The sequence below is a fragment of the Micromonospora sp. NPDC049240 genome (genome assembly GCF_040647835.1).
GTDB lineage: Bacteria > Actinomycetota > Actinomycetes > Mycobacteriales > Micromonosporaceae > Micromonospora.
Genome location: NZ_JBEZCX010000011.1, coordinates 228,323 through 281,708, shown reverse-complemented (window position 1 = coordinate 281,708; position 53,386 = coordinate 228,323). Strand labels below are relative to the sequence as shown.

The 53,386-nt window shown below is 73.1% G+C and carries 60 protein-coding genes, 1 pseudogene and 1 riboswitch (1 of these 62 only partly in view); of the genes and pseudogenes, 37 read left to right on the top strand and 24 right to left on the bottom strand.

Annotated elements, in window-relative coordinates:
* The 15 genes from AB0B02_RS19240 to AB0B02_RS19170 form a co-directional block, all read left to right on the top strand.
* Positions 1-354: the end of an SAM-dependent methyltransferase gene (locus AB0B02_RS19240; RefSeq protein WP_357301976.1), read on the top strand. 393 nt of this gene lie to the left of the window's left edge; only the last 354 of its 747 coding nucleotides appear in the window; its start codon lies off the left edge, out of view; its stop codon occupies positions 352-354.
* A gap of 87 nt (positions 355-441) precedes the next feature.
* Positions 442-1,629, top strand: coding sequence for a PP2C family protein-serine/threonine phosphatase (locus AB0B02_RS19235; RefSeq protein ID WP_281941329.1), 1,188 nt, complete (start codon positions 442-444; stop codon positions 1,627-1,629).
* Positions 1,630-1,677: 48 nt separating this feature from the next.
* The gene (locus AB0B02_RS19230; RefSeq protein ID WP_281941327.1) at positions 1,678-2,148 is read left to right on the top strand and encodes a MarR family transcriptional regulator; all 471 of its coding nucleotides are present in this window, start codon (positions 1,678-1,680) and stop codon (positions 2,146-2,148) included.
* A gap of 298 nt (positions 2,149-2,446) precedes the next feature.
* A complete protein-coding gene (locus AB0B02_RS19225) occupies positions 2,447-3,082 on the top strand; it encodes a CDP-alcohol phosphatidyltransferase family protein (RefSeq protein ID WP_281941325.1) in 636 nt (211 codons plus the stop codon).
* Complete coding sequence (locus AB0B02_RS19220; protein WP_281941323.1) at positions 3,079-4,029, top strand: DUF881 domain-containing protein; 951 nt, start codon at positions 3,079-3,081, stop codon at positions 4,027-4,029. Before AB0B02_RS19225 ends, AB0B02_RS19220 begins: the two co-directional genes overlap by 4 nt.
* Positions 4,026-4,358 carry a small basic family protein gene (locus AB0B02_RS19215; RefSeq protein WP_007071104.1) on the top strand — a complete coding sequence of 111 codons (333 nt, stop codon included), beginning with the start codon at positions 4,026-4,028 and terminating at the stop codon, positions 4,356-4,358. The genes AB0B02_RS19220 and AB0B02_RS19215 overlap by 4 nt, the downstream gene beginning before the upstream one ends.
* Positions 4,359-4,368: 10 nt before the next feature.
* Positions 4,369-5,319: a DUF881 domain-containing protein gene (locus AB0B02_RS19210; RefSeq protein ID WP_357301970.1), complete on the top strand. Its 951-nt coding sequence runs from the start codon at positions 4,369-4,371 to the stop codon at positions 5,317-5,319.
* A 55-nt stretch (positions 5,320-5,374) separates the two neighbouring features.
* Positions 5,375-5,755, top strand: coding sequence for a glycine cleavage system protein GcvH (gene gcvH / locus AB0B02_RS19205; RefSeq protein ID WP_107157839.1), 381 nt, complete (start codon positions 5,375-5,377; stop codon positions 5,753-5,755).
* A 218-nt stretch (positions 5,756-5,973) separates the two neighbouring features.
* Positions 5,974-6,426, top strand: coding sequence for an FHA domain-containing protein (locus AB0B02_RS19200; RefSeq protein ID WP_007071101.1), 453 nt, complete (start codon positions 5,974-5,976; stop codon positions 6,424-6,426).
* Positions 6,427-6,476: 50 nt separating this feature from the next.
* Positions 6,477-7,181 (top strand): MerR family transcriptional regulator, encoded by a 705-nt coding sequence (locus AB0B02_RS19195; protein WP_281941316.1) that lies wholly within the window; start codon positions 6,477-6,479, stop codon positions 7,179-7,181.
* 215 nt (positions 7,182-7,396) lie between these two features.
* Entirely contained in the window at positions 7,397-7,861 is a 465-nt protein-coding gene (locus tag AB0B02_RS19190; RefSeq protein WP_088647333.1) for a bifunctional nuclease family protein, read from the top strand.
* Positions 7,862-8,071: 210 nt separating this feature from the next.
* Positions 8,072-8,662: a MerR family transcriptional regulator gene (locus AB0B02_RS19185; RefSeq protein ID WP_281941314.1), complete on the top strand. Its 591-nt coding sequence runs from the start codon at positions 8,072-8,074 to the stop codon at positions 8,660-8,662.
* A 382-nt stretch (positions 8,663-9,044) separates the two neighbouring features.
* The gene (locus AB0B02_RS19180) at positions 9,045-9,434 is read left to right on the top strand and encodes a group 1 truncated hemoglobin (RefSeq protein ID WP_281941312.1); all 390 of its coding nucleotides are present in this window, start codon (positions 9,045-9,047) and stop codon (positions 9,432-9,434) included.
* Positions 9,435-9,436: 2 nt separating this feature from the next.
* Complete coding sequence (locus AB0B02_RS19175) at positions 9,437-10,603, top strand: globin domain-containing protein (protein WP_357301964.1); 1,167 nt, start codon at positions 9,437-9,439, stop codon at positions 10,601-10,603.
* A 46-nt stretch (positions 10,604-10,649) separates the two neighbouring features.
* On the top strand, positions 10,650-11,309 hold the full coding sequence (locus AB0B02_RS19170) for a cell division protein DivIVA (protein WP_281941308.1): 660 nt from the start codon (positions 10,650-10,652) through the stop codon (positions 11,307-11,309).
* Between the two features lie 61 nt (positions 11,310-11,370).
* On the opposite strand, the gene AB0B02_RS19165 is transcribed toward AB0B02_RS19170, so the two are convergent.
* Positions 11,371-12,027, bottom strand: a complete 657-nt coding sequence (locus AB0B02_RS19165; RefSeq protein WP_281941306.1) for an NAD(P)H-binding protein — start codon at positions 12,025-12,027, stop codon at positions 11,371-11,373.
* 100 nt (positions 12,028-12,127) lie between these two features.
* On the opposite strand from AB0B02_RS19165, the gene AB0B02_RS19160 reads away from it, so the two are divergent.
* Both AB0B02_RS19160 and gcvP read left to right on the top strand, forming a co-directional pair.
* Positions 12,128-13,021, top strand: coding sequence for an NAD-dependent protein deacetylase (locus tag AB0B02_RS19160; protein ID WP_281942674.1), 894 nt, complete (start codon positions 12,128-12,130; stop codon positions 13,019-13,021).
* Positions 13,022-13,078: 57 nt separating this feature from the next.
* Positions 13,079-13,169, top strand: a riboswitch (glycine riboswitch).
* A gap of 73 nt (positions 13,170-13,242) precedes the next feature.
* Positions 13,243-16,065, top strand: coding sequence for an aminomethyl-transferring glycine dehydrogenase (gcvP, locus tag AB0B02_RS19155; RefSeq protein WP_357301959.1), 2,823 nt, complete (start codon positions 13,243-13,245; stop codon positions 16,063-16,065).
* A 94-nt stretch (positions 16,066-16,159) separates the two neighbouring features.
* On the opposite strand, the gene AB0B02_RS19150 is transcribed toward gcvP, so the two are convergent.
* Positions 16,160-16,360 carry a DUF5999 family protein gene (locus AB0B02_RS19150; RefSeq protein WP_107157847.1) on the bottom strand — a complete coding sequence of 67 codons (201 nt, stop codon included), beginning with the start codon at positions 16,358-16,360 and terminating at the stop codon, positions 16,160-16,162.
* Positions 16,361-16,483: 123 nt separating this feature from the next.
* On the opposite strand from AB0B02_RS19150, the gene AB0B02_RS19145 reads away from it, so the two are divergent.
* Positions 16,484-17,671, top strand: coding sequence for a chorismate-binding protein (locus tag AB0B02_RS19145; RefSeq protein WP_357301954.1), 1,188 nt, complete (start codon positions 16,484-16,486; stop codon positions 17,669-17,671).
* A gap of 18 nt (positions 17,672-17,689) precedes the next feature.
* On the opposite strand, the gene pip is transcribed toward AB0B02_RS19145, so the two are convergent.
* On the bottom strand, positions 17,690-18,637 hold the full coding sequence (pip, locus tag AB0B02_RS19140) for a prolyl aminopeptidase (RefSeq protein WP_357301951.1): 948 nt from the start codon (positions 18,635-18,637) through the stop codon (positions 17,690-17,692).
* Positions 18,638-18,688: 51 nt separating this feature from the next.
* Here pip and AB0B02_RS19135 point away from each other — a divergent pair, with 51 nt between their 5' ends.
* Together AB0B02_RS19135 and def are read left to right on the top strand one after the other, a co-directional pair.
* Positions 18,689-19,198: a MarR family transcriptional regulator gene (locus AB0B02_RS19135; protein ID WP_357301948.1), complete on the top strand. Its 510-nt coding sequence runs from the start codon at positions 18,689-18,691 to the stop codon at positions 19,196-19,198.
* 10 nt (positions 19,199-19,208) lie between these two features.
* On the top strand, positions 19,209-19,718 hold the full coding sequence (gene def, locus AB0B02_RS19130) for a peptide deformylase (protein WP_281941294.1): 510 nt from the start codon (positions 19,209-19,211) through the stop codon (positions 19,716-19,718).
* Positions 19,719-19,734: 16 nt separating this feature from the next.
* On the opposite strand, the gene AB0B02_RS19125 is transcribed toward def, so the two are convergent.
* Positions 19,735-20,511, bottom strand: coding sequence for a GNAT family N-acetyltransferase (locus tag AB0B02_RS19125; RefSeq protein WP_281941292.1), 777 nt, complete (start codon positions 20,509-20,511; stop codon positions 19,735-19,737).
* A complete protein-coding gene (locus AB0B02_RS19120; protein WP_357301944.1) occupies positions 20,511-21,287 on the bottom strand; it encodes a TSUP family transporter in 777 nt (258 codons plus the stop codon). The genes AB0B02_RS19125 and AB0B02_RS19120 overlap by 1 nt, the downstream gene beginning before the upstream one ends.
* A 174-nt stretch (positions 21,288-21,461) precedes the next feature.
* Here AB0B02_RS19120 and AB0B02_RS19115 point away from each other — a divergent pair, with 174 nt between their 5' ends.
* Positions 21,462-22,241, top strand: coding sequence for an endonuclease/exonuclease/phosphatase family protein (locus AB0B02_RS19115; RefSeq protein ID WP_281941288.1), 780 nt, complete (start codon positions 21,462-21,464; stop codon positions 22,239-22,241).
* Positions 22,242-22,244: 3 nt separating this feature from the next.
* Here the strand turns inward: AB0B02_RS19115 and AB0B02_RS19110 are convergent, their stop codons facing one another.
* On the bottom strand, positions 22,245-23,135 hold the full coding sequence (locus AB0B02_RS19110; protein WP_357301940.1) for a bifunctional 5,10-methylenetetrahydrofolate dehydrogenase/5,10-methenyltetrahydrofolate cyclohydrolase: 891 nt from the start codon (positions 23,133-23,135) through the stop codon (positions 22,245-22,247).
* A 92-nt stretch (positions 23,136-23,227) separates the two neighbouring features.
* Positions 23,228-24,253, bottom strand: a complete 1,026-nt coding sequence (locus tag AB0B02_RS19105; RefSeq protein WP_357301937.1) for a hypothetical protein — start codon at positions 24,251-24,253, stop codon at positions 23,228-23,230.
* Between the two features lie 118 nt (positions 24,254-24,371).
* Between AB0B02_RS19105 and AB0B02_RS19100 the strand changes: the two are divergent.
* Positions 24,372-25,295, top strand: a pseudogene (locus AB0B02_RS19100) (hypothetical protein); the annotation flags it as partial.
* A 96-nt stretch (positions 25,296-25,391) separates the two neighbouring features.
* Here the strand turns inward: AB0B02_RS19100 and AB0B02_RS19095 are convergent.
* Positions 25,392-26,384 carry a tyrosine-type recombinase/integrase gene (locus tag AB0B02_RS19095; protein WP_357301934.1) on the bottom strand — a complete coding sequence of 331 codons (993 nt, stop codon included), beginning with the start codon at positions 26,382-26,384 and terminating at the stop codon, positions 25,392-25,394.
* 97 nt (positions 26,385-26,481) lie between these two features.
* On the opposite strand from AB0B02_RS19095, the gene AB0B02_RS19090 reads away from it, so the two are divergent.
* A complete protein-coding gene (locus tag AB0B02_RS19090; RefSeq protein ID WP_357301931.1) occupies positions 26,482-27,351 on the top strand; it encodes an aminoglycoside phosphotransferase family protein in 870 nt (289 codons plus the stop codon).
* A gap of 104 nt (positions 27,352-27,455) precedes the next feature.
* On the opposite strand, the gene AB0B02_RS19085 is transcribed toward AB0B02_RS19090, so the two are convergent.
* The 4 genes from AB0B02_RS19085 to pdxY form a co-directional block, all read right to left on the bottom strand.
* The gene (locus tag AB0B02_RS19085) at positions 27,456-29,816 is read right to left on the bottom strand and encodes an excinuclease ABC subunit UvrA (protein WP_357301928.1); all 2,361 of its coding nucleotides are present in this window, start codon (positions 29,814-29,816) and stop codon (positions 27,456-27,458) included.
* Between the two features lie 86 nt (positions 29,817-29,902).
* Positions 29,903-30,316, bottom strand: a complete 414-nt coding sequence (locus tag AB0B02_RS19080; protein WP_357301925.1) for a VOC family protein — start codon at positions 30,314-30,316, stop codon at positions 29,903-29,905.
* 19 nt (positions 30,317-30,335) lie between these two features.
* Positions 30,336-30,788 (bottom strand): helix-turn-helix transcriptional regulator, encoded by a 453-nt coding sequence (locus tag AB0B02_RS19075; RefSeq protein WP_357301922.1) that lies wholly within the window; start codon positions 30,786-30,788, stop codon positions 30,336-30,338.
* Positions 30,789-30,828: 40 nt separating this feature from the next.
* Entirely contained in the window at positions 30,829-31,680 is an 852-nt protein-coding gene (pdxY, locus tag AB0B02_RS19070) for a pyridoxal kinase PdxY (RefSeq protein ID WP_281941266.1), read from the bottom strand.
* Between the two features lie 178 nt (positions 31,681-31,858).
* Here pdxY and AB0B02_RS19065 point away from each other — a divergent pair, with 178 nt between their 5' ends.
* Positions 31,859-33,277, top strand: coding sequence for an OFA family MFS transporter (locus tag AB0B02_RS19065; protein WP_281941264.1), 1,419 nt, complete (start codon positions 31,859-31,861; stop codon positions 33,275-33,277).
* Entirely contained in the window at positions 33,274-33,399 is a 126-nt protein-coding gene (locus tag AB0B02_RS19060) for a hypothetical protein (RefSeq protein ID WP_281941262.1), read from the top strand. The genes AB0B02_RS19065 and AB0B02_RS19060 overlap by 4 nt, the downstream gene beginning before the upstream one ends.
* 43 nt (positions 33,400-33,442) lie before the next feature.
* Here the strand turns inward: AB0B02_RS19060 and AB0B02_RS19055 are convergent, their stop codons facing one another.
* Positions 33,443-34,171, bottom strand: coding sequence for an SDR family oxidoreductase (locus tag AB0B02_RS19055; protein ID WP_357301917.1), 729 nt, complete (start codon positions 34,169-34,171; stop codon positions 33,443-33,445).
* Positions 34,172-34,246: 75 nt separating this feature from the next.
* Here AB0B02_RS19055 and AB0B02_RS19050 point away from each other — a divergent pair, with 75 nt between their 5' ends.
* From AB0B02_RS19050 to AB0B02_RS19040, 3 genes are all read left to right on the top strand, one after another.
* Positions 34,247-35,083 carry a patatin-like phospholipase family protein gene (locus AB0B02_RS19050; protein WP_357301914.1) on the top strand — a complete coding sequence of 279 codons (837 nt, stop codon included), beginning with the start codon at positions 34,247-34,249 and terminating at the stop codon, positions 35,081-35,083.
* A gap of 37 nt (positions 35,084-35,120) precedes the next feature.
* Positions 35,121-35,579, top strand: a complete 459-nt coding sequence (locus AB0B02_RS19045; RefSeq protein WP_281941255.1) for a peroxiredoxin — start codon at positions 35,121-35,123, stop codon at positions 35,577-35,579.
* 67 nt (positions 35,580-35,646) lie between these two features.
* Complete coding sequence (locus AB0B02_RS19040) at positions 35,647-36,336, top strand: hypothetical protein (protein WP_281942672.1); 690 nt, start codon at positions 35,647-35,649, stop codon at positions 36,334-36,336.
* A 78-nt stretch (positions 36,337-36,414) separates the two neighbouring features.
* Here AB0B02_RS19040 and cydB read toward each other — a convergent pair whose 3' ends face one another.
* Both cydB and AB0B02_RS19030 read right to left on the bottom strand, forming a co-directional pair.
* Positions 36,415-37,413 (bottom strand): cytochrome d ubiquinol oxidase subunit II, encoded by a 999-nt coding sequence (cydB, locus tag AB0B02_RS19035; RefSeq protein WP_281941253.1) that lies wholly within the window; start codon positions 37,411-37,413, stop codon positions 36,415-36,417.
* 15 nt (positions 37,414-37,428) lie between these two features.
* Positions 37,429-38,841 (bottom strand): cytochrome ubiquinol oxidase subunit I, encoded by a 1,413-nt coding sequence (locus tag AB0B02_RS19030; RefSeq protein WP_357301909.1) that lies wholly within the window; start codon positions 38,839-38,841, stop codon positions 37,429-37,431.
* A 148-nt stretch (positions 38,842-38,989) separates the two neighbouring features.
* Between AB0B02_RS19030 and AB0B02_RS19025 the strand changes: the two genes are divergently transcribed.
* Together AB0B02_RS19025 and AB0B02_RS19020 are read left to right on the top strand one after the other, a co-directional pair.
* Positions 38,990-39,760, top strand: a complete 771-nt coding sequence (locus tag AB0B02_RS19025) for a lysophospholipid acyltransferase family protein (RefSeq protein WP_357301906.1) — start codon at positions 38,990-38,992, stop codon at positions 39,758-39,760.
* A 42-nt stretch (positions 39,761-39,802) separates the two neighbouring features.
* Positions 39,803-40,645, top strand: a complete 843-nt coding sequence (locus tag AB0B02_RS19020) for an SDR family NAD(P)-dependent oxidoreductase (protein WP_357302043.1) — start codon at positions 39,803-39,805, stop codon at positions 40,643-40,645.
* Positions 40,646-40,754: 109 nt separating this feature from the next.
* Here the strand turns inward: AB0B02_RS19020 and AB0B02_RS19015 are convergent, their stop codons facing one another.
* The gene (locus AB0B02_RS19015; protein ID WP_281941246.1) at positions 40,755-41,123 is read right to left on the bottom strand and encodes a DUF4180 domain-containing protein; all 369 of its coding nucleotides are present in this window, start codon (positions 41,121-41,123) and stop codon (positions 40,755-40,757) included.
* Complete coding sequence (locus AB0B02_RS19010) at positions 41,116-41,565, bottom strand: helix-turn-helix domain-containing protein (protein ID WP_357301903.1); 450 nt, start codon at positions 41,563-41,565, stop codon at positions 41,116-41,118. The genes AB0B02_RS19015 and AB0B02_RS19010 overlap by 8 nt, the downstream gene beginning before the upstream one ends.
* Positions 41,566-41,653: 88 nt before the next feature.
* On the opposite strand from AB0B02_RS19010, the gene AB0B02_RS19005 reads away from it, so the two are divergent.
* The 3 genes from AB0B02_RS19005 (at position 41,654) to AB0B02_RS18995 (ending at position 44,614) form a co-directional block, all read left to right on the top strand.
* On the top strand, positions 41,654-42,421 hold the full coding sequence (locus AB0B02_RS19005) for a glycerophosphodiester phosphodiesterase (RefSeq protein WP_357301900.1): 768 nt from the start codon (positions 41,654-41,656) through the stop codon (positions 42,419-42,421).
* Between the two features lie 19 nt (positions 42,422-42,440).
* A complete protein-coding gene (locus AB0B02_RS19000) occupies positions 42,441-43,832 on the top strand; it encodes an MFS transporter (protein WP_357301897.1) in 1,392 nt (463 codons plus the stop codon).
* A 107-nt stretch (positions 43,833-43,939) separates the two neighbouring features.
* On the top strand, positions 43,940-44,614 hold the full coding sequence (locus tag AB0B02_RS18995) for a thymidine kinase (protein WP_281942670.1): 675 nt from the start codon (positions 43,940-43,942) through the stop codon (positions 44,612-44,614).
* 3 nt (positions 44,615-44,617) lie between these two features.
* Here AB0B02_RS18995 and AB0B02_RS18990 read toward each other — a convergent pair whose 3' ends face one another.
* Positions 44,618-45,076: a hypothetical protein gene (locus AB0B02_RS18990; RefSeq protein WP_281941239.1), complete on the bottom strand. Its 459-nt coding sequence runs from the start codon at positions 45,074-45,076 to the stop codon at positions 44,618-44,620.
* A 167-nt stretch (positions 45,077-45,243) separates the two neighbouring features.
* Between AB0B02_RS18990 and AB0B02_RS18985 the strand changes: the two genes are divergently transcribed.
* Positions 45,244-45,618 carry a VOC family protein gene (locus AB0B02_RS18985; protein ID WP_357301894.1) on the top strand — a complete coding sequence of 125 codons (375 nt, stop codon included), beginning with the start codon at positions 45,244-45,246 and terminating at the stop codon, positions 45,616-45,618.
* 7 nt (positions 45,619-45,625) lie between these two features.
* Here AB0B02_RS18985 and AB0B02_RS18980 read toward each other — a convergent pair whose 3' ends face one another.
* Complete coding sequence (locus AB0B02_RS18980) at positions 45,626-46,471, bottom strand: LLM class flavin-dependent oxidoreductase (RefSeq protein WP_357301891.1); 846 nt, start codon at positions 46,469-46,471, stop codon at positions 45,626-45,628.
* 29 nt (positions 46,472-46,500) lie between these two features.
* Entirely contained in the window at positions 46,501-47,487 is a 987-nt protein-coding gene (locus tag AB0B02_RS18975; protein WP_281941235.1) for a tyrosine-type recombinase/integrase, read from the bottom strand.
* Positions 47,488-47,569: 82 nt separating this feature from the next.
* Between AB0B02_RS18975 and AB0B02_RS18970 the strand changes: the two genes are divergently transcribed.
* Positions 47,570-48,592 (top strand): YafY family protein, encoded by a 1,023-nt coding sequence (locus AB0B02_RS18970; protein ID WP_357301887.1) that lies wholly within the window; start codon positions 47,570-47,572, stop codon positions 48,590-48,592.
* A gap of 7 nt (positions 48,593-48,599) precedes the next feature.
* Here AB0B02_RS18970 and AB0B02_RS18965 read toward each other — a convergent pair whose 3' ends face one another.
* The 4 genes from AB0B02_RS18965 to AB0B02_RS18950 all read right to left on the bottom strand — a co-directional run bounded on the left by AB0B02_RS18965 (position 48,600) and on the right by AB0B02_RS18950 (position 50,926).
* The gene (locus AB0B02_RS18965) at positions 48,600-49,034 is read right to left on the bottom strand and encodes an Hsp20/alpha crystallin family protein (protein WP_357301884.1); all 435 of its coding nucleotides are present in this window, start codon (positions 49,032-49,034) and stop codon (positions 48,600-48,602) included.
* A 124-nt stretch (positions 49,035-49,158) separates the two neighbouring features.
* Positions 49,159-49,683: a DUF2087 domain-containing protein gene (locus tag AB0B02_RS18960; RefSeq protein ID WP_357301881.1), complete on the bottom strand. Its 525-nt coding sequence runs from the start codon at positions 49,681-49,683 to the stop codon at positions 49,159-49,161.
* Positions 49,684-49,793: 110 nt separating this feature from the next.
* On the bottom strand, positions 49,794-50,360 hold the full coding sequence (locus AB0B02_RS18955) for a cysteine hydrolase family protein (protein WP_281941229.1): 567 nt from the start codon (positions 50,358-50,360) through the stop codon (positions 49,794-49,796).
* Positions 50,361-50,437: 77 nt separating this feature from the next.
* Entirely contained in the window at positions 50,438-50,926 is a 489-nt protein-coding gene (locus AB0B02_RS18950) for a GNAT family N-acetyltransferase (RefSeq protein WP_281941227.1), read from the bottom strand.
* Between the two features lie 88 nt (positions 50,927-51,014).
* Between AB0B02_RS18950 and AB0B02_RS18945 the strand changes: the two genes are divergently transcribed.
* Both AB0B02_RS18945 and AB0B02_RS18940 read left to right on the top strand, forming a co-directional pair.
* Positions 51,015-51,833, top strand: coding sequence for a TIGR04222 domain-containing membrane protein (locus AB0B02_RS18945; RefSeq protein ID WP_357301876.1), 819 nt, complete (start codon positions 51,015-51,017; stop codon positions 51,831-51,833).
* 74 nt (positions 51,834-51,907) lie between these two features.
* Positions 51,908-53,368, top strand: coding sequence for a hypothetical protein (locus AB0B02_RS18940; RefSeq protein WP_281941223.1), 1,461 nt, complete (start codon positions 51,908-51,910; stop codon positions 53,366-53,368).
* Positions 53,369-53,386: the final 18 nt, after the last annotated feature.

The window sequence follows — 53,386 nt, the reverse complement described above, 5'->3', positions numbered from 1 at the left end:
TTCGTGCCGGGCTGGGGGAGCGGACCGGTCGGGGTGGTCTTCCTGGGCCTGGCCGCGTTCCTGGACGACGACACACTCGCTCGGACGCTCGACGAGCTGTACCGGGCGGCGGCGCCGGGCAGTTGGCTGGCGATCGACTTCGACGGCACGGAACTCGCCGCGTACCCGGAGGCGCTGGCCATGATGGGGCCGGCGTTCCGGATGCGCGAACCCGAGCGGTTCCCGCCGCTGCTCGGCCGGTGGCGTCCGACGGCCGAGGGCGTGGTGCCGGTCGCGCGGTGGCGGCCGGTGGGCGAACCGGAGCCGGTGCCGGACGCGTTTCACGGCGCGCTGGCGTGGCGACCGGCCGGTTGAGCCGCCGGTCGAGGTGGCGCGTCCGGTGTCGGTCCTCCTCCGTATGATGTTTGCCCTGTAGCAATAGTCGTCATCGGAGGATGAAGCATGCCGGAGGCGTCCGGATCGGTGTCGCGTGCCCTGCGCACGGCGCCCCCCGACCAGTTGGCGGAGACCGCGGACGCGGTGTTGCGCCACACGCTCGGCGCCGCGCGTGCGGAGGTGTTCGTCGCCGACTACCGGTCCAGCGGCCTGTGGCCGGTGCTGGACCCGGAGCGCCCCGACGGCGGCCCGCTGCGCTCCCACGGGGTGGCCCAGCGCTGCTTCAGCAGCCAGGAGCCGGTCCTGGACACCGCCGACGACGGCCGGTGCCGGGCCTACCTGCCGCTGTCGGTGTGGGGCGAACGGCTCGGGGTGCTGATGGTCGAGCTGCCGGCCGTTCCGGACGCGGCGACGGTGGCGGCGGCCCGGGACGCCGCCGGCGACCTGGCGGTGGCGATCCGCGCGGCCGACCGGGAGACCGACCGCTACCGCCGGGCGCGTCGCCGGGAGCGGCTCAGCATGGCCGCCGAGATGCAGTGGGACCTGCTGCCCGGGCGCAGCGTCCGGCACGGCGACGTGCTGCTGGCCGGGCAACTCGAGCCGGCGTACACGGTGGGGGGTGACCACTTCGACTGGTCCGTCGACGGGGACCGGCTCACCGTCACGGTGCTCAACGGTGCCGGCAACGGGTTGTCCGCGTCGCTGCTCACCGCCGTGACCGTCAACGCGATGCGTAACGCGCGCCGCTCCGGCGGCAGCCTGGTGGAGCAGGCGGAGCTGGCCTCGGACACGATCTTCTACCAGCACCGGGGAAGCCGGCACGTGGCCACGCTGCTGCTGGAGCTGGACGGCCGGCGGGGCGTGGTCCGGGCGGTGGACGCGGGTTCCCCGCACGTGCTGCGGCTGCGCGGCGGCCGGGTCACCCCGGTCACGCTGGACCAGCAGCTGCCGCTGGGCATGTTCGCCGAGACCCGGTACGACGTGCAGGAGTTCGGCCTGGAGCCGGGCGACCGGCTCTTTGTGGTCAGTGACGGGGTGTACGCGGCGGAGCCGGACGAGCAGGAGCCCTACGGCGCGCGGGCGATGGCGCGGGCGATGCGGTCCACTCGGCTGCAGCCGGCCACCGAGGCAGTTGGTACGGTGATGCGCGAACTGCACGCGTACCATGCCGACGCGGATCTTCGCGACGACGCGGTCGTCGTCTGCCTGGACTGGCGCGGTTCCAGCCGGCCGGACGACGCCTCGCGGCGGTGACCGGGGCGGCGGGGCGAACACGAGCGGGACGATCGCAGGGGACAGCGAGTGGAGCGACCTCCGAATCTTGCCGCGGCCGTCGAGGCGGCTGCCGAGGCGCTCATCGGTGTGCTCGACTCGGCCACCTCGCGGCACAACCTCAGCGTCTCGCCCACCCAGTTGCGGGTGCTGTCGCTGATCATGTCCCACCCGGACACCAACGTGAACCGGCTGGCCGAGCTGCTGGACGTGGTGCCGTCGTCGGCGAGCCGGCTCTGCGACCGGCTGGAGGCGGTCGGGTTGCTGCGCCGGGTGGCCGACCCGAGGGACCGGCGCGAGGTGCGGCTGCTGCCCACGAACGCGGCGGAGTCGCTGCTGCGCGAGTTGCAGGAGCGGCGGCACCGGGCGGTGCAGGCGGTGCTCGACCGGATGCCCAACCGGGTGCAGCACGAGTTGTTGCTGGCGTTGCTGGCGTTCGGTCAGGCGGCCACCATGACCGCGCCGCAGTCGGGTTCCGACTCCACCGCCCGCTCGGCGTGACCTCGGGTGCCCGAGCCGCAGCCGCTCCACTAGTGTCCTAGGATGCCCTACGCGATGTGACGCTGCCCACCGCCGCCACGCTGAGCAGCCACGCAGCACGACAGCCGGAAGAACGCGCGAGGCCCGATATAGTGGCAGCGCAACTGGCCGGCCCGGGTCGCTGTGACCGCGGGCCGCATCGGGGAGGTCCCAGCCCGGGATCGCAGAGGCTGCCGGCGTCTGACCGGCCGACAACGCGCACGTTCCTCCGGCGGCCGTTCGACGGCCGCCGGACCGTGCTGCGGAGGGAGGGTGAGGGGTGTCGCGTCGGCCGGCTCCAGCGGAGCACCCGGGGGACACGGCGACGGTCGCGGCGGACCGCGTCCTCACGTTGCCGAACCTGATCAGCTTCGTCCGGCTGCTGGGCGTGCCGCTGTTCCTCTATCTCTTCCTCGTGGTCCGCGCCGACGTGGTCGCCATCGTGGTGCTGGCGGTGGGCGGCACCAGCGACTGGGTGGACGGCTGGATCGCCCGGCGCCTGCAGCAGGTCAGCCGGTTGGGTGAGCTGCTGGACCCGCTTGCCGACCGGCTCTACATTCTCGCCACGCTGCTCGCCTTCACCGCCCGCGAGGTGGTCCCCTGGCAGTTCACCGCGGCGCTGTTGGCCCGGGAACTGCTGCTGCTCGGCTCACTGGGGGTGCTGCGCCGGCACGGCTACGGCCCGCCGCCGGTGCACTACGTGGGCAAGACCGCGACGTTCCTGCTGCTGGCGGCGTTCCCGATCCTGCTGCTGGCCGACGCCGCGCCGGGCGCGGCCACCGTCGCCGGGGCGATCGGCTGGGGGCTGGCCTGGTGGGGGCTGGTCCTCTACTGGGCCGCCGGGGCGATGTACGTGGTGCAGGCGCGCCGGCTGGTCCGGGCGATGCGGGCCCGGCGCGCGGGGGTGTCGGCGTGACGGCGGCGCCGCCGCGGGACGGGGAACGCGACCCGTCGGCGCGGGTGTACGCGCCGGACTTCCTGACCGAGTTGTTCCGCAATCCGTTGGATCCGGGGTACGGGGACGCCGCGGCGCGGCGTGCGGTCGGTCCGGTGTCGCGGGTGCGGCAGGTGCTGGCCCGGCCGGTGAGTCTGGTGGTCCTGGCGGTGATCGGGTTCCTGTTCGCGGTGGCGTACCGGGAGACGATGGCGGAGGAGCCGAGCCGGGCGACGGCGCGGGCCGGGTTGATCGCGGAGATCAAGCAGCGGGAGGCGGAGACCGACCGGTTGACCCAGCGGGCGGAGCAGTTGCGCGTGGAGGTCGGTCGGCAGCGGGACGCGGCGTTGAGCGGCTCGCAGGCGTCCCGGTTGCGCAATCTTGAGGCGGGGACGGGCCTGGGGCGGGTGCGGGGCGACGGTGTGGTGGTGCGGTTGGTGGACGCGCCGCGTGACAAGGACGCGGTGACGGGTGCCGAGGCGGGTCCGTCGCAGGTGTTGTACTCGGATCTGCAGAAGGTCGCGAACGGTCTGTGGGCGGCGGGTGCGGAGGCGGTGTCGATCAACGGGCAGCGGCTGACGGCGACGTCGACGATCCGGCAGGCCGGGGAGGCGATCCTGGTGGACTACCGGCCGGTGACGAGTCCGTACGAGGTGCAGGCGATCGGGCCGGGGTCGATGCGGGACCGGTTCGACGACGGTCGGGCGGCGGCGTTGATGCGTGAGGTGGCGAAGACGACGGGGTTGTCGTTCGGGGTGAAGGAGGTCGACGGCCTCACCCTGCCGGCGGCTCCGGAGCCACGGCTACGCTACGCCGAGTCGCCGGCGAGTCCGGGCCCGGTGCCGTCGGGTTCGGGTGTCGTGGGCTCGTCCAGTCCCGGGCCGTCCGGCTCGGGTGTTTCTCCCAGTCCCTCCGGAGGTGGCCGATGATCGCGGTGCTGGCGTTGCTCGCCGGGGTGGTGCTGGGGGTGTATCTGGATCCCACGGTGCCGGCGGCGTTGCAGCCGTATCTGCCGATCGCGGTGGTGGCCGCGTTGGACGCGGTGTTCGGTGGGGTGCGGGCGAAGCTGGACCGGATCTTCGACGACAAGCAGTTCGTGGTGTCGTTCATCTCGAACGTGCTGGTGGCGGGTCTGATCGTGTACCTGGGTGACCAGCTGGGGGTGGGCGGTCAGTTGTCCACCGGTGTGGTGGTCGTGCTCGGGGTGCGCATTTTCGGGAATGTGGCGGCGATCCGCCGGCACCTGTTCCGGGCGTAGGTTGGTGGGGATGAGCGAGGAGCACAGGGAGACGGGTACGGGCTGGCCGTCGCCGGTGGGGCCGGGGCGGCCGTCGGGTCCGGCGGGTGAGCCGGATCCGCGTCCGAACGCGCCCGATCCGGACGAGTTGAGCCCGTTGGCGCCGGTGGAGCCCGTGGAGCCGGTATCGCCCGCGGAGCCGTTGGCGCCGGGGGAGCGGGAGGACGTGCCGGCGCCGGCGGAGGAGCCGGGGGCCGCGGCGGCGCCGGATCGTGCGCCGGTGTCGCGGCGGTTGACGTCGGCGGGCGCGATGATCGCGGTGTTGCTGGCGTTGTTGGGCTTCACGCTTGTGGTGCAGTTGAAGACGACGTCGACGGATCCGACGCTCGCGGCGACGCGGGAGGAGGACCTGGTGCGGATCTCGTCGGATCTGGATTCGCGGGAGCGGCGGCTGCGGCAGGACATCGAGGCGTTGGAGGAGAGCCAGCGTCAGTTGCGCTCCGGTGAGCTGGGGCGGCAGGCGGCGTTGGAGGAGGCGACGCGGCGGGCGGACGAGCTGGGCATTCTGGCGGGGACGCTGCCGGCGGTGGGGCCGGGTCTTGAGGTGCGGTTCTCGGGGCCGGAGAAGGCGATGTCGTCGACGCGGATCCTGGACGCGGTGCAGGAGTTGCGGGGTGCGGGCGCGGAGGCGATGCAGATCCAGGGCGCGGACGGCACCGCGGTGCGGGTCATCGCGTCGACGTATTTCGTGGACGCGTCGGGTGGGGGTCTGGTGGTGGACGGGCGGCGGTTGAGTGGCCCGTACACGATCCTGGTGATCGGTGACCCGGCGACGATGCGTACGGCGTTGAACATTCCGGGCGGGGTGGTCTCATCGGTGCGGGACGCCGCCGGTAACGTGACGTCCGAGGATCGTGAGGTTGTGGAGGTTTCGCAGCTGCACGCGCCGATCAAGCTGGACCACGCCCGGCCGGTCTCCTGACCGGTCGCGGCCCGCGCCGGTTCGTCCGGTGCACCGATGACGAAGGACGCAGCTGGTGATTCCTGAGGATCTGCGGTACACCGCCGAGCACGAGTGGGTGGTCGGTGGTGACGGTGGTGTCGTCCGCGTCGGTATCACGCACTTCGCGCAGGATGCCCTGGGTGACATCGTGTTCGTGCAGCTGCCGGACTCCGGTGCGGTGGTGGCGGCCGGTGAGTCGCTGGGGGAGATCGAGTCGACGAAGAGCGTGTCGGAGATCTACGCGCCGTTGAGTGGCACGGTGTCGGCGCGCAACGAGGCGTTGACCGACACGCCGGAGGTGATCAACACGGATCCGTACGGTGCGGGTTGGTTGGTGGAGATCACTCCGGATGATCCGGCGGCGGTCGAGGGTCTGTTGACCGCTGACGCGTACCGCGAGCTCACCGAGAGCTGAGTTCGTGTCGTGCCGGGCGGGCGGGGTTGGTTCCGCGCGTCCGGTTGCCCTGCATTTCGGCGCTGGCTAGGCTCGCCCAGTCGACCGAGAACCAATTGTTTGAGCGTTGCGGAATGCGCCTTCCCGGGCATGGGGAGCCAGCCGCCGGGTGTGGGTTAGCCCGGCGGCCAGACCCGCCATTCCCCGACGCCGACCGAACAGATCCGTGAGGTGGTCCCATGACGCGGCCCGACGACGAGTTCCCCCCGCTCGACGTCACTTCGACGCTCAATCTCGGTTCGCTCGACGAAGTGCTGGAGGGGCCGGACACCGATGTGGTGCCGAGCCGCATGTCCGGTTCGTTGCCGCCGGGAATGGCGTTGCTGGTGGTTCGGCGGGGCCCGAATGCGGGTGCCCGGTTCCTGTTGGATCACGATGTGACGACGAGTGGTCGGCACCCGGACAGTGACATCTTCCTCGATGATGTGACGGTGTCGCGGCGGCACGCGGAGTTCCATCGGGACGGCGGCACGTTCACGGTGCGGGATGTGGGCAGCCTGAACGGCACGTATGTGAACCGTGAGCGGGTCGAGGCGGCGACGTTGAGCAACGGTGACGAGGTGCAGATCGGCAAGTTCCGGGTCGTGTTCATCGCTGGTCCGCGCCCGGAGGAGGAGGCCGGCCGGGGGTGAACGAGCCTGCGGCTTCGACGCCGTCCGGGGCGGGGCGGGCGCCTGCGCTGATGAGTATCGGCGAGGTGCTGGCGCAGTTGCGGGCGGAGTTTCCGGACGTGACGATCTCGAAGTTGCGGTTCCTGGAGGCCGAGGGCCTGGTGGAGCCGCAGCGGACGCCGGCGGGTTACCGGAAGTACGGCTGGGACGACGTGGCGCGGTTGCGGTTCGTGTTGTCCGCGCAGCGGGATCAGTATCTGCCGTTGCGGGTGATCCGGGATCAGTTGGCGCAGTGGGACGGCTCGGACGCGTCGCCGCCGGGGCGGGCGCGGCCGAATCTGGTGGCGGTCGGTCCGGGTGGTGTGGTGCCGGGTCGGGAGCCGCCGGAGCCGGTGGAGTCGCCGGAGGTGCGGCTGGGTCGGGCGGAGTTGATTGCCCGTAGCGGGGTCGACGAGTCGACGTTGGTCGAGTTGGAGCGGCTCGGTGTGCTGGTGTCGGATCCGCCGGGCTGGTACGACGGGGATGCGTTGATCATCGCGAGTGCGGTGGCGGGGTTGGCGGCGTACGGGTTCCAGCCGCGGCATCTGCGGGCGTACCGGTCGGCGGCGGATCGGGAGGTCGGTCTGTTCGCGCAGTTGGTGGCGCCGTTGGCGCGGCAGAGTGATCCGGCGGCGCGGGCGCGGGCGGCGGAGACGGCGCGGGAGTTGATGGCGTTGTCGCAGCAGTTGCACGCGGCGTTGGTGCGGGTGGGGCTGCGGTCGACGTTGGGTCGGTGAGGTTGTCGGTGGGGGTCGGGTGCCGGTGGGTGCCCGGCCCCTTTCGTCGTGGATGGGCGCGGAAAGATCGGCCGGGATGGGCGTGTCGTAGGCTTGCCGGGGTAAGCCCGTCTGTCGAGGCGTGGTGCACGTAGCGCGTGGGACTCTCGTGTCCTGGTCCGTGTACCGTGCAGGGAAGGGCGCGGTGCGCAGGTGACGACGACACGGAGGCGGCGGTGCGCGAGCTGAGCGTGGTCGGAGTTCGGGTGGAGTTGCCGAGCAACCAGCCGATCGTCCTGCTGCGGGAGGTCGAGGGGGACCGCTATCTGCCGATCTGGATCGGTGCGGTCGAGGCGACGGCCATTGCTTATGAGCAGCAGGGGGTCAAGCCGGCGCGGCCGTTGACGCATGATCTTCTGCGGGATGTGTTGGCGGCGTTGCAGGCGCCGTTGCGGGCGGTGGAGATCACCGAGTTGAAGGAGAACGTCTTCTACGCGGATCTGCTGCTGGGTGACGGGGTGCGGGTGTCGGCGCGGCCGAGTGACTCCATCGCGTTGGCGTTGCGGGTGGGTGCGCCGATTCGTTGTGCGGAGCAGGTCCTGAGTGAGGCGGGGATCGTGATTCCGGACGAGCAGGAGGACGAGGTGGAGAAGTTCCGGGAGTTCCTGGAGCAGGTGCGGCCGGAGGATTTCGCGGGCTGACTGGTGGCCGGCTGGGTGGCCGGGGTGCGCGGCGGTGGTTGTCACGGTGGTGGCGGCTGACCGCCGTGTGTGCTGTCGTGGATTGGTGGCGCGGCGTGTCGGGGTTCTCCTGCCGGTGTTGTCGGCTGTCCGGCGTTAGGGTTGCCGTGTCGAGGGGTGCGCGTACGGGGAAGTCGACGTGGCGCCGCACGGGCGGGGAGGTTGGTCCGGATGCACGAGCCGCGGGATCCTGGTCCGAGTTCGGAGCAGCAGGCGGGTGTGGGGCCCGAGTCGTTCGGTGACGGCGAGGTGGGTTATCGGGGTGTGACCGCGTGTTCGGCGGTGGGCATCAGTTACCGGCAGTTGGACTACTGGGCGCGGACGTCGCTGGTGGTGCCGAGTGTTCGGGACGCGTCGGGTTCGGGGACGTCCCGGTTGTATTCGTTCCGCGATCTGGTGGTGTTGAAGGTCGTGAAGCGGTTGTTGGACGCGGGGGTGTCGTTGCAGAACATCCGTCGGGCGATCGAGGCGTTGCGGTCGCGTGGGGTGGATGATCTGGCGGGCATCACGTTGATCTCCGATGGGACGACGGTGTACGAGTGCCGGTCGCCGGAGGAGGTGGTCGACCTGTTGCAGGGTGGCCAGGGCGTGTTCGGCATCGCGATCGGTGGGGCGTTCAAGGAGATCCAGGGTTCGTTGTCGCATCTGCCGGCGGAGCCGGCGGGTGGGTCGGGTCGGGAGGTTCCGGTGGAGCCGGAGCCGGAGGCGGATTCGGTGGGGGACGAGTTGGCGGCGCGTCGTGCGCGGCGTCGTGCCGGGTGATTCGTCGGCGTTTCGGTTTTGGGATCGCGTCGTGGCTTTTCGGCCCGGCGCGATCTTTTGTTTGGTGACGGTGGGTGAGCGGGTGGGGTGGGGTGGGGTGGTTTCGGTGGTGGGTGGGGTGTGCGCAGGTCGCGATGGGTAGTGGTGCGGTGTCCGAAAGAGACTGTGGGTTGCTCGGGTGGGGTCCCGGGGGCGTTTTGTTCACTGTCCGTAGTTGAGGGTTGTCGGGATGGGGTTGGGGCAGGCGTGAACGGTGGCGGTGGGCGCGCTATGGTCCGTCACTGTCGTCGACGCGTCGATGTCACGGTGCGTGTTGTCGCGTCGACTGGCGTTGTCCCTGCCGCGGCGTCGCCGCGGGGCCCCTTTGGCGGAAGGACCGAGCATGACGGTGACGAATGAGGCCACCCCGATCTCCCACTACGACCGCATCGGTGGTGCGGCGGCGGTGAAGGCGGCGGTGGAGCTGTTCTACGACCGGGTGTTGGCGGATCGGGAGTTGGCCGGCTACTTCGCCGACGTGGACATGGTGGCGCAGCGGCGGCATCTGGCGTTGATGTTGACGGTGGTGCTGGGTGGGCCGGACGAGTACGCGGGTCGGGGGTTGGCGGAGGCGCATCAGCCGTTGGGTATTCCGGGGGCGCACTACGCGCGGGTCGGTGAGCACCTGAGCGCGACGTTGGTGGAGTTGGGTGTGCCGGCGGAGGTGATCGCCGACGTGCAGGTGGTGTTGGGGCAGGTGCGGGATCAGATCGTGTCGGCGGGGAACGCCTGAGCGTGGACGTGGATCGGCTCAGGCAGAGCTGGTCGGTGGTCGCCGGGCACGGTGACCAGGTGCCGCTCTACTTCTATTCGACGTTGTTCCTGGCGCATCCGGAGACCCGGCAGATGTTCGGCACGAACATGGCGGGGCAGCGGGACCGGTTGGTGTCGGCGTTGGGGCACATCGTGTCGCACGTGGACCAGGTGGATCGGCTTGTTGGTTTCCTGCGGCAGCTGGGTGCGGATCACCGTAAGTTCGCGGTGCGTGCCGAGCATTACCCGGCGGTCGGTGAGGCGCTGGTGGAGACGCTGCGGCATTTCTGCGGTGACGGGTGGTCCGAGGAGCTGGCGGCCGACTGGGTGGCGGCGTACGGGTTGGTGTCGCGGGTGATGACGGAGGCCGCGCAGGCGGCGGAGGCGCATTCGCCGCCGTGGTGGGTGGCGGAGGTGTTGACCCACGAGCAGCGCACGTTCGACGTGGCGGTGTTGACGGTGCGGCCGCAGTATCTGTTGCCGTTCGTGCCGGGGCAGTCGATCGGGGTGTCGCATCCGGCGGTGCGGTCGTGGCGGTACTACTCGCCGGCGAACGCGCCGCGCGCGGACGGCACGGTGGAGTTGCACGTGCGGGCGGCGCCGGGTGGCGCGGTGTCGTCGCGGCTGGTGTACGGGTGCGCGGCGGGGGATCAGATCCATCTGGCGGCGCCGGTGGGGGACGGGTTGACGTTGCGGCTGGCCGGGTCGTCGGATCTGCTGCTGTTGGCCGGTGGGACCGGTTGGGCGCCGGTGAAGGCGTTGGTGGAGCAGGTCGCGGCGGAGGGGTCGGGCCGGCGGGTGGACCTGTATGTGGGGGCGCGGTCGAGGTCGGAGTTCTACGACAGCGAGGCGATCGACAAGGTGGCCGCGTCGTGTCCGTGGTTGCGGGTGTCGTACGTGGCGGGGTCGGATCCGGTGCGGCCGGGTGAGCCGGCGCGGATGGTGGACCGGGTGTTGGCCGACGGGGACTGGCGGTCGCGGCACGTGTACGTGTGCGGGTCCGACGAGATGGTGGGCCAGTCGGTGGCGGCGTTGACGGGGGCCGGTTACCGGCCGGGTCAGTTGCACCACGAGGGTTTCGGCAAGCAGTGGTACGGGCCGGCGTGGCGTGCCGTCACGGCCGCCGACGAGTCCGGGGTGGTCCGGTGAGTGAGCCGGTCCTGCGAGCCCCGCAGTCGCGAACGGAGGTGGTCCGATGAGTGCGACCCCGATCAGTGGTTACGACGCGCAGCAGGTGTCCGGGTCGGTGCAGGTGCGGTTGACCTCGGACCGGGTGCGGCGGTGGGAGTTCGGGTCGGCGGCGTTCACCAGGCGTGGCTATGAGCAGGCCGATGTGGACCGGTTCCGGGTGCAGGTGGCCGACGAGTTGGATCTGCTGGCTACCCAGGTGGCGAATCTGCGGGCGGAGAACGAGCGGCTCAACGATCATCTGGAGTTGCACCGGCACGGGGTGATTCCGAGCGCGGAGGCGCCGGTGCGGCCGGCGGCGAAGGAGGTGAATCTGCTGTCGGCGGCGCAGCGGGAGGCGGAGCAGATCATCGCGCAGGCTCACGACTATGCCCGTCGGGTCGCCGAGTACGCCCGGACGCAGTATGAGAGTTATCTGCGGGCGGCGGCGGAGGAGGCGAAGCAGGAGGCTGAGCGGGCGGTGGTGGAGTACCGCCGGGCCGCCGGTGGCGACGTGGACGATTCGGTGGCGACGCGGGAGGCGTTGCGGATCTTCGGCGAGATGATGATGTCGCACATGCGGGCGGCGGCCCGGCATCTCGACGACGGCAGTGAGCAGTTGGCGCGGACGATGGAGCGTCTCACGCGGGAGGCGCCGCAGCCGGCGTTGCCGCGTCACCAGCGGTGAGCGCCGGTCCGGCCCGCCGTGCGGGTGGGCCGGACCGGCGAGGCCGGCGGTGGGTGGTGGGTCAGCGGGTGAGCGCGTCGACGGCGTCGGCGACGGGGGTGTCGCCGGCGACGAGTTCGACGGTGTGCCCGGCGGTGCCGGGGGTCTCCAGCAGCGCCAGGAGGACGCGGGCGACGTCGGCGCGGCTGATCGCGCCGGGTGGGACGTGTCGGGCGAGGGTGATCCGGCCGCCGGGTTCGTCGTCGGTGAGCCGGCCGGGCCGTAGCACGGTGACGTCGAGGTCGCGGCCGGTGACGTCGTCCTCGGCGGCTTTCTTGGCCCGCAGGTAGGCCGCCCACACGTCGTCGGTGCCGGGGGCGGGCGCGTCGTCGACGCCCATCGAGGAGACGAGCAGGTAGCGGCGGACGCCGGCGTGGACGGCGGCGTCGGCGAGCAGCACGGCGGCGCCGCGGTCGACGGTGTCCTTGCGGTCGGCGCCGCTGCCGGGGCCGGCGCCGGCAGCGAACACCACCGCGTCCGCGTCGGCGAGGTGCCGGGCGAGCGTGTCGGCGTCGGTGTGTTCCAGGTCGCACACGACCGGTTCGGCGCCGGCGGCGCGCAGCGCGGCGGCGTGGTCGGGGTTGCGGATCAGTCCGACCGGGGTGTCGCCGCGTCCGGCGAGGTCCCGTTCGAGCAGCTTGGCGATCTTTCCGTGGCCTCCGGCGATGACGACGCGCATGTGCTCAACGTAGCCCGCCGGTGGTCGTCGTGCCGGGCGACCAGCGTCGTTGATCATGAGGTTGGCGGTGGGTGGCGCGTCGGATCGTGCCGCCAATCTCATGATCGGCCCTGGCGGGGTGGGCGGGCGGGGGTGCGCGAGGCAGCATGGTGGGGTGAGTGATGCGTTCGAGGGGTTGGCGCGGCTGCTGGCCGGCGGGGGTGTGGTGGTGCTCAGCGGCGCCGGCCTGTCCACCGAGTCGGGCATCCCGGACTATCGGGGGCCCAGCGGCGCGGCGCGGCGGCACACCCCGATGACCTACCAGGCGTTCACCCGGGACCCGCAGGCGCGGCGACGCTACTGGGCGCGCAGCCATCTCGGGTGGCGGACCATCGCGCGGGCGGCGCCCAACGACGGGCACCGGGCGGTGGCCCGGTTGCAGCACGCGGGGCTGCTCGACGGCATCGTCACGCAGAACGTCGACGGGTTGCACACCGCTGCCGGCGCGACCGGGGTGATCGAGTTGCACGGCCGGCTCGACGAGGTGACGTGTCTGGACTGCGGCAACCTGACCGGCCGTGACGAGCTGCACCGGCGGTTGACCGAGGCGAACCCGGGGTTCGACGCGCGGGTGGCGCACGTGAACCCCGACGGTGACGTGGAGCTGCCGGACGAGGCGGTGGCCGGGTTCCGGGTCGTCGACTGCGGGGTGTGCGGCGGGGGCATGCTGAAACCGGATGTGGTGTTCTTCGGCGAGACGGTGCCGGCGCCGCGGGTGGCGGACTGTTTCGCGTTGGTGGAGGGGGCCCGGGCGGTGCTGGTGCTGGGGTCGTCGTTGACGGTGATGTCGGGGCGGCGGTTCGTGTTGCGGGCGGCGAAGCGCGGCATTCCGGTGGCGATCGTCAACCAGGGCGTCACCCGCGGCGACGGGTATGCGGCGGTGCGGCTGGACGCGCCGCTGGGCGCCACGTTGACCGCGTTGGCCGCCGGGTTCGCCGAGCCGGCGCCGGTGTGATCACACCCTGGGACATGAGCGGGAAACACGGCCGCTGGTAGCGTGGGGGGTGCCGGTACCACCCACGTGGGAGAGACCGTCGACCCGACGGCGCCGAAGGGGCAGATTCTCCCCGGAACCTCTCAGGCAAAAGGACCACGTGGGCAGGCGCTGTGGAGCGCGTCAGCGTGACTCAGGGGGAGGCCGACCCGTCGACCTCGCCCCCACAAGGAGCGCCGCGCATGACCGCTGAGCAGTTCGCCGATCGGCACATCGGCCCCGGCCCGGACGACGAGCGCCGCATGTTGGAGGCCGTCGGCTACGGCTCCGTGGACGAGCTGATGGACGCCGCGATTCCCGAGGTGATCCGCTGGCACGGGACGCTGGACCTGCCGGCGCCGGCCTCGGAGCGGGAGGCCCTGGCCGAGTTGCGGGCGCTCGCGGCTCGCAACACGGTGGCCGTGTCGATGATCGGCCTGGGTTACCACGGCACGCACACTCCGGCGGTGATCCGCCGCAACGTGCTGGAGAATCCGGCCTGGTACACCGCGTACACGCCGTATCAGCCGGAGATCAGCCAGGGTCGGCTGGAGGCGTTGCTGAACTTCCAGACGATGGTCACGGACCTGACCGGGTTGGCCACCGCGAACGCGTCGATGCTCGACGAGGGCACCGCCGCGGCGGAGGCGATGACGCTCGCGCGCCGCGCGTCGAAGAGCAAGAGCCCGGTGTACGTGGTCGACGCCGACGCGTTGCCGCAGACCGTCGCGGTGATCGCCAGTCGCGCCGAGCCGCTCGGTATCGAGGTGCGGGTCGTCGACGTCGACGTCGAGGAGTTGCCGGCGGAGTTCTTCGGCCTGCACCTGCAGTACCCGGGCGCGTCGGGGGCGGTCCGGGACCACGCCCCGCTGGTCGAGGCGGCGCATGCGGTGGGCGCGTTGGTGACCGTCGCGGCGGACCTGTTGGCGTTGGTGTTGCTGCGCCCGCCCGGGGAGATCGGCGCGGACATCGCCGCCGGCACCACCCAGCGGTTCGGGGTGCCGATGGGGTTCGGTGGGCCGCATGCCGGCTACCTGGCGGTGCGCGCCGGTCTGGAGCGGATGTTGCCGGGCCGTCTCGTCGGGGTGTCGCGTGACGCCGACGGCAGTGCCGCCTACCGGTTGGCGTTGCAGACCCGTGAGCAGCACATCCGGCGGGAGAAGGCGACCAGCAACATCTGCACCGCGCAGGTGCTGCTGGCGGTGATGGCCGGAATGTATGCGGTCTATCACGGCCCGGACGGGTTGCGGGCGATCGCCCGGCGTACGCGTGCGGCGGCGGCGCGGTTGGCGGCCGGGCTGCGTGCCGGCGGTGTCGATGTCGCGGACGTGGTGTTCTTCGACACGGTCACCGTGACGGTGCCGGGTCGGGCCGCGCAGGTGGTGGCCGCGGCGGCGGCGCGCAACGTGAACCTGCGGCTGGTGGACGCCGACCGGGTCGGGGTGTCCTGCGACGAGACGACCACCGACGCGCACCTGCGGGCGGTGTGGGCGGCGTTCGGCGTCGACGGTGTCGACGGTGACGTGGAGGTGGCGCTGCCCGACGGGTTGGCTCGCACCGGTGACGTGCTCACCCATCCGGTGTTCCGCAGCCACCATTCGGAGACGGCGATGCTGCGGTACCTGCGGCGGCTGGCTGATTTCGACTACGCCCTGGACCGGGGCATGATCCCGTTGGGGTCGTGCACGATGAAGCTGAACGCCACCACGGAGATGGAGCCGGTCACCTGGCCGGAGTTCGCGCACCTGCACCCGTTCGCGCCGGACGCGCAGACCGCCGGCTACCGGGAGTTGATCGCCCAGTTGGAGGGTTGGCTGGCGGAGGTGACCGGCTACGACGCGGTCAGCGTGCAGCCCAACGCCGGGTCGCAGGGGGAGCTGGCCGGGTTGCTGGCGATCCGCGCGTACCACCGGGACCGGGGTGAGGGGCACCGGGACGTGTGTCTGATCCCGTCGTCGGCGCACGGCACGAACGCCGCGTCGGCGGTGATGGCCGGCATGCGGGTGGTCGTGGTGGGCTGCGACGCCGACGGCAACGTCGACCTCGTCGACCTCGACGCGAAGATTGACAAGCATCGGGACGCCCTCGCGGCGATCATGGTGACGTACCCGTCGACGCACGGCGTGTACGAGACGGGCATCGCCCAGTTGTGCGCGAAGGTCCACGACGCCGGCGGTCAGGTGTACGTCGACGGGGCGAACCTCAACGCGCTTGTCGGGTTCGCCAAGCCGGGGCGCTTCGGCGCGGACGTGTCGCACCTGAACCTGCACAAGACGTTCTGCATTCCGCACGGCGGCGGCGGGCCGGGGGTGGGTCCGGTGGCGGTGCGGGCGCACCTGGCGCCGTTTTTGCCCGGTGACCCGGTGGGCGCGCCCGTCGACGGCCGGCCGGCGATCTCCGCGGCCCGGTACGGGTCGGCGGGGATCCTGCCGATCCCGTGGGCGTACCTGCGGATGATGGGCGCCGACGGGTTGGCGCGGGCCACCGCGGTGGCGGTGCTCGCGGCGAACTACGTGGCGGTGCGGCTGCGGGAGCACTTCCCGGTGCTGTACGCCGGCAACAAGGGCCTGGTGGCGCACGAGTGCATCCTGGACCTGCGGCCGTTGACGAAGGCGACCGGGGTGAGCGTCGACGACGTCGCGAAGCGGCTGATCGACTACGGTTTCCACGCGCCGACGATGTCGTTCCCGGTGGCGGGCACGTTGATGGTGGAGCCGACCGAGAGTGAGGACCTGGCCGAGCTGGACCGGTTCTGCGACGCGATGATCGCCATTCGCGCCGAGATCGACCAGGTGGGGTCCGGGCAGTGGCCGGCGGGCGACAGTCCGCTGTCGAACGCGCCGCACACCGCGGCGATGGTGTCCGGCGACGAGTGGCCGCACCCGTACCCGCGGTCGGTGGGCGCCTATCCGGGGGCGGTGGACCGGGCGGGGAAGTACTGGCCGCCGGTGCGGCGCGTGGACGGCGCGTACGGGGACCGGAACCTGGTCTGTTCGTGTCCCGCGCCGGAGGCGTTCGAGGACTGAGGGCGTGCACGCCGGGGCGGTGGTGGATCGCCGCCCCGGCCGGCGCGCCGACGGGCTTCGTCGGCGCGTACGCTCACTGACGCTGTGTGATTGCTCAGGCGACGAGGGCGTGGCGGGCCGGTCCCCGGTGCGGGGCGATGGTCCGCCCGTCGGGGAGCAGCTCACCGGTGTCCTCGAAGATGATGACGCCGTTGCAGAGCAGGCTCCAGCCCTGCTCAGGAAAGCAGGCGAGGACGCGGGCGGCCTCGCGGTCGGTCGCGTCGGCGGAGGGGCAGGTGGGCTGGTGCTGACACATCGGGTTCTCCGGACTGTGGGGGCACTGTGTCATGGTTCACATGACCAGTGACGCACAGTACCAAGCTCAACCGCGCAACACCGAGCAAGGTCGCGGCTTGTTCACCCAGAATCGGCTGAACGGATGAGGCGGAACGGTCCAGACGGTTTGGAAGCGCTCCCACACGTGCCGGTCGCGGTGCCCGGCGCGCCACCCGGCTGCCGGTCCCGGCTGGTCGAGACCGCTCGGTTGCAGTGGCGCCTCGGCGACGGCGGCGACCCCACCGACCTCGCGCAACGCTTCCTCACCGCGTACGGCGTCGACGTCGACGACCTGTCGCGGCCCGGCCGGCACACCGCCGACGGGCCGTGCGGGGCGGCGCTGTTCCTGTCCGCCGCCGCCGGCGCGTACGCCGTCGGCGCGCCGACCGGCGCGCCCACGCCCCTGCCGGCGCTGCCCGACCTGGTCGTGGTCGTCTACCACCACGGCGACCGCCCGCACCGGCCACCGTCGCCGACCGGCTGGCGACTGGGGGACTGGCGCGACAGTTGGACGCCGGACGCGCACGCCACCGCCGTCGAGTCGGTCCGCGCCGCCATCGCCCGCGGCGACGTCTACCAGGTCAACCTCGTCGGGCACGCCGCCGCCGACTACACCGGCGACCCGCGCCCGGCGCTGCGCCGCCTCGCCGCGCTGCCCGGCGCCCGCTACGGCGGCGCCCTCACCGGGCCCGGCTGGGCGCTGGGCTGCGCCTCCCCGGAGACACTCGTCGCGACCGAACACGGCCGGCTGGTCACCCGCCCGATCAAGGGCACCCGCGCGGCCACCGCCGCCGGCCGCCGCGACCTGCTCGCCTCCGCCAAGGAACGCGCCGAACACATCATGATCGTCGACCTGGAACGCAACGACCTGGCCCGGGTGGCCCGCACCGGCTCCGTCCGGGTCGACGAGCTGTTCGCCGTACGCCGCTGGTGCGACCTGTGGCAGGCCGAGTCGACGGTCTCCGCGGCGCCCGCCGACGGCCTGGGCCTGGCCGACCTGCTGCGCGCGGTCTGCCCCGGCGGGTCGGTCACCGGCGCGCCGAAGCACGCCGCGCTCGCCGAGGTGGCCGCGCGGGAGCCGGTCGGACGCGGCGCCGGCATGGGCGCGTTGGGCTGGGTCGGGCCGGACCGGCTCGACCTGGGCCTGACCATCCGCACCGCCGCCGCCGACGCCCACCGGCTGCACCTGTGGGCCGGCGGCGGCATCACCTGGGACAGCGACCCCGCCGCCGAGGTCGCCGAGGCCGCCGCGAAAGCCGCCCCGGTACGCGCGCTGCTGGCTGCCGGCTGACCCGCCCGTCCGCGGGCCTCAGGCGGCGGCGAACGCGTCCAGGGCGGCCACCACCCGCTCACCGACGCCGTGGCCGCGGCCGTGCCCGCCGGACTCGACGATCTCCATCCGGGCGTCCGGCCAGTCCCGGGTCAACCGCCACGCGATGTCCGGCGGGCCACTGACGTCCAGGCGGCCCTGCACGAGCACCCCGGGGATGCCGGCGAGCCGGCCGGCGTCGCGCAGCAACTGACCGTCCGGCACGAACCCCAGGTTCGCGAAGTGGTGGGTGACCAGCCGGGTGAACCCGTACCGGAACACCGGGTCGGCGTAGCGCAGGCTGGGCGCGTACCCGCCGGCGAGGGAGACGTGCACGTCCTCCCAGTCGCACCAGTCGCGCGCCGCCCGCTCCCGCACCGCCGGGTCGGGGTCGTTGACCAGTCGGGCGTACGCGGCGGCCAGGTCGCCGTCCCGCTCGGCCTCGGGCACCCCGTCGCGGAACCGCGCCCACTCCTGCGGGAACACCCGGCCCATGTCCCGGGTCACCCACTCGATCTCGCGGCGGGTGTTGGCCACCACGCTGAACAGCACCAGCGCGGTGACCCGCCCCGGATGCGCCTGCGCGTACGCCAACGACAGCGCCGAGCCCCACGACGCGCCGCACAGCAGCCACCGCGGCACGCCCAGGTGCACGCGCAGCGCCTCCATGTCGGCCACCAGGTGGCCGGTGGTGTTCACCGACAGGTCGGTCCCCGGGTCGGCGGCCGACGGGGTGCTGCGCCCGCAGCCGCGCTGGTCGAACAGCACGACCCGGTAGGCGGCCGGGTCGAACAACTGCCGCCACGACGCGTCGGCGCCCGAGCCGGGACCGCCGTGCACCACCAGCGCCGGCCGGCCGGCCGGGTTGCCGCAGGTCTCCCAGTAGACGCGCTGGCCGTCGCCGACGTCCAGGTGCCCCGACTCGTACGGCTCGATCGGCGGATACATGCCCCAGGTCCTCCCCGCACCGAAAACAACAGCGCTGTTACATTAGCGGACGTGACCGCCCCCCACCGCGACGCCCTCGGCACCCTGCTGCGCCACGTCCTGGAACTGCTCGACGGCGACGTCGCCGCCGTCCACGACCGACTCGGCCTCACCGACTACCGGCCCCGCTACTCACCCCTGGTCCGCGCCCTGGTCACCGACGGACCACTACCCATCCGCGACCTCGCCACCCGCGTCGGCGTCACCCACTCCGCCGCCAGCCAGACCGTCGCCGGCATGCGCCGCGCCGGCCTGGTCACCCTCACCCCCGGCACCGACGCCCGCCACCGCATCGTCACCCTCACCGACCGCGCCCACACGCTGCTGCCCGCCGTCGAAGCCGAATGGGCCGCCACCACCGCCGCCATGCGCCACCTCGACACCGAACTGCCCGTACCCCTCGCCGACGAGCTGTACGCCGTGCTCACCGCCCTACGCCACCGCCCACTACGCGACCGCATCGCCGACACCGGCCTGCTCCCACCGGCGGGTGGCACCCCCGCACCGGTAAGCAACGGATAGCCTTCCGGGCATGACTATGCGCCCGATCCGGATCATCGGCGACCCCGTCCTGCGCACCCCCAGCGAACCCGTCACCACCTTCGACACCGAACTACGCGCCCTCGTCGCCGACCTGATGGACACCCTGCTCGGCGCCCCCGGCCGCGCCGGCGTCGCCGCCCCCCAGATCGGCGTCAACACCCAGGTCTTCGTCTACGACGCCGACGGCCACCGCGGCCACCTCGTCAACCCCACCCTGGAACTGTCCGAGGAACTCCAGGACGACGACGAGGGCTGCCTGTCCATCCCCGGCCTCTACTTCCCGACCCCCCGCGCGCTGCACGCCACCGCCCACGGCTACGACCAGCACGGCGAACCCCTCACCATCACCGGCAGCGGCTTCCTCGCCCGCGCCCTGCAACACGAAACCGACCACCTACGCGGCCGCCTCTACGTCGACACCCTGCGCGGCGACACCCGCCGCCACGCACTCCGGGAGATCCGCGCCGGCCGCTTCGACTCACCCAGCCGAGGCCGCTGACACCCCAGCGCCCCCGTCAGCCGGGCAACCGGGTCAACGCGCACTCGGTGAACCCGGCCACCCGGGTGAAACCCAACCGCTCGTACAACCGCACCGCCGCGACGTTGTCCACCCGCACGTTCAACGTCACATGATCCACCGACGCCCGCAGCCGCGCGCACAACGCCGCCACCACACCCGCCCCCAGACCACGCCCCCGCACCTCCGGATGCGTCGTCACATTCCCCACCGCCGCCACCCGCCACCGCGGCGAGAACACGTGCACCCCCGCCACCGCCACCAACCGGCCACCCGCACGCACCCCCACGTACTGACCGGTGTCCACCATCCGCGCGTCGAACCAGTTCCCCGGATACGCCACCGCGTACAACTCCCGCAACAACGGCAGATCCGCCCGCCCCAACGGCTCACCCACCGCCGGCACCGCCGCCAACCGCCCCGGCTCCGTCAACGCCATCCGCACATGCGCCGCCGCGTCCGACACCGCGTACCACCGCGCCACCGTCGCCTCCAGACCAGGGGACAGGTGCGCCCACAACCGCGCCGGCAACACCGGCGCCGCCGCCACCAGCAACCCCGACAACGCCGCCACCCGATCCGGCGCTGCGAACGCCAACAACGTCGGCAACTCCACCCCGTGGTACAGCAACACCACCTCGTCACCCGACCGGAACCACGACGTGTACGGCCAGAAGAAATCGTCCAGATCACCCAACTGGTAGGCGTGCAGCACCGGATCCCGACCCAACAACCCGGCCAGCACCGCCCGGTCGTGCTCCGCCCGCACCACCATCACCGCACCGCCACCCACTGGTCGTAACCCAACCGCGCCACCAACGCCAACACCACCACCAACAACACCACCCGCACGAACCCCGCACCCCGCCGCAACGCCATCCGCGCGCCCACCACCGCCCCGGCCACGTTGCACACCGCCATCGCCGCCCCCAACAACCACCACACGTGCCCCGTCACCCCGAACACCACCAACGCCCCCAGATTCGTACCCGCGTTCACCACCTTCGCCATCGCCGACGCGTGCACGAAATCCGCACCCACCAACGCCGTGAACGCCAACACCAGGAACGTGCCCGTACCCGGACCGATCAACCCGTCGTACAACGCCACCCCCAACCCCGCCACCACCACCGCCACCACCACCCGCCGCCGGGTCCGCCGCGACGGCGACGCCACCACCCCCAACCGCGGCCGGGTCAGCACGAACACCGCCACCGCCACCAACACCACCAACACCACCGGCCGGTACGCCCCCGCCGGCACCGCCCCCGCCAACGCCGCCCCCAACCCCGCCGTCACCACCGCCAACCCCGCCGCCGGACCCGCCACCACCCAGTCCAGCCTCGTCCGCCGCGCATACGTCACCGCCGCCGTCGACGTCCCGAAGATCGCCGCCAACTTGTTCGTCCCCAACGCCGTCGCCACCGGCACCCCCGGCGCCGCCAGCAACAACGCCGGCAACAACAGCAACCCGCCACCACCCACCACCGCGTCCACCCAACCGGCCAACGCGGCAGCGGCCAGCAACGTCACCAACGACCCGGCATCCACGGCCGCATTCTGCCCACCCCGCCACCACCCGCGAGCACCCCTGTGGCCAGCCTCACCGCCCCCGACGACGCCGCACCCACAACCCGACCGACGCCACCGCCACGAACACCAGCACCGAACAACACAACAGCTTCACCATCCGACCAGCCTGCCACCACCACGTAGGGTGTGCAGGTGCGCCTGGCCACCTTCAACCTGCTGCACGGCCGCTCCCTCACCGACGGGCTCGTCGACCCCGACCGACTCGCCGCCGCCGTCACCGCCCTCGACGCCGACGTGCTCGCCCTCCAGGAAGTCGACCGCGACCAGACCCGCAGCGGCAAACTCGACCTCACCGCCCTCGCCGCCCACGCCCTGCACGCCGACCACCACCGCTTCGCCGCCGCCGTCGTCGGCACCCCCGGCGAACACTTCCGCCCCCTCACCCACGACGACGACGGCCACGGCGAACCCCTCTACGGCGTCGGCCTCATCAGCCGCCACCCCGTCCGCTCCTGGAAGGTCACCCGCCTACCCGCCGCACCCGTCCGCTCACCCATCTACATCCCCGGCCCCCGCGGCGGACTCGTCCTGCTCCGCGACGAACCCCGCGTCGTCCTCGCCGCCCTCCTCGACACCCCCCACGGCCCACTCACCGTCGCCGCCACCCACCTGTCCTTCGTCCCCGGCTGGAACATGTGGCAACTACGCCGCGTCGTGCGCGCCCTGCGCGCGCTGCCCGCCCCGCGCATCCTGCTCGGCGACCTCAACCTCCCCGCCGGCCCCGCCGCCGCGCTGTCACGCTGGCGCCCCCTGGGCCGACTCCCCACCTACCCGGCCGGACAACCCCGCGTCCAACTCGACCACATCCTCGCCGACCCCCACCACCTCGACCGGCTCCCACCCGTCACCGCCGTCGACACCCCACCCTCCACCGTCTCCGACCACCGCCCCCTCATCGTCGACCTCGGCTGACCCTCACACCACGCCGGTCTGCCGCTGGGCCGCCCGCACCGCGTTACGGAACAACATCGCCACCGTCGTCGGACCCACCCCACCCACCCGCGGGGTGATCGCACCCGCCACCCGCGCACACGACTCGTCCACATCCGGCAACAACCGCCGCCCCTCATACCGCACCCCACCACCGACCACCACCGCGCCCGGACGCACATGCTCCGGCCGCACGATCCCCGGCACCCCCGCCGCCGCCACCAGAATCTCCGCCCGCCGCGTGTACCGAGGCCAGTCCGCCACCCCCGTGTGCACCACCGTCACCGCCGCGTTCGCCGTCGGCCGCTTCTGCGCCAACAACATCGCCAACGGCCGACCCAACGTCGCACCCCGACCCAGCACCACCACCTCCCGGCCCGACACCGGCACCTGGTGAAACGCCAACAACGCCTCGATCCCCGCCGGCGTACACGGCAACGGCCCCGGCAAACCCAACGCCAACCGACCCATGTTCACCGGGTGCATGCCGTCGACGTCCTTGTCCGGATCCACCACGGCGAGGGCCCGGTCGTAGTCCAGACCCCCCGGGATCGGATGCTGCACCAGCACCCCGTGCACCGCCGAGTCGGCGTTGAAATCCGCCACCACCGCGTGCAGATCCGCCTGCGACGCCGACGCCGGCAGATGCACGTGCGGCGACGCGAACCCCAACGCCGCCGCCTGCCGCTGCTTGATCCGGATGTAACCCGCGCTCGCGTCGTCGTCACCCACCAGCACCGTCGCCAACGCCGGCGTCACCCCCACCGCACGCAGCTCCGCCACCGACGCGGCGACCTCACCCAACACCCGCTCCGCCACCGGCCCACCCGGCAACAACCGCGCCGACGAACCCGCAACCACCGAAGAAGAAGACATGCGACACCTCGCCCGCGGAGGCCCAGGCGGTCGACCCCCACGACGAGCTCCCCGATGGTTGACCCATCCCCGTGCCGCCAGTCGCGTCCCCCTCACCCTGCCACAGCGCGCGCCACGATCGCATCCACCACCAACTGCCACCCCGGCAACGACGCCAACACCGCGTCCGCGCGCCGCCGCCGATCCGCCGCCGACACCACCTGAAGATCCGCCAACACCGCCACCAACCCCGGCCGCAACGCCCGCTCCCGCTCCGGCGCCACCACCCCCAACACCACCAGACACCGCGCGTACGTCACCAGCACCCAGAACATCGCCTCCCGGTGCCGCCCCGCCGCCACCAACGCCGCCCCACCGTCGAACACCACCGGCCGCCCCGCCGCGCCCAGATCCGCCCCGAACGCGAACCCCTCCCGCGGCAGCCGCGCCACCTCGTCGAACACCACCGCCAACCCGGCCAGATGCTCCCGCACCCGCCCCGCGCCCACCCCGCCCCCGTCCACCGCCGCCAGCAACCGCGGATACCGCGCGCCGAACCCGAACCGCGTCAACACCTCCGACGCCCGCACGAACCGCCGTCGCACCGTCGGATCCACCAACCCCGCCACCGCCGGCCACACCGCCACCAGCGACGTCGGGAACACCCACGCCAACACCTGCTCCGCGAGCGGCGCCCCGGCGTCCAACACCCGCAACCCGTCCTCGATGCGCCGCCGCACCCCCGCGCACCGCCGCCGCACCCACACCGGATCCGCGTACCCCACCGCCACCCGCCGCCGCACCGCCGCCAACCGCCCCGACGGATCCGCGATCACCGCATCGGTACGGAACATCGGCGCGAACACCCACGACCCCAGCACATCCTCCGGCTCACCCACCTCCGCCCAGGTGACCGAACTGACCTCCAACAACACCCCCCGATGGACGAACTTGCCCACCTTCACGCCGGGGGAGTCCCGCACCAGCAGCACGTCCACGTCCGACCACACCGGCAACTGCGCGTCGCCCGGCAACCCCACCGTCGAGCCACTGAACAACGCCCCCTCGACCGACGGATCCGCCCGCATCCGCTCCCGCACCCAGTCGACCGCCACCGCCCGCGCCGCATCCACCCGCATCCGACCGATCCTGCCACCACCACAACCACCAGCCGCACACCCACGGTTGCCGATCGGACACGAAGCGTGGACCATCGATGACAGTAACTGTCGGTCGGATCGTGTGGGGCGATGCGCAATGGCGGACTACTTCCCGATACTCCACGGCCGCGCCGGCGAGTTCGACGCCCTCGACCAGGTCCCCGACGACCTGGCGCCCCACATCCTCCCGGTCTTCGACGTCGCCGCCACCACACACGGACCCATCCAGGACGCCCACACCTTCAGCCAGCACGCCCGACGAACCGTCCACCGCGACATGACCATCGCCGTCGACGCCCACCGCCTACCGGACCCCGCCACCGGAATCCGACGACCGCTGCCCGACATCGCCGAAGACCTGCACCAGTGGGGCAACCCGATGCTGCCCGTCGCCCACCCCCACGACAGCCCCGCCCGACTGGCCGACATCCGCGACGCCGCCGCCCTGCACGGACACGGCGCCGTCCTGCGACTCGACCCCACCGACGACGACGCCGAAACCCGCGCCAACCGCCTCCTGTCCGCCATCGACCTGCGCGCCGAACACGCCGTCCTGCTCCTCGACGCCGCCCACCTCCGCTCCGAACACGACCTCACCCGAGCCGAACCACTGGTCCGCAAACACCTCTCCTGGACCCACCGGCACCCCTGGAAAGCCATCGTCGTCGCCGCCGGAGCAATGCCCCGCAGCATCGCCCACCTGCCCCCCAACACCGCCACCCCGCTCCGCCGCCTCGACCTCGACCTCTGGCAACGCCTCCACGACCACGACATCCGATTCGCCGACTACGGCATCGCCCACCCCCGACCCGCCACCGGCGGCTGGGGACCACCCCCGAACCTCCGCTACACCGACCACGACGTCTGGTGGACCTACCGGGCCGCCCGCGACGACAACGGCAACAGCGCCATCCACGACCTGTGCCGGACACTCGTCACCGCCGACCACTGGCCCACCCTCGGACGACACTTCTCCTGGGGCGACGAACAGATCGCCCTGCGCGCCGCCCGCCACGCCACCCCCGGCACCGCCCGACACTGGCTCGCCTGGGGCACCTCCCACCACCTGGCCCACGTCGCGAACCACCTCGGCCTGCCCGGCGCGCCCCCCCGCCCCCTAGAGACCCAACCCCGACAACGCCCGGTTCGTCCGGTTGGCCGCCACCGCCGCCCGCTGCTGACCCGCCGTCACCTCGATGTACGTCTGCGACGACGCCAACGACGCATGCCCCAGCAACCGCATGATCTCCGCCGCGCTCGCCCCGTCCTCGGCCAACCGCGTCGCGAACGTGTGCCGCAACGCGTGCAACCGCGCCCCGCGCGGCACCCGGTCACCGATGCCCGCCCGCCGGAAACACGACTCCACCAGATACTGCAGACCACCCCGACGCAACGGCTCACCCTGCCGGTCCACCAGCAACGACCCGTCCGGACGCACACTGCGCGCCCCGAACCGCCGCCGCCGGCTGTCCAGGTAACCACCCACCACCCGGTCCACGCCCACCTCGATCGGCACCGTACGCGGCCGACCACCCTTGCCGGCCACGTCCACCCGCCGCTCACCCTCGCGACCGGCAAGCGACGACACCCGCAGCGCCAGCAGCTCCGACAGGCGCAACCCGGCACACAACGCCAACGCCAGCACCGCCACGTCCCGCTCCGGCCACGGGTCGCGCTGCCGGCCCTCGGCCCGCGCCACCGCCGCCAGCAACTCCTCCGGGGTGTCCTCGCCCCGCAACGGCTTGGGCCGGGGGAGCGGCGTACGGGGCCGCCCGACCGCGGGCATCGGGTTCCCGGCCACCACCCCGTCAGCCACCAGGAACGTGAAGAAACTGTTCCAGGTGGACCAGGCACGGTGGACCGACGCGGCGGCGCGGGGAGCGGCGAACCGGGCGAACGCCGCGCGCATCAGCCGGGGGGACAGGCGCCCGACCGGCAGCCGGCCCAGGGGGAGGGGAGTGTCGTCACCGTCCGCCACCTCCAGCGCGGCGACGCCGGTGAGGTCCCGCCGGTACGCGGCCAGGGTGTGCGGTGAGGGCTTGCGGGTGGCCCGGGCGGTCAGGAACTCCTCGATCAACGCCCCTACCGTTTCGTCCGCTTTGTCATGCATAAGGGATATTATGCATGATTCTCGCGTTCCTGCCAGGCCGCCACTCCGGGGGAGCGCACCGACAAAAACGATTGCCGCACCCCGCAGACTGGACCGCATGGTGCAGATCGACGCCGCACTCGTCCGCGCCCTGGTCGCCGCGCAGTTCCCGCAGTGGGCGCACCTGCCGGTCACCGCCGTCGCGCGCCAGGGGTGGGACAACCGGACGTTCCGCCTCGGCGAGCACCTGCTGGCCCGGCTGCCGAGCGCCGAGGGCTACGTGCCCGGCGTCGCCAAGGAGGACCGCTGGCTGCCCGTCCTGGCCCGCCACCTGCCGCTGCCCGTACCCGAACCGCTCGCCACCGGGGCGCCCGGCGCCGGCTACCCGTACCCCTGGTCGGTGCGGCGGTGGCTGCCCGGCGACACGCTGGAGGCCGCCGACGGCCTGGACCGCGTCGCCGTGGCCCGGGACCTCGGCGGCCTGCTGGCCGCGCTGCGCGAGGCGCCGACGGCGGGCGGACCGGTCGCCGGCCGGCACTCGGCGTTCCGGGGCTGCCACCCGAGCGTCTACGGCGACGAGGTGGAGCAGGCCCTGACGGCGCTGGACGGCCGGGTGGACGCGGCCGCCGCGCGCAAGGTGTGGGCGGGCGCGGTGACGTCCGCCTGGCCGACGGCGCCGGTGTGGTTCCACGGTGACGTCTCGGCCGGGAATCTGCTGGTCGCGCGCGGCCGGCTCGCCGCGATGATCGACTTCGGGCAGTGCGGGGTGGGTGATCCGGCCTGCGACCTGGTGCCGGCCTGGACGTGGTGCGTCGGCGTCGAGCGTGCGGCGTTCCGGGATGCGGTCGGGTTGCCGGTCGACGCGTGGCGGCGGGCCCGGGGCTGGGCGTTGTGGAAGGCGCTCGTCACGATCGTGTCCGGGTCGGGGCCGGTCGCGGAGCCGTCGCGGGTGTTGGCGGCGGTGTTGGCGGACCCGGTGGTGGAGTGACGGGGGACCCCGACCCCGCCTTACTTGACATAATGTAGATTATCGAACCGCTTGGTCGGGGCGGCGGTGTCGGTGCCGGACACCGCCGCCCCGGGTTTCGCGGGTCAGGCCCCGACGTAGGCGGCGAGGTGTTCGCCGGTGCGGGTGGACCGCTTGGTCACCAGGTCGGCCGGGGTGCCCTCGAAGACGATGCGACCGCCGTCGTGGCCGGCGCCCGGGCCGAGGTCGATGATCCAGTCGGCGTGCGCCATGACCGCCTGGTGGTGTTCGATGACGATGACCGACTTGCCGGATTCGACCAGCCGGTCGAGCAGGCCGAGCAGTTGGGCGACGTCGGCCAGGTGCAGGCCGGTGGTCGGTTCGTCGAGGACGTAGACGCCGCCCCTGTCCCCCATCCGGGTGGCCAGCTTGATCCGCTGCCGCTCCCCTCCGGACAGCGTGGTCAGTGGTTGACCGAGCGTGAGGTAGCCGAGCCCGACGTCGGCGAGCCGGTCGAGGATGGCGTGGGCGGCCGGGAGGCGGGCGTCGCCGGCGCCGAAGAACCTCTCGGCCTCGTTGACCGGCATGGCGAGGACTTCGCTGATGTCGCGACCGCCGAGGTGGTAGTCGAGCACGGCGGCCTGGAAGCGCTTGCCTTCGCAGTCCTCGCAGGTGCTGGCGACGCCGGCCATCATGCCGAGGTCGGTGTAGATGACGCCGGCGCCGTTGCAGGTGGGGCAGGCGCCTTCGGAGTTGGCGCTGAACAGGGCGGGTTTGACGCCGTTGGCCTTGGCGAAGGCCTTGCGGATGGGGTCGAGCAGGCCGGTGTAGGTGGCCGGGTTGCTGCGGCGGGAGCCGCGGATGGCGGTCTGGTCGATGCTGACGACGTCGTCGCGTTTGGCCAGGGAGCCGTGGATGAGGCTGCTCTTGCCGGAGCCGGCGACGCCGGTGACGACGACCAGGACGCCGAGCGGGATGTCGACGTCGACGTCGCGCAGGTTGTGGGTGGCGGCGCCGCGGATGGGCAGGGTGCCGGTGGGGGTACGGGTGGTGTCCTTGAGGGTGGCCCGGTCGTCGAGGTGGCGGCCGGTGACGGTGTCGCTGGCGCGCAGGCCGGCGACGGTGCCTTCGTAGCAGATGGTGCCGCCGTCGGTGCCGGCGCCGGGGCCGAGGTCGACGACGTGGTCGGCGATGGCGATGGTTTCCGGTTTGTGTTCGACGACCAGGACGGTGTTGCCCTTGTCGCGCAGGCGGAGCAGGAGGTCGTTCATCCGGGCGATGTCGTGCGGGTGCAGGCCGATGGTGGGTTCGTCGAAGACGTAGGTGACGTCGGTGAGGGACGAGCCGAGGTGGCGGATCATCTTGGTGCGTTGGGCCTCGCCGCCGGAGAGGGTGCCGGCGGGGCGGTTGAGGCTGAGGTAGCCGAGGCCGATCTCGACGAAGGAGTCGAGGGTGTCCCCCAGTGCGGTGAGCAGCGGGGCGACGGAGGGTTCGTGCAGGTCGCGGACCCAGGTGGCGAGGTCGCTGATCTGCATGGCGCAGGCGTCGGCGATGGAGATGCCGTTGATCTTCGAGGAGCGGGCCTCGGGGGCGAGGCGGGTGCCGTCGCAGTCGGGGCAGGTGGTGAACGTGACGGCGCGTTCGACGAAGGCGCGGATGTGGGGCTGCATGGCGTCGACGTCCTTGGCGAGCATCGACTTCTGAATGGCGGGGATGAGGCCGGTGTAGGTGACGTTGATGCCCTCGACCTTGATTTTGGTGGGTTCCTTGTGGAGCAGGTCGTGGCGTTCGCGGTCGGTGTAGTCGCGCAGGGGTTTGTCGGGGTCGAACATGCCGCTGGCGCGGAAGATGCGGCCGTACCAGCCGTCCATGCTGTAGCCGGGGATGGTGATGGCGCCCTCGTTGAGGGTGCGGTCGGCGTCGTAGAGGACGGTGAGGTCGAAGTCGGTGACGCTGCCGCGGCCTTCGCAGCGGGGGCACATGCCGCCGAGGCGGTGGAAGGTGCCCTTCTTGGTCTGGGTCTTGTCGGGGCCGCGGTCGACGGTGATGGCGCCGGTGGCGCGGACGGAGGGGACGTTGAAGGAGTAGGCGTTGGGTGGGCCGATGTGGGGTTGGCCGAGGCGGCTGAAGAGGATGCGGAGCATGGCGTTGGCGTCGGTGGCGGTGCCGACGGTGGAGCGGGGGTCGGTGCCCATGCGTTCCTGGTCGACGATGATGGCGGTGGTGAGGCCTTCGAGGATGTCGACGTCGGGGCGGGACAGGGTGGGCATGAAGCCTTGGACGAAGGCGCTGTAGGTCTCGTTGATGAGGCGTTGGGATTCGGCGGCGATGGTGCCGAAGACCAGGCTGCTCTTGCCGGAGCCGGAGACGCCGGTGAAGACGGTGAGGCGGCGTTTGGGCACGTCGACGTCGACGTTGCGCAGGTTGTTCTCGCGGGCGCCGTGGACGCGGATGACGTCGTGGCTGTCGGCGCGTGCCTGGGGCATGGGTCTCCGTCCGGTTGGTGCGGTGTCGGGGCCGGCCGGCGTGCGGCGCGCCGGCCGGCGTACATAGTACGGTACGTCGTGTCGGGTCAGCGTCGTTGGTTGATGCGGATGAGGTTGCCGGTGGGGTCGCGGAAGGCGCAGTCGCGGACGCCGTAGGGCTGTTCGGTGGGTTCCTGGACGACGTCGGCGCCGCTGGCCTGGAGGCGGTCGAAGAGCGTGTCGAGGTCGTCGGTGGCGAGGGTGAGCGCGCCGTAGGTGCCCTTGGCGATGAGTTCGTAGATGGTGCGGCGTTCGTCGTCGGTGATGCCGGGGTCGACGGCCGGCGGGTGCAGGACGATGCCGGTCTCGGGTTGTCCGGGTGGGCCGACGGTGAGCCAGCGCATGGTGTTGCCCTGGCCGACGTCGTTGCGCAGGTCGAAGCCGAGGGTGTCGCGGTAGAAGGCGAGGGCGGCGTCGGCGTCGGTGTGGGGCAGGAAGGCGTAGTGGATCGTGACGGTCATGGTGGTCACGCTAGTTCGGTCAGGTGGCGGGGGCTTCTCGATTCCTGATCGGTCGGGTGGCGTGTTTGGTGAGGCACGGGGGTGGTTCGGCGGTGCCGGGCGCATGGCGGGCACGGTAGGCGCTGGGGGGTTCGCCGACGAGTTCGGTGAAGCGGGTGCTGAAGGTGCCGAGCGACTGGCAGCCGACGGCGAAGCAGACGTCGGTGACGCTGAGGTCGCCGCGGCGCAGCAGGGCCATGGCGCGTTCGATGCGGCGGGTCATGAGGTAGGAGTACGGGGTTTCGCCGTAGGTCTGGCGGAACTGGCGGCTGAGGTGGCCGGCGGACATGTGTTCGCCGCGGGCGAGGGCTTCGACGTCGAGGGGTTGGGCGTGTTCGCGGTCGATGCGGTCGCGGATGCGGCGTAGGCGGGCGAGGTCGCGCAGGCGGTGGGCGAAGGCGGGGTCGTCGGTGGCCGGGTGGTGGGTTGGCACGTTGGCATTTTCGCTGGCCGGGGCGGGGGCGTCCAGGTGTTCAGCGCAGTTGGCGGGCGGTGAACCGGGTGGGTGGGTCGGCGATGGCGTCCTGGGCGGCGACGAGTTGGAGTTCGCGGGTGCCGGCGGCGAGGGTGGCGTCGAGGACCGCGTAGATGGAGTTGGTGGTGCGTTCCAGCGCGGTCGCGGGTGATCCGGTGGTGGCGAGGTGGGCCAGGTAGAGGGCGGCGGTGACGTCGCCGCCGCCGTTGGGGCTGATCGGCAGCAGCGGGGTGGTGACGGCCCAGGCGCCGTCGGTGGAGACGGCGACGACGTCGAGGTGGTCGTTGGGCAGGTCGCCGTGCAGGACGCTGGTGACCAGGACGTGGTCGGGGCCGGTGGCGCGGACGGCGTCGACGGCGGTGAGCAGGTCGTCGAGGGTGTCGGTGCGGCGGCCGGCGAGGAACTCCAGCTCGAACTGGTTGGGGGTGACGATGTCGGCGCGGGGCACGACGGTGTCGCGCAGGTATTCGGGGATGCCGGGGCGGACGAACATGCCGCGGCCGACGTCGCCCATGACCGGGTCGCAGCAGTAGAGGGCGGCCGGGTTGGCGGCTTTGACCTGGGCGACGGCGTCGAGGATGACGGCGCCGACGGCGGGGTCGCCCTGGTAGCCGGAGAGGACGGCGTCGGCGGTGCCGAGCACGCCGCGGTCGGCGATGCCGGTGATGACGTCGGCGACGTCGGTGGGGGCGAGCAGGGGGCCGCGCCAGGCGCCGTAGCCGGTGTGGTTGGAGAAGTGCACGGTCAGCACCGGCCAGACCTCGTGGCGCAGGCGTTGCAGCGGGAACACGGCGGCGGAGTTGCCGACGTGGCCGTAGGCGACCGAGGACTGGATGGACAGGATCTTCACGGGCTCATCCTCGCACTTCGGCGGGTGGTCACGCTCGGTGGTCGTCGGGCGACGGGTGCGGGTACGGTCGACCGTTCGGCTCCGGGTTTCGACCGTCGGGCGCGTGGCGGGTTTGGGCACTGCATGCGCGGGGGGCATGAAGCGAGGGGTTCTCGCCATCTGGACGGAGGAAGCACTGATGCTTTCCGCACTCGATCGTCGGCACACCGTCGCGCCGCCGGGGTACAGCCGGTGGCTGATCCCGCCGGCGGCGCTGGCGATCCATCTCTGCATCGGGCAGGTCTACGCGACGAGCGTGTACAAGAACTCCCTGATCGCGCATTTCGACTCGGGGCAGACGGCGATCGGGGTGATCTTCAGCATCGCGATCGTGATGTTGGGGTTGTCGGCCGCGGTGGCCGGTACGTGGGTGGAGGCGAACGGGCCGCGGAAGGCGATGTTCGTCTCGGCGTGCTTCTGGGCGGCGGGTTTCCTGGTGGGCGCGCTGGGCATCGCGACGTCGCAGTTGTGGCTGCTGTACCTGGGGTACGGGGTGCTGGGTGGGATCGGGTTGGGGATCGGGTACATCTCCCCCGTCTCCACGTTGATCAAGTGGTTCCCGGACCGGCCGGGTCTGGCGACCGGGCTGGCGATCATGGGGTTCGGTGGCGGGGCGATGGTGGCCTCTCCCCTGTCCCGGCAGTTGTTGTCGTTGTTCGACCCGGGGTACGACCCGTCGAACAGCGGGTCGACGGCGTCGGGGTCGGCGTTGGTGTGGTTGTTCGTCACGCTCGGCGTCGGCTACTTCGTGATCATGATGTTCGGGGTGTTCAACGTGCGGGTGCCGGCGGCGGACTGGCGGCCGGCCGGGTTCGACCCGGCGAAGGTGGCCGCGAAGCCGATGGTGACCACCGCGAACGTGTCGGCGGCGAACGCGGTGCGGACGCGCTCGTTCTGGCTGCTGTGGGTGGTGCTGTTCTGCAACGTGACGGCGGGCATCGGCATCCTGGAGCAGGCCAGCCCGATGATCCAGGACTTCTTCCGGGACAACGGCACGTCGGCGGTGTCGGTGGCGGCGGCCGGCGGGTTCGTCGGGTTGCTGTCGCTGTTCAACATGGCGGGCCGGTTCGTCTGGTCGTCGACGTCGGACGTGATCGGCCGTAAGCCGATCTACGTGGTGTATCTGGGTGTGGGCCTGGTGCTGTACCTGGTGCTGGCGCTGGTCGGGCAGAGCGCGACGGCGTTGTTCGTGCTGCTGGCCTGCGTGATCCTGTCGTTCTACGGCGGCGGGTTCGCGACTGCGCCGGCGTATCTGCGGGATCTGTTCGGCACGTTCGAGGTGGGCGCGATCCACGGTCGGCTGTTGACCGCGTGGTCGGCGGCGGGGGTGGCCGGCCCGTTGATCGTCAACGCGTTCCTGGACGCGCAGGGCGAGCCGGGCTCGTTGACCGCGTCGGCGTACCGGCCGGCGTTGTTCACGATGGTCGGGGTGCTGGCGGTGGGGCTGGTGGCGAACCTGCTGATCCGGCCGGTGCCGCGGCGGTTCCACGAGCCGGCGTCGGGCCGGGACGAGATGGTGGACGGGCAGCCGGTGACGGCGGAGCGGAGCGGGTCGTGAACGAGCGCAGCGGTGGCGGGCAGCAGGTCCGTCTGGTGGTGTCGTGGCTGGTGGTGGCCGTGCTGTTGGGCTACGGCGTGGTGCAGACGCTGATCACGGCGGCGAAGTTGTTCACGCACTGACGCGTGGCGGCGGCCCGGGGTCTGCTCCGGGTCGCCGCGCCGGTCAGAGGCCGCCGGCGACGCGCAGGACCGCGCCGGTGGTGTACGAGGCGTCGGGGCCGAGCAGGTGCACGATCGCGCCGGCCACCTCGTCGGGTTCGCCGGCGCGGCCCAGCGGGATGCGGCCGGCGGCGCGGTCGGGGCGGTCCGGTACGCCGGAGCGGGCGTGGATGTCGGTGCGGATGATGCCGGGGGCGACCGCGTTGACGCGGATGCCGCGCGGGGCGAGTTCCTTGGCCAGGCCGACGGTGAGGGTGTCGGTGGCGGCTTTGACGGCGGCGTAGTGGATGTACTCGCCGGGGCTGCCGAGGGTGGCGGCGGCGGAGGACACGTTGACGATGGCGCCGCCGGCGCTCATCCGGCGGGCGGCCTGCTGGGCGCAGAGGACGTAGCCGATCAGGTTGATGTCGACGACGTCGCGCAGGTCCTCGGCGCGCAGGTCGGTGAAGGGGCCGATGGGGCTGGTGACGCCGGCGTTGTTGACCAGGCCGGTGAGCGGGCCGAGCTGGTCGGCGGCGGCGAAGAGCCGGCGTACCGCGTCGGGGTCGGTGGTGTCGGCGGCGACGGTGACGGCGCGTCGGCCGGCGGCGCGGACGTCGGCGGCGACGGTCGCGGCGGCGTCGTGGTCGGCGCGGTAGCCGATGACGAGGTCGTGGCCGGCGGCGGCGAGCCGGCGGGCGGTGGCGGCGCCGATGCCGCGTCCACCGCCGGTGACGATGGTGACCGAGGTCAATGCGTCCTCCCCTGCCCTGCTGCTGGGGGCGACGTTACCGTGGGCGGCACCGGCGGCGACGGAGAGGACTGTCACATGGGGCGGGCGTTGGTGCTGGGCGGCGGTGGGGTGACCGGGGTGGCCTGGGAGTTGGGGCTGCTGGCCGGGTTGGCCGGGCGGGGTGTGTCGCTGGAGGATGCGGATCTGGTGGTGGGCACGTCGGCGGGGTCGGTGGTCGGGGCGCAGGTGTGTTGCGGGGTGCCGCCGGCGCAGCGGTACGCGGCGCAGTTGCGGCCGCCGGGTGACGAGGTGCCGGCCCGGCTCGGGTTGGGGGTGCTGGCCCGGTGGGCGTGGGCCGGCGGTCGGGGGCGGGACGCGGCGCGGGCCCGCGCGCGGGTGGGTGCGGTGGCGTTGGCGGCGCGTACCCCGTCGGAGCAGTCGCGGCGGGCGGTGATCGCGGCGCGGTTGCCGGCGCGGCAGTGGCCGGCGCGGCGGCTGTTGGTGACCGCGGTCGACGCGGTGTCGGGTGAGTTCGTGGTGTTCGACGCCGGCAGTGGGGTGTCGCTCGTCGACGCGGTGGGGGCCAGTTGCGCGGTGCCGGGGGTGTGGCCGCCGGTGACGGTCGGGGGTCGGCGGTTCGTCGACGGTGGGGTGCGGTCGCCGGTGAACGCGGATCTGGCCGCCGGGGCGCGGCGGGTGGTGGTGTTGGCGCCGACGAGTGCCGCGGTGGGGCCGATGCCGCGGGTGTCGGCGCAGGTGGCGGCGTTGCGGGCGGCGGGGGCGCGGGTGGCGGTGGTGGTGCCGGACCGGGCGGCGCGGGCGGCGATCGGGCGTAACGTGCTGGATCCGACGCGGCGGGCGGCGTCGGCGCGGGCGGGGTTCGCGCAGGCCGAGGTGGTGGCCGACGAGGTGGCGGGCGTCTGGCGCGCCTAGGCTCACCGCATCGACGGCGAGGCTCGGGAGGTATGTGGTGGGTGTGGGTGTCGGTGACCTGGTGGAGGATTTCACGCTGCCGGACCAGACGGGTGCGCCGCGGCGGCTGTCGGAGTTCCTGGCCGCCGGGCCGGTGGTGGTGTTCTTCTATCCGGCGGCGATGACGCGGGGGTGCACGGCGGAGAGCTGCCACTTCCGGGACCTGGCGGCGGAGTTTGCGGCGGTGGGCGCGTCGCGGGTGGGGATCAGCCGGGACCCGGTGGAGCGGCAGGCGGAGTTCGCCCGCCGGCACGGTTTCGACTATCCGCTGTTGTCCGACGTCGACGGCGCGGTGGCGGCGGCGTTCGGGGTGCGGCGGCGGTTGCCGCTGGGCGCGTTGAGCACCCGGCGGATGACGTTCGTGATCGGTCCGGACCGGCGGGTGCTGGCGGTGGTGCACAGCGAGGTGAGCATGAACGCGCACGCCGACGCGGCGTTGCGGGCGCTCGGGGGTTGACCGTCGGGCTGTCGTGCCGGCCTGGTATCAAGGGCGGCAATCAAACAGGTGTACGGAAGAGGGCGTGATGGCGGTCCAGGGGTTGTCCACTGACGAGGTACAGCAGATCCGTGAGTCGTTGGCGGCGGGCCGGAAGCCGCGGGTGGTGTTCACCGAGGCGGCGGGGCAGATGGCCGGGCAGCTCGGGCAGGTGGTGGAGCTGACCGATCCCGAGCAGTCCGAGGAGTTCGTGGTGGTGCGTTTCGGCCGCGACGAGTTGCCCTTCTCCCCCGCTGACGTGGCGGTCGCGCCGAAGGGCGCCGGGCGGCGGCCGGCTGCCGAGCCGAAGCCCGAGCCGGAGGTGGCCGCGCCGGCCGCGCCGGCGGCGCCGGAGTTCGTGTTGGACACGCCGCGGGTGCCCGCGCCGCGTCGGGAGGAGCCGAAGGTGGAGCAGCAGGCGGAGCCGAGGCCGGCGAAGCGGGCGGTGAAGGCGGCGAAGCCGAAGACGCCGGCGGGGCTGACGGTGACGCTGGCGTACGCCGAGGGCGAGTGGACGGTGGCCGCGCAGCAGGGCGCGAAGGCCCTCGCCAGGCCGTACGTGGTGAAGCCGGCGGAGGCGCTGCGGATGGTGGCGTTGGTGGACGTGCCGGGGGTGCAGGAGGCGGTGGAGCAGATCCTGGGCGCGGAGCGGGCCGAGGCGGAACAGCAGGCGGAGAAGTTGCGTGCGGAGCTGGCGGAGATCGAGGCGCGGCTGGCGGAGTTGCGCGAGGCCCGCTGAGCGCTGTCCCGGGCACCCCGCGGGGCCGGTGCGACCCCCTCGCACCGGCCCCGCGCCACCCCTGCGCCCGCAGGTCCATCAGTGTTGCGGAATGTTCTGTACCCCGATTCGGCGGCGGAACACCCAGTAGGTCCAACCTTGGTAGGCGAGCACGATCGGAGTGAACACCACCGCCACCCACGTCATGATCTTCAGGGTGTACGGGGTGGACGCGGCGTTGGTGGCGGTGAGCGTGCCGGCCGGGTCGAGCGTGGACGGCAGGACGTTCGGGAACAGCGCGGCGAACAGGGTCGCCACGGCCAGCGCGATGGCCAGCGCGGTGCCGGTGAACGCCCAGCCCTCGCGGCGTGCCCTCGCCGCGGCGAGGCCGCCGAGCAGGGCGAGGGCGGCGCCGACGGCGAGCACGACGGCGGCGGCGTTGGCGCGGATGCTCAGCGACCAGCCGAGGAACGCCACGGCGGCCACGGCGGTGCCGGCGCCGAGGCGGACCGCGAGCGTGCCGGCGCGCTGCCGGATGTCGCCGGTGGTCTTGAGCGCGAGGAACACCGCGCCGTGGGTGGCGAACAGGCCGAGCGTGGTCAGGCCGCCGAGCAGCGCGTACGGGTGCAGCAGGTCGAGCAGGCCGCCGGCGTACTCGTGGTCGGCGTCGAGGGGGACGCCGCGGAAGATGTTGGCGAACGCGACGCCCCACAGCACGGCCGGCACCGCCGAACCCCAGAAGATGGCCTGGTCCCAGCGGCGTTTCCAGGACGCCTCGGGCCGCTTGTGCCGGTATTCGAAGGCGACGCCGCGGGCGATGAGGGCGAGCAGGATGAGCAGTAGTGGCAGGTAGAAGCCGGAGAACAGGGTGGCGTACCACTCGGGGAACGCGGCGAACATGGCGCCGCCGGCGGTGATCAGCCAGACCTCGTTGCCGTCCCAGACGGGGCCGATGGTGTTGATCAGGACGCGGCGTTGCCGGTCGTCGCGGCCGAGCACGGGCAGCAGCATGCCGACGCCGAAGTCGAAGCCTTCGAGGATGAAGTAGCCGGTGAACAGCACGGCCACGAGGAGAAACCAGACGGTGGTCAGTTCCACGGTGGGCTCTTTCGGTCAGTAGGCGAACGCGAGGGGGCGCTGCGCGTCGTCGGTGTCGTCGTCGGCGGGGGGCGGGGTGACGTCGGGGACGCCGGCGCGGGCGTAGCGGACCAGCAGCTTGAACTCGATCACCGCGAGGGTGGCGTAGATGAGGGTGAAGGCGGTGAAGGAGGTGAGCACCTCGGTCAGGGAGACGCTGCGGGACACGCCGTTGCGGGTGAGCATCTCGCCGAACACGATCCAGGGTTGGCGGCCCATCTCGGTGAAGATCCAGCCGAAGGAGTTGGCCAGCAGCGGCAGTATTGGCATGACCAGGCCGGCGCGCAGCAGCCAGCGGCTGGTGGGGGTGCGGCCCTTGCGGTGGCTCCAGAGGACCAGCAGTGCGATGGCGGCGGCGGCCAGGCCGAAGCCGATCATGAAGCGGAAGCTCCAGTAGGTGACCGGGATGATCGGGGCGTAGTTGCCGGGGCCGTACTGGCTGGCGTACTGGGCCTGGAGGTCGTTGATGCCCTGCACGGTGCCGTTCGGGTCGCCGGTGCCGAGGAACGACAGCAGGTAGGGGATCTTGAGGGCGAAGACCTCGCGGCTGCCGTCGAGGCTGCCGACGGTGAGCACGGAGAACGAGGCGGGGCTCTCGGTGGTGTAGAGGCCCTCGGCGGCGGCCATCTTCATCGGCTGCACCTCGGTCATGATCTTGCCTTGGATGTCGCCGGTGAGGACGACGAGGGTGGCGGAGACCAGGACCACCCAGGAGCCGAACCTGGTGGCGAAGCGGTAGGCGCCGGTGTCGGCGCTGCCGCGGTTGCGCATCACGTGCCACAGCCCGACGGTGACCACGAGGGATCCGGCGACCAGGAACGATCCGGCGAGGGTGTGCGGGAAGGTGACCAGCGCGACCTTGTTGGTGAGCACGGCGACGAAGTCGGTCAGTTCGGCGCGTCCGCTGTCGGGGTTGATGCGGAACCCGACCGGGTTCTGCATGAACGAGTTCGCGGCGAGGATGAAGTAGGCGGAGAGGTTGGTGCCGATCGCGGCGGCCCAGATCGCGGCCAGGTGCAGGCGTTTGGGCAGCCGGTCCCAGCCGAAGATCCACAGGCCGATGAACGTGGATTCGAGGAAGAACGCGACCAGGGCCTCGATGGCGAGGGGCGCGCCGAAGATGTCGCCGACGAAGCGGGAGTAGTCACTCCAGTTCATGCCGAACTGGAACTCCTGCACGATGCCGGTGACCACGCCCATGGCGAAGTTGATGAGGAACAGCTTGCCGTAGAACTTGGTGAGTTTGAGGTACCGCTCGTTGCCGGTGCGGTGCCACATGGTCTGCAGGATGGCGACCAGCACGGACAGGCCGATGGTCAGCGGCACGAACAGGAAGTGGTAGACGGTGGTGACACCGAACTGCCAGCGGGCGACGTCCAACGCGTCCACCTGAGAACCCCCAGCCTTCTTACTACGAGACGTAGTAAATACTACTCGGCGTCGTAGAAAAAAGTTCAGAGTCGGAGGGCCCGAACCGACCCGGGACCAATGACCCTGATCACCTCCACCGGCGCGGCCGTGCGACCATCCAGCACTGATGGACACCTCCCCCTGGCGCGCGCCGCTGCTGTGGCGCGGCGCGCAGACGCTCGCCCGGGCCGCCGTCGCGCTGATCGGCCGCCTGGAGGTCACCGGCGACGTGCCGGAGGCGCTGCGCCGCGGGCCGCTGATCCTGGCCGCCAACCACATCAGCCCGTTCGACCCGGTGGTGCTCGCCGCGGCCTGCCGGGTCCGGCGCGTCGCCCCCCGGATCATGGCCACCGGCGGGCTGTTCCGGGCCCCGGTGCTCGGGCCGCTGATGCGCCACGCCGGGCACATCCGCGTCGACCGCGGCACCACCGCCGTGCACCGGTCGCTGGAGATCGCCGCCGAGGCGGTCGCCGGCGGGTCGGTGGTGCTGGTCTACCCGGAGGGACGCATCGGGCTGGCCCCCGGCATGTGGCCCGAACGCGGCAAGACCGGCGCGGCCCGGCTCGCGTTCGCCAGCGGCGCCGCCGTCGTCCCGGTCGCCCAGTGGGGTTCGCACGAGGTCCTGCCGTACCGGGCGCCGAAGGGCATGCTGCGCGGCCTGGCCCGGGCACTCGCCCGCCGGCCGGTCATCCGGGTGCACTTCGGCGCCCCGGTGGCCCTGGCCGACCTGGATCCGGGCGCGCCCGGCGCGGCCCGCCGCGCCACCGACCGGATCATCGACGCGATCACCGACGACCTGGCCCCGCTGCGCCCGCACGAGCCCGACGGGCCCCGCCACGTCGACCCCGGCCGGCCGGTCGACGCGAGCCGCGTGCACCGCCGGCGCCGAACCGGCTGAATCCGCCGCGCGGCCCCGGCATAGGGTGGGACCGTGGCAGACGTGAACGCTCCCGTCGTGCTGATCACCGGCACGTCCACCGGCATCGGCCTGGAAACCGCCGTGGGCGCGGCCCGCGCCGGCTGGCGCACCGTCGCCACGCTGCGCGACCCCGACCGGGCCGGCCCGCTGCGCGCCGCCGCCGACGCCGCCGGGGTCGGCGACCTGCTGGAGGTACGCCGACTCGACGTGGTCGACGAGTCCTCGGTGACCGCCTGCGTGGCCGACGTGGTGGCCCGGCACGGCCGGCTCGACGCGGTGGTCAACAACGCCGGCGCCGGCCACGTCGGCACGCTGGAGCGGGAGACCGTCGACGACGTGCGGGCGGTGCTGGAGGTCAACTTCTTCGGCGTCCTGCACGTCACCCGTGCCGCGCTGCCGCACCTGCGCGCCGCGAACGGGCGGCTGATCACCGTGACCAGCGTCGGCGGGGTGGTCGGGCAGCCGTTCAACGAGGCGTACTGCGCGGCGAAGTTCGCCGTCGAGGGGTTCATGGAGTCCCTGGCGCCGGTGGCGGCCACCGTCGGGGTGAGCGTCTGCGTGGTCGAGCCCGGCGCGGTGGCCAGCGAGTTCGTCGCCAACGTCGGGATCGACGCGGACACCGCGGTGGCCGCCGCCGGGCCGTACGGGCCGGCGCTGCGGGCGTACCTCGGTCGCAGCGCCGCCGCGTTCGCCGCCGCGCAGTCGCCGGCCGAGGCCGCCGCGGCGGTGGTGGCGACACTGACCGACCCGGAACCCGCCCCCCGCGTGCAGACCTCGGCCGCCGCCCGCCAGTTCGTCGCCGTCAAACTCGCCGACACCGACGGCCTGGGCGTGACCGCCCTGACCGCCGGCTGGCTGCGCTGACCTCCCCCACCCCCACCCCCAACCCGCCCCGCGATCTTGCACTTGCTGCCCGGGCGTATCGGGCAGAACCGCCTCGAACGAGGGCCGGAAGTGCAAGATCGCGTGGGGGTTACGGGACGGCGGCCAAGCGCGCGTCCAGGGCGGCCAGGTCCGGGACGAACCACACCTGGTCGTGGCGGTTGGACTCGGCGACCAGGGCGCGCAGCGCGCCGCTGGCGGCCAGGTACGCGGAGATGTCCCCGACCACCACCAGGCGCAGCCGGTAGTTGACGAACTTCTGCATGACCTCCCCGGCGAAGCGGGTGCCCAGCGTGAAGAAGCTCGGGTCGAGCCGGGCGGCGGGCACCGCCACCACCGTGGCGCCGGCGAACGCCGCGCCGATCAGCTCCAGCGCGTCGGCCTCGGTGACGATCGGCGGGCCGGCCGGGTCGCAGACCAGCACCGTGACGCCGGCGCGCTCGCGCAGCTCGTCAGCCACGGTCGGCCTCCTTCCCGGCGAGCAGGCCGTTGTCGCCGTCGAGCACCGCGTCGAGCAGGCGCAGCAGCTCGGCGGTGGCGCCGAGGTCGCCCAGGACGATGATCTTCATGCGGTGCCGCTCCTCGTCGTGGACCGTCTGCACGCGCAGCGGACGGTCCGGGTCGGGGTGGGTGGTGACGCCGGCCAGCACCAGCGTGGCGAGCCGGTCGGCGGCGGCCCGGTCGACGCCGTCGAGGGCCACGATGCTGGACACCTCCGCCGCCGGGCCGGCCGGTCGCGCGGGCCGGCCGGTGAACGCGTCGAGGTCGGCGCGGGCGATCCGGTACTGCTTGCCGATCCGCGTCGCGGGCAGCCGGCCGGCGCGGATGTAGCCGCGGACCGTGCGCACGTGCAGCCCGAGCCGCGCCGCGACCTGCTCCACCGAGTACATGTCGTTACCCATCGCACCCTATGCTAGCGACAACAGGTAACAATAGGGAATTTCACCGGCCGGACACCCGCTGGCCGTCTCGGCCCGGCATACTGCCGGCGTGCAGCCCCGTCACGGCTACCTCGACGCGCCCGCGCCGCTGGCCTTCGCCCACCGCGGCGGCGCGGCCGACGGCGACGAGAACACCACCGCCGCGTTCGCCCGCGCGGTCGCGCTGGGCTACCGGTACGTGGAGACCGACGTGCACGCCACCGCCGACGGCGTGCCGGTGGTCTTCCACGACCCGACGCTGCGCCGCGTCACCGGCGAGGGCGGGCGCATCGCCGACCTGCGCTTCGCCGACCTCGCCTCGGTACGCGTCGGCGGCGCCGCCCTGGTGCCCCGCCTCGACGACGTGCTCGGCGCGTGGCCGCAGGTCCGGTTCAACGTCGACGTCAAGGCCGACGGCGGGGTGGCGCCGACCGTCGAGGCGGTGGTGCGGGCCGGCGCCGGCGACCGGGTGCTGCTCGCCTCGTTCAGCGACGCCCGGCTGACCCGGCTGCGCGCCCTGGCCGGCCCGACGGTCGCCACCAGCCTCGGCATGCGCGGCGTGGCCCGGCTGCGGATGGCCTCCCTGCACGGCCGGTCGCTGCGACTGCCGCCGTCCGTGGCCGCCGCCCAGGTCCCGGTCTCCTACGGGGGAATCCCGGTGGTCGACCGGCGGTTCCTCGCCTACTGCCACCGCATCGGCCTGCAGGTGCACGTCTGGACGATCGACGAACCCGCCCGGATGCACCAGTTACTTGATCTTGGGGTGGATGGCATCATGACCGATCACGTCGGCGTGCTCCGCGACGTCTACCGCAGCCGCGGCCACTGGGCCGCCTGAACCCCCGAGGACCGCCCCGATGGCCGAAACGGTCACCCCCGCCGTCGCCGAGCCCGCACCCCCGGGCAGCACCCGCCGCGAACGCACCGGCTGGTATCTCTACGACTGGGCCAACTCCGCGTTCCAGACCACCGTCATCACGGTCTTCCTCGGGCCGTTCCTGACCACCGTCACCGAGCTGGCCGCCGGCTGCGAGCTGGGCGCCGACCGCTGCGACGGCGTGGTGCACCCGCTGGGCATCCGCGTCGCCGCCGGCTCCTACTACCCGTACCTGATCTCGCTGTCGGTCTTCCTGACCGTGTTCGTGCTGCCCGTCATCGGCGCGATCGCCGACCGGTCCGCGCACAAGAAGCGGCTGCTGGCCGCCGCCGCGTTCACCGGCGCCGGCGCGACCATCGCGTTCGCGTTCGTCACCGGCGAGCGGTACCTGCTCGGCGGCGCGCTGTTCCTCGTCGCGAACATCTCCTTCGGCGCCGCCGTGGTCGTCTACAACTCGTTCCTGCCGCAGCTCGGCGGCCCGGACGACCGCGACGCCATCTCCAGCCGCGGCTGGGCCATCGGCTACCTCGGCGGCGGGCTGCTGCTCGCGCTCAACCTGGTCGCCGTCACCGCGCTCAGCGAGGAGGGCAACGCCCAGCGCACCCTCGACCTGGCCCGCTGGTCGATCGTCTCGGCCGGCGTGTGGTGGGCCGCGTTCACCCTGCTGCCGCTGCGCTGGCTGCGCGAACGCCCGCCGGTCGCCGTGCCGCTCGGCGGCGGCAACGTCCTCACCGACGGGTTCCGGCAACTCGGCCGCACGCTGCGCGAGGTCAAGGCGTACCCGCTGACGCTGTTCTTCCTGCTCGCGTTCCTGGTGTTCAACGACGGCATCCAGACCGTCATCACCCTCGCCAGCCAGTACGGCACCGAGGAGCTGCGGCTGGAGCAGAGCACCCTGATCGTGACCATCCTGCTGGTGCAGTTCCTCGCCTTCGGCGGCGCGCTCGCGCTCGGCGCGCTCGCCCGACGCATCGGCGCCTGGAAGACCGTGCTGCTGTCGCTGGTGCTCTGGACCGGCGTGATCATCGCCGCGTTCCGGCTGCCCGCCGAGGCGCCGGTGCCGTTCATGATCCTCGGCGGCTGCATCGGGCTGGTGCTCGGCGGCAGCCAGGCGCTGAGCCGATCGCTGTTCAGCCAGCTCATCCCCGCCGGCAAGGAGGGCGAGTACTACGGCTTCTACGAGATCAGCGACAAGGGCACCAGCTGGCTCGGCCCGCTCGCGTTCGGCCTGGTGTTCCAGCTCACCTCGTCCTACCGGGTGGGCCTGGTGTCGCTGCTGATCTTCTTCGTGGTCGGCTTCGCGTTGCTGGCCGCCGTGCCGATGCGCCGGGCCATCATCGCCGCCGGCAACACCCCGCCCCGGGTGCTCTGAGCGCACCCGGTCGATCATCTCGGCCGGTATGCGGCGGCGTCGATCGGCTAGGCTGCCCCGACGTGACCGACGACGCCGCTGCCGCCCCGACCTGCCTGGCCCGCCCCCTGCCGGGGCCCGGCGACGACCGTGCCGGCGGCTGCGCCGCCGCCCGGGGCGTCGACGGCCGGCCGCTGCACGCCGCCGCGCTGAAGTTCTTCTGGGGACCGATGGACTGCGGCAAGTCCACCATGGCGTTGCAGATGAACTACAACCACGCCCGGCAGGGTCGCCGCGGCCTGGTCACCACCCGCATCGACCGCTCGTTGGGCCCGCAGGTCACCACCCGCATCGGCCTGGCCCACGAGGCCATCGAGGTCACCGACGGACTCGACCTGCGTGACCTGGTCCGCGACGCGTGGGCCGAGGGGGTACGCGTCGACTACCTGATCTGCGACGAGGCGTCCTTCTACGACCTGGACCACGTCGAGCAGATGGCCGAGCTGGTCGACAAGTTCGACGTCGACGTCTACGCCTTCGGCCTGGCCACCGACTTCCGCTCCTGCCTGTTCCCGGCCGCGCAACGGCTCTTCGAGCTGGCCGACGAGGTGGCCCGCATCCAGGTCGAGGTGCTGTGCTGGTGCGGCCGGGAAGGGCTGCTCAACGCCCGGGTGGTCGACGGCCGGGTGGTCCGCGAGGGCGCGCAGGTCGTCATCGGCGACACCGTGGACACCGCCGACGTCCGCTACCAGGTGCTGTGCCGACGGCACTACCGCTCCGGCGACCTGGGCCCACGCGCCTGAGGCTCAGAACGGGTCCCCGCACACCCGCCAGCCGCCGTCCTCCGGCACCACCGGCAGCTCCCGCTCCTCGCTGCCGCCGCCGTCGCGGTTCAACCGCACCAGCACCGTGCCGCGTGGCCGACCCGCCCGGGTCGACACCGACACGTCGACGATCTCGTAGCCGCTGACCAGCGGCGGGGTCCGCACCCAACTGCCGAACCCGGCCTGACTCCACCGGCTGCGCGCCTCGGCGCACAACCGCCCGTACGCCCGGTCGGTGTCGCCGGCGGCGACGTCCCGGAAGAACCCGTCCGCGGTCTCCCGCACCGGCCCGTCGGCCTGGAGCACCACCTGCGCGTTCCACACCGCCAGCCCGGCCACCCCGATCAGGCAGGTACCCAGCCCGAGCACGGCGACCAGCACACCCGCGCGCATCGGCCGGCGACGCCGGGCCGGTCGGTGCCACACCTGCTGACTGCCCATCACCACCGACGGTAGGCAACCGGCGACCGGCGCGCAGCCGGTTGCGCCGCCCGGCGGTGGACCGTGCGCCGTCGGCGTACGCCCCGGAGCAGCCGTGGACGACGCGTGCCGCGCCGGTCGCCGGTACCTGACAGGAGGTGACAGGTACCGGCGGCAGACTCCCCGGCATGACGACGCACGCCGACCTCGCGATGGTCAACCTCGACAGTTCCGACCCGGCCGCCCACGCGGCGTTCTACGGCCACGCCCTCGGCTGGGAGATCACCCACAGCGAGGCCGAGTACGCCATGATCACCTCCGCCGGCGGCACGTCGATCGGGTTCGGGCTGGTGCCCGGCTACGCGCCGCCGGCCTGGCCGGACCCGACCGGCGTCAAGCGCTACCACCTGGACCTGACCGTCGACGACGTGTCGGCCGCGGAGCGGGACCTGGTGGCGGCCGGCGCGACCCGGCCGGAGCACCAGCCCGGCGGCGGAAGCTGGACCGTGCTGCTCGACCCGATCGGGCAGCCGTTCTGCCTCTGCCCGCGCCGCCCGGAGTGAGACCGGCTCAGCGCAGCGGGCCGCGGGCGACCGCGGCCCGCATCGCGGCCGGGTCACCGGCGGGCACGTACTCCAGCCACCAGGTGGCGCCCGCCGCCGCCAGGTCGGCCAGGTAGGCGCGCTCGGCCCGCTCGTCGGCCCGCCGCCGCCGGCCGCCGACCGCCACGTCGAACGGCGCACCGTCGGCGCGCGTCGCCGGCAGCGCGGCGACCAGGGCAGCAACCTCGTCGGCGGTGAAGTCGGACCAGCCGTCGGTGTCGGTCAGCTTGTAGGGCACGATTCCGTCGGCCCGGGCCGCCCGCCGCAGCACCGCCTTGGCCTGGGTGCTGCCGCCGACCCAGACCGGCACCCGGGGCGACTGCACCGGCGCCGGTCGCAGCGCCACGCCCTCGGCGCGGTAGTGCCCGCCCCGATGGGTGACCCGCTCGCCGCCGAGCAGCGCGACCAGCAGGTCCAGGCCCTCGTCGAGCATCGCGGCGCGGGTCTTCACGTCGGTCGGCTCGCCGAACGCGGCCAGCCCCCGGTCGGCCGGATCGCCGAGACCGACCGCGACGCCGGCCCGGCCGCCGGAGAGGTGGTCGAGGGTGAGCACCTCCCGGGCCAGCTTCGCCGGGCGACGCCGGGGCAGCGCGGTCACCGTGGTGCCCAGCCGGATCCGGTCGGTGCGCCCGGCCACCGCCGCCAGCACCAGCCACGGGTCCCAGGTCGGCGGGTCGTCACCGGCGTGGTGGATGACGTAGTCCTCCAGGAAGACGCCGTCCCAGCCGGACCGCTCGGCCAACTCGCCGAGCGCGACCAGGTCGCCGACCGTCACCGAGGCGCCGCCGCAGGAGATCTCCAGGCCGTGTCGCATCCCGGCACCCTACGGCCGGGCTCCGACGCTCAGCCGCGGCGGCGGGCCCGGGCGGCCCAGATCGCGTACGCCGGGTCGCGGTCCAGGTTGTGCCGGTCCCGGTCGTAGCGACGGGTGGTCCGCGGGTCGGCGTGACCCATCGCGTCCTGCACGTCCTCCAGCGGCACGCCCTCCGAGCGGGCCGTGGTGGCGAACGCGTGCCGCAGCGAGTGCGGCGACAACCGCGCCCAGGCGGCGATCCCGGCGGTCTGCGCCAGCCGACGTACCAGCCGGAACACGGCGTGCCGGTCCAGTCGCCCGCCGGTGGCGGTGACCAGCAGCGGGCCGGTCAGCTGCGGCACCGTGACGCCCTGGGCGGCGGCCCGCTCCGCCAGGTAGGCGTCCAGCGCGTACGTGGTGCCGGGGGTGAGCGCGCGACGGCGTACCTTGCCGCCCTTGCCGACGAAGCGGACGCTGCGGTGACCGCGTTCCGCGCCCAGGTCGGCCAGGTCCAGCGAGACCAGCTCGCCGACCCGCAGGCCCAGGTCGGCCAGGAGCGCGAGGGTGGCGCGGTTGCGGGCGGCGGTCGGGCCGGCGTCCGCCTCGGCGGCGGCCAGCAGCGCGTCGACCTCGTCCGGGCTGAGGCCGACGGTGGCGGAGTGGTCCCGGTCGACCCGGGGCCGGTCGGCCGCGGCGACCGGATTGGCCGGCACCGCGCCCAGCTTGACCAGGAAGTCGTACCAGCTCGACAGCGCGGACAGCCGGCGCGCCACGGTGGCCGGGGTCAGCGGGCGGCCGTCGCGTCCGCGCGGGGTGGACTCCAGGTCCCGGCCGTACGCGTTGACGTCGAGGAAGGTGACCCGCAGCGGCTCCAGGCCCCGCTCGGCGCACCAGCGCAGCCAGCCGGTCACGTCCCGCCGGTACGCGTCGCGGGTGTGCTCGGACAGTCGCCGGTTACGCAGCCACGCCTCGGTGAAGTCGGCCGGAGCGCCGGACACGGCGACACGGGCGCGGGGCAGGACCTCGGGACGCAACATGCGAGAAAGGTTCTCAGTCGGCGGCGCGTTTCGCGACGAGGCGCGCCGCGACCGGATCGCCGGCAGGGGTTACCGTCGTGCGGTGCGCGCCAGCCGGCTGGTCTCCCTGCTGCTGCTCCTGCAGGCCCGGGGGCGGATGACCGCCCAGGAACTCGCCGACGCCCTGGAGGTGTCGGTGCGGACCGTCTACCGCGACGTCGAGTCGCTCGGCGCCGCCGGCGTCCCGGTGTACGCCGACCGCGGCCCGGCCGGCGGCTACCGGCTGCTGGCCGGCTACCGCACCCGGCTCACCGGGCTGACCGGCCCGGAGGCCGAGGCGCTGTTCCTCGCCGGCCTGCCCGGGCCCGCCGCGGAGCTGGGCCTGGCGACCACGGTGGCCGCGGCCGAGCTGAAGGTGCGGGCCGCGCTGCCGGAGGAACTCGCCGACCGCAGCGGCCGGCTGCGGCAGCGGTTCCACCTGGACGCGCCCGGCTGGTTCCGGCACCCGGAGGCCACCCCGCACCTGGCCACGCTGGCCGGCGCGGTGTGGGAGGACCGGATGGTCCGGCTGCGCTACCGGCGTTGGCGCGCCCCGCGGGAGGTGACCCGGCTGGTCGCCCCGCTCGGCGTGGTGCTCAAGGCCGGCCGCTGGTACCTGGTGGCCCGGTGCGAGGAGCAGGTCCGCACGTACCGGGTCGGCGCGGTGCTCGACGCGGTGGTCACTGACGAGCGGCACCAGCGCCCGGACGGCTTCGACCTGGCCGCCTACTGGCGGGAGTGGACCGCCCGGTACGAACGCGACGTCTACCGCGGCGAGGCGCGCATCCGGCTCAGCACCGCCGCGTTGGAGTTCATGCCCTACGTCTTCCCGCCGGAGATGGCACGGGCGGCCCGGGCGGCGGCCGGCGAACCCGGCCCGGACGGCTGGCGGGAGACCACCGTGCCGATCGAGTCGACGCGGCACGCCCACGCCGAACTGCTCAAGCTCGGCGCCGAGGTGGAGGTGCTGGCCCCGGCCGAGTTGCGGGACCGGTTCACCGCCACGGCGCGCGCGCTGACCCGGCTCTACCCGTCGGACACCGACGCGGGGGCGGCCGGCGCGCCGGTCTCCCCCGCGTCGGCGTGACGCGCGTTCAGACGGTGGTGAGCTGCCGGTGCCCGTTGCCCTCCGCGGCCGAGGTGACCGCGATCCGGCGCGGCTTGGCCCGCTCGGCGATCGGGATGCGCAGCGTCAGCACCCCGTTGTCGTAGCCGGCCTCCAGCCGGTCGGTGTCCAGCGTGTCGCCCAGGAACAGCTGCCGGGTGAACGTGCCCATCGGACGTTCGGCCGCGACCAGCTCGACGTGCTCGCCGGTCGGGCGACGCCGCTCGGCGCGGACGGTCAGCACGTTGCGCTCGACGGTGCAGTCGATGCTGTCCGGGTCCACGCCGGGCAGGTCGAAGGCGGCGTAGAAGTGGTCGCCGTCGCGGTAGGCGTCCAGGTGCATCACGGCCGGGCGGGCGGTGGTGCCGAAGAACTGCTCGGCGATCCGGTCGATCTCGCGGAACGGGTCGGTACGCATCAACATGGTCCTGCCTCCTCGGTTCTCCTGGCCCAAGGTCTCGACTTGAGTCTGAGTGACTCAACTTCCGGTTTCTGTTTTAGCGCGGCGGCACGCCGTCGTCAACCTCCTCGGCGGCGGGCGTTCGCGCTCACGGCCCGGTCCGCCAGTAGACGCCCTGCTCGCGGGTGAGCAGCACGTCGTCGACGAGATAGCGGCGCAGCGTGACGTGGTCCGCCGCACCGCCCTCGCACCAGGGGCGCAGCGCCTCGTCCACCAGCCGCTCCGGGTAGCGCCGCCCGGGCTCGAAGGTGCGCTCGGTGATGTGCTCCAGCAGCACCCGGCGGCGACCCCGCTGCGCCGGCAGCCGGATCAGCGCGCCGTCGCGCAGGAACGTGCGCAGGACCGTCTCGCGCCGGTCGGCCGGCGGGAGCGCCGGCGACGACGCCCCGGCCCGGGCGAACTCGCGCAGCCGTTCACCGTCGACGCGCAGGCCGTCGGCGTCGGTCAGCACACCGGCGTCGGTGAGCCGGCGCACGGCGGTGGCGACGTCGCGGGCCGGCAGGCCGGTGCGCGTCACCACGGACGCGACGTCCCGGGCGCCGAGCACGATCGCGGCGAACACGGCCCGGCGACGCTCGTCGGCGAGCGCCCCCGCGAGAGCTTGAGCGGTCATGGCCGGCAGCCTGCCAGCAGCCACCGGGCACGGCCAGGCGTTTTCCCCGACCACACCGGGGGCGGGCGGCTCCTGACCGGCCGCGTCACGGCGGCCGGCTGGGCTGCCGGTCAGGCCGGGACGGCGGCGGTGAAGTCGACGTCGGCGGTGTCGACCGTGCCGGCGCGGCGGCCCGGGGCGCGCTGGAAGCCCCAGTAGAGGTTGGTGTGCGCGATCACCTGCGCCGGCGGGGGCGCGCCGTAGGCCGACAGGTCCTCGGTGGTGTGGGCGTCGGCGACCAGCGTGGTGTCGTAGCCGCGGGTGAACGCGCCGTGCAGGGTGGAACGGACACAGGCGTCGGTCTGCGCGCCGGTCACGACGAGCCGCCCGACACCCCCGGCGGCGAGCACCTGCTCCAGGTCGGTGGCCTCGAACGAGTCGCCGTAGGCCTTGTGCACGAGCGGCTCGTCGTCGCGGCGCACCAGCTCCGGCACGATCCGCCACTGCTCACTGCCGGTGGGCAGCTCCTCGCTGTGATGCTGCACCCAGACCACCGGGACGCCGGCCGCGCGGGCGCGCTCGACCAGGGCGGCGATGTTCGCGACCACCCGGTCCCGGTCGTGGGCGCCGCGCACCACGCCGTTCTGCACGTCGACGACGAGCAGCGCGGTGTGCGGGCGGTCGGTGAGCGTGGTCATGACGAGGCTCCTTCGACGGCGGCGATCCCCGTCAACCTAACGACGGCCCCCGACACTTTCGCCGTACCGCGCGACGGTCACAGGAAACGGTGCATGACGTGCAGGCCCACCCGGCCCAGGGTGGGATGGGTGAACGCCTCCGGCACGGTGCCGACCACCGTGAAGCCGAGCCGCCGGTAGAGCCGCACCGCCACGGTGTTGGTCTCCACCACGGCGTTGAACTGCATCGCGGCGAAACCGGCCCGACGGGCCCAGTCCAACGCCTCCTCGCACAGCGCCCGGCCCACGCCACGACCGCGTGCGTCCGCGGCCACCAGGAAACTCGCGGTCGCCACGTGCGCACCCGGGCCCGGCCGGTTGGCGCCCATCTTGGCGCTGCCGAGCACGACGCCGTCGTCGTCCACCGCCACCGAGGTACGCCCCGGCGGGCGTTCCACCCACACCTCGCGGGCCACCCCGGCCGACCAGGCCGGGTCGTAGGCGAACGTGTCCCCGGCGGTGATGACGCACTCGACGATCGGCCAGACCTGGCCCCAGTCGGCGTCGACGTGCTCCCGGATGCGCATCGTCGGCACGCTAGCCCGCGACGTCACGCGCGGCCACCCGTTTCCACCCGCCCCCGCGCCGGATCACCGTACGGCCATACTTGTCGCCATGCTCTGGGGTGTCAGCGGACCGATCTTCCTCCTCGACTACCTGGGCGCGGTCGCCGTGGCCGTCGCGGTCGCCGTGGCGGTACGCGAGCTGACCGGCCGCCGGGCCCGGGGCGCGACACCCGACCGGGTCGAGTTGGCGTACCTCACCGACCGGGCGCTGCTGGCCTGCCAGGTGGGCGTGGCCGCGCTGCGCCGCGCCGGCGGGGTGACCGTCGGCGAACTCGCCACCCTGCACGCCGACGGTCCACCACCGTCCCGGCCGCCGGCCCTGGTCCGCGCCCTGCACACCGCGCTGCGCCGCCCGCAGACCTGGGCCGCCGTGCTGGCCGACCCCGACGTCGCGCGGGCGCTGCGCCGGATGGTCGGCCGGCTGGTCCGCGACGGCTGGCTGCTCACCCGCGCCCAACGCCGACGGGTCGCCCTGGGCACGCTGCCGCTGTTCCTGGTCGCCGCGGTCGGGGTGACCCGGCTGGTGGACAGCGCGGTCGAGGGCCGCACCGCCGGCGGACCCGCCTCGGTCGCCGGGCTGCTGCTCTGCTGCCTGGCCACCGCGCTGGGCGGCTGGTGGCTGACCGAGGTGCCGGAGACCGGCGCCGCCGCACGGCGCCTGCTGCGCCGGCTGCGCCGCGAGCACGCCGACCTCGACCCCGAACGCCGTCCCACCTGGCAGGGCCGGGACACCGACGCGTTGCTCACCGCCATGGCGCTGTTCGGCCCGCGTCCGCTGCTCGCCGTCGACCCGGCCTTCGCCGTCCAGGTCGGCGTCGACCCGGAGCGGGGCCGCCCCCGACCGGAACGCCGCCCCGCCCGCCGCTGAGCGGCCCCTCGACGGGCGACGCCGTCGCCGATGCGGCAGAGTGACCCCACGACCGCAGGGCAGGGAGGTGAGCCGTGGACGGAGTGGTGTTCCCCGCGACCGGCGACGGCCGGCGCAGCACGACCGCGCTGGGCCGCGCCGTGGTCGCCGACGCGCTACGCGCCGTCGACCCGGTCGGCGCCCGCTCCGCCGAGCACGAGACCGACTGGCGGCGCGGCTACCTCACCCACTTCCGCCGACTCGTCGAGGCCGGCCTGCTCTCCCGCGCCGCCGCGCTCACCGTCGCCCGTGACGGCCTCACCGCGCTGCACACCCGCATGCGGTACGCGCCGCCCGGCGGCGGCCCCGACGTCGCGCTCGACGCGGCGCTCACCTCGACCGGCCCGGAACCGCCGCTGCACACCGCCACGGTCACCGGCGCCGGGCCGGTGGAACGGGAACTGTCCGTGCCGTACCGGGGGCACCGCCTGCGTGGCGACGACCTGCGCCGCCGCCTCGACGCCTGGGTGGACGCGGGCGTGGTCGAACCGAGCTGCGCCGAGGCGGTCGGCGCGGTGCTCGCCAACCCCGACTGGCTGGACCTGCGCGACCAGCGGGTCGTGGTGCTCGGCGCGGGCGCCGAGATGGGCCCGCTGCCGTCGGTGCTGCGCTGGGGCGGCGACGTGGTCGCGGTCGACCTGCCCCGCCCGGAGATCTGGCGCCGGGTGCTGCGCACCGCGCGCCGTCACGGTGGCCGCCTGCACCTGCCGGTGCCGGCCGGCACCGGCGACGACGACGCCGCGCTGGCCGCCGCCGCCGGCGCGGACCTGCTGCACCGGCTGCCGCAGGCCGCCCGCTGGCTGGCCGGCATCGACGGCCGGCTGGTGCTCGGCAACTACGTCTACGCCGACGGCGCCACCAACGTCCGGGTGGCCACCGCCGTCGACGCGCTCACCGTCGAGCTGACCCGGCACCGCCCGGACGCGGCGCTGGCGTTCCTGGCCACCCCCACCGACGTGTACGCGGTGCCCGGCGACGCGGTCGACCACGCCGACCGCGGGTACGCCGCCCGCGGGCCGGCCCGCCGGTCCCTGCGGCTGATCTCCGGCGGCCGGCTGTTGCGCCGCAACTACCCGCCCGGCGCCGACCCGGGCGTCAACGACAGCCTGGTCCCCCAGCAGGGACCGAACTACGCGCTGGCCAAACGGCTGCAACGTTGGCGCGCGGCGGTGGCCCGTGACGCCGGCACCACGGTGTCGTTCACCGTCGCGCCGCCCACCCGCACCCGGTCGGTGCTGCGCAACCGCGCGCTCGCCGCCGCGTACGCCGGCGCGCACCGTTTCGGCGTCGAGGTGTTCGAGCCGGCCACCAGCAACACGCTGATGGCCGCGCTGCTCGTGCACGACCTGCGCACCGGCGGCGGGCCGACGCAGGAGCACCCGTGGCGGGACGAAGCGTACGCGGCGGCACACGGCGGGCTGTGGCGGATCCCGTACGCGCCGCGCAGCGCGCTCGGCCTGGCCGTGCTCCTCGGCCTCGGCGGGGCCCGCGCCTGAGGCGGGTTTCCTTGTCTT

Excerpts from the sequence above, each read along its gene's own strand:
- AB0B02_RS19065 (WP_281941264.1), top strand. The coding sequence starts at position 31,859 with ATGCTTTCCGCACTCGATCGTCGGCACACCGTCGCGCCGCCGGGGTAC.
- AB0B02_RS19025 (WP_357301906.1), top strand. The coding sequence starts at position 38,990 with ATGGACACCTCCCCCTGGCGCGCGCCGCTGCTGTGGCGCGGCGCGCAG.
- AB0B02_RS19040 (WP_281942672.1), top strand. The coding sequence starts at position 35,647 with ATGGCGGTCCAGGGGTTGTCCACTGACGAGGTACAGCAGATCCGTGAG.
- AB0B02_RS19010 (WP_357301903.1), bottom strand. The coding sequence starts at position 41,565 with ATGGGTAACGACATGTACTCGGTGGAGCAGGTCGCGGCGCGGCTCGGG.
- def (WP_281941294.1), top strand. The coding sequence starts at position 19,209 with ATGACTATGCGCCCGATCCGGATCATCGGCGACCCCGTCCTGCGCACC.
- AB0B02_RS19145 (WP_357301954.1), top strand. The coding sequence starts at position 16,484 with ATGAGGCGGAACGGTCCAGACGGTTTGGAAGCGCTCCCACACGTGCCG.
- AB0B02_RS19235 (WP_281941329.1), top strand. The coding sequence starts at position 442 with ATGCCGGAGGCGTCCGGATCGGTGTCGCGTGCCCTGCGCACGGCGCCC.
- AB0B02_RS18950 (WP_281941227.1), bottom strand. The coding sequence starts at position 50,926 with ATGCGCATCCGGGAGCACGTCGACGCCGACTGGGGCCAGGTCTGGCCG.
- AB0B02_RS18990 (WP_281941239.1), bottom strand. The coding sequence starts at position 45,076 with ATGGGCAGTCAGCAGGTGTGGCACCGACCGGCCCGGCGTCGCCGGCCG.
- AB0B02_RS19095 (WP_357301934.1), bottom strand. The coding sequence starts at position 26,384 with ATGCATGACAAAGCGGACGAAACGGTAGGGGCGTTGATCGAGGAGTTC.
- AB0B02_RS19200 (WP_007071101.1), top strand. The coding sequence starts at position 5,974 with ATGACGCGGCCCGACGACGAGTTCCCCCCGCTCGACGTCACTTCGACG.
- AB0B02_RS19000 (WP_357301897.1), top strand. The coding sequence starts at position 42,441 with ATGGCCGAAACGGTCACCCCCGCCGTCGCCGAGCCCGCACCCCCGGGC.
- AB0B02_RS18965 (WP_357301884.1), bottom strand. The coding sequence starts at position 49,034 with ATGTTGATGCGTACCGACCCGTTCCGCGAGATCGACCGGATCGCCGAG.
- AB0B02_RS19160 (WP_281942674.1), top strand. The coding sequence starts at position 12,128 with ATGATCGGCCCTGGCGGGGTGGGCGGGCGGGGGTGCGCGAGGCAGCAT.
- pip (WP_357301951.1), bottom strand. The coding sequence starts at position 18,637 with ATGTATCCGCCGATCGAGCCGTACGAGTCGGGGCACCTGGACGTCGGC.
- AB0B02_RS18955 (WP_281941229.1), bottom strand. The coding sequence starts at position 50,360 with ATGACCACGCTCACCGACCGCCCGCACACCGCGCTGCTCGTCGTCGAC.
- AB0B02_RS19210 (WP_357301970.1), top strand. The coding sequence starts at position 4,369 with ATGAGCGAGGAGCACAGGGAGACGGGTACGGGCTGGCCGTCGCCGGTG.
- AB0B02_RS19090 (WP_357301931.1), top strand. The coding sequence starts at position 26,482 with ATGGTGCAGATCGACGCCGCACTCGTCCGCGCCCTGGTCGCCGCGCAG.
- AB0B02_RS19150 (WP_107157847.1), bottom strand. The coding sequence starts at position 16,360 with ATGTGTCAGCACCAGCCCACCTGCCCCTCCGCCGACGCGACCGACCGC.
- AB0B02_RS18975 (WP_281941235.1), bottom strand. The coding sequence starts at position 47,487 with ATGTTGCGTCCCGAGGTCCTGCCCCGCGCCCGTGTCGCCGTGTCCGGC.
- AB0B02_RS18985 (WP_357301894.1), top strand. The coding sequence starts at position 45,244 with ATGACGACGCACGCCGACCTCGCGATGGTCAACCTCGACAGTTCCGAC.
- AB0B02_RS19105 (WP_357301937.1), bottom strand. The coding sequence starts at position 24,253 with ATGCGGGTGGATGCGGCGCGGGCGGTGGCGGTCGACTGGGTGCGGGAG.
- AB0B02_RS19185 (WP_281941314.1), top strand. The coding sequence starts at position 8,072 with ATGCACGAGCCGCGGGATCCTGGTCCGAGTTCGGAGCAGCAGGCGGGT.
- AB0B02_RS19125 (WP_281941292.1), bottom strand. The coding sequence starts at position 20,511 with ATGGTGGTGCGGGCGGAGCACGACCGGGCGGTGCTGGCCGGGTTGTTG.
- AB0B02_RS19180 (WP_281941312.1), top strand. The coding sequence starts at position 9,045 with ATGACGGTGACGAATGAGGCCACCCCGATCTCCCACTACGACCGCATC.
- AB0B02_RS19050 (WP_357301914.1), top strand. The coding sequence starts at position 34,247 with ATGGGGCGGGCGTTGGTGCTGGGCGGCGGTGGGGTGACCGGGGTGGCC.
- AB0B02_RS19170 (WP_281941308.1), top strand. The coding sequence starts at position 10,650 with ATGAGTGCGACCCCGATCAGTGGTTACGACGCGCAGCAGGTGTCCGGG.
- AB0B02_RS19085 (WP_357301928.1), bottom strand. The coding sequence starts at position 29,816 with ATGCCCCAGGCACGCGCCGACAGCCACGACGTCATCCGCGTCCACGGC.
- AB0B02_RS19080 (WP_357301925.1), bottom strand. The coding sequence starts at position 30,316 with ATGACCGTCACGATCCACTACGCCTTCCTGCCCCACACCGACGCCGAC.
- gcvP (WP_357301959.1), top strand. The coding sequence starts at position 13,243 with ATGACCGCTGAGCAGTTCGCCGATCGGCACATCGGCCCCGGCCCGGAC.
- AB0B02_RS19165 (WP_281941306.1), bottom strand. The coding sequence starts at position 12,027 with ATGCGCGTCGTCATCGCCGGAGGCCACGGAAAGATCGCCAAGCTGCTC.
- AB0B02_RS19195 (WP_281941316.1), top strand. The coding sequence starts at position 6,477 with ATGAGTATCGGCGAGGTGCTGGCGCAGTTGCGGGCGGAGTTTCCGGAC.
- AB0B02_RS18945 (WP_357301876.1), top strand. The coding sequence starts at position 51,015 with ATGCTCTGGGGTGTCAGCGGACCGATCTTCCTCCTCGACTACCTGGGC.
- AB0B02_RS19215 (WP_007071104.1), top strand. The coding sequence starts at position 4,026 with ATGATCGCGGTGCTGGCGTTGCTCGCCGGGGTGGTGCTGGGGGTGTAT.
- AB0B02_RS19110 (WP_357301940.1), bottom strand. The coding sequence starts at position 23,135 with ATGTCTTCTTCTTCGGTGGTTGCGGGTTCGTCGGCGCGGTTGTTGCCG.
- AB0B02_RS18960 (WP_357301881.1), bottom strand. The coding sequence starts at position 49,683 with ATGACCGCTCAAGCTCTCGCGGGGGCGCTCGCCGACGAGCGTCGCCGG.
- AB0B02_RS18980 (WP_357301891.1), bottom strand. The coding sequence starts at position 46,471 with ATGCGACACGGCCTGGAGATCTCCTGCGGCGGCGCCTCGGTGACGGTC.